Here is a 57,671-nt window from a genome sequence, read left to right as displayed (position 1 = left end):
AAAGGTGACCGTGATACCTCATTTTCAACTTTAGATTCTATCCGTTATTACGGAAAAATCATGAATACAGGGATGATGACTATGGAACCAGCGAGTGGAAAAATTAAGGTTTGGGTGGGTGGCATCGACCATAAATTTTTTAAATATGATCACGTTAATCAATCTAAGCGTCAAGCCGGATCTACATTTAAACCTTTTGCTTATTTAACAGCACTAGAGCAAGGCATGAGCCCATGTGATAAATTCACAGATAAACCTGTTAAAATAGCCTATCAGGATAAAGGCGAAACCAAATATTGGGAGCCTAAAAATGCTGATTACAGTGTTTCATACCGCGAAATGAGCCTGCGTTGGGCCATGGCAAAATCGGTGAATACCATTACTGCTCAGGTTACCGAAAAAGTAGGCTGGGATAATGTGGTAAAATCTGCACACGAATGTGGTATTGACAGTCATTTAGAGTCTGTTCCGTCAGTGAGTTTGGGTTCTAATGATGTTACCGTATACGAAATGGTAAAAGCATATGCCACCTTCATGAATAAGGGCATTAAAACTGATCCAATTTTGGTGGAAAAAATTACCGATCAAGACAATAAAATAATTGATGAGTTTAAGCCGAAAACGAAAAGGGTTTTAACGGAAGAGATTGCCTGGTTAATGACATATATGTTCCGTGGTGGTATGGAAGAACCCGGAGGAACATCGCAAGCCTTGTGGGAATGGCCAAACCTATTTAAGAAGAACAACCAGATTGGCGGTAAAACAGGTACATCTTCTGATTATGTTGATGCATGGTACATGGGATTAACTAAAGACCTTGTTACAGGTGTTTGGGTGGGCTGTGATGAGCGGACAGCGCACTTTAAAAATGGCGAACAAGGTGAAGGTTCAAGAACGGCATTGCCCATTTTTGCTAAATTTATGGAGAAGGTTTATCTTGATCCCAAATCAGGTTATACTTATGGTGCTTTTCCAAAAGCGACTGTTGATATCACCAGAACTTACAATTGCCCTAGTCCTCAAATTATAAGGGATACTACATCAACAGATAGTGCTGTTGTAGATTCTACAGAATTCACAGTACCGGAAGTGCCTGCAACAGAAGTTCCTGTAACAGTTGAGCCGGAAGTTAAAAAGGATGAAAAGAAAACGGATCCTGCACAAACCACGCCCGCAACTACAGTACCGCTAACCAGAAAAGAAGAAAGAGAATTGAGAAGAAAACAGCGCCAGGAAGAAAAGGAAAAGAAAAAGAACGAAAATAATCAACAATAAGACGTCATTTCTGAATAAATGGCTCAGATCCATTGCATATCTGAGTTTAAGGATAGAAAACTTTGTAAAAGTGTTAAAATTTCAATAGTATTTTAAACTATTGCTATTTTTAGTTTCTAAATCTTTCACTATTTAATTTTCGTAAATTACTGAACATCAATACTAAAACCAAACATATGAAAATAGGCTCTACTTTATTAAAGCGATACTTTTCTCTATTACTCCTGCTTATTCTTTCCTTTTCGGTTAAAGCTCAATATTTCGGACAAAATAAAGTGAGATACAAAACACTTGATTTTAAAGTTTTGCAAACTCCCCATTTTGAAATATACTATTACATCAAAAATGAAAAACTTTTAAAACGCTTCTCTCAAGATGCAGAAACCTGGTATAAAATGCATCAGGAAGTTTTTAGAGATACTTTTTTAAAGAAAAATCCTATTATTTTATACAATAACCATCCTGATTTTCAGCAAACAACTGTTTTAAACGGAGAAATCGGAATCGGAACAGGTGGGGTTACCGAAGCATTGAAAAACAGGGTTATTATGCCGGTGATGGAACTTAACAGCCAAACCAGGCACGTTTTAGGCCATGAGCTTGTACATGCTTTTCAATACCATCTTCTGCTTGAAAAAGATTCTATTAGCCTTGAAAATGTAGGTCAAACTCCGCTATGGATGGTTGAAGGGATGGCCGAATATTTATCCATAGGAAAAAAAGATGCATTTACTTCAATGTGGATGCGTGATGCCATGTTAAACCGCGATATTCCTTCATTAAAAGATTTAACAAATTCCAACAAATATTTTCCTTACCGTTACGGACAAGCATTTTGGACATATATAGGTTCGCAATATGGAGATACAACCATTGTACCGTTATTTAAAAACACCGCTAAATACGGTTATGAAAATGCGATCAGATATACTTTTGGTTATGATGACAAAACACTTTCAGGACTTTGGAAAAATTCAATAGATGCGCACTATAAACCAATGTTGAAGGCCGATAGTTCGCAGATTAAAATTACAGGTACAAAAATTATCGATAATAAAAATGCTGGGAATATGAATGTTGCCCCTGCGTTAAGTCCTGATGGAAAATATTTGGCCTTTATGTCTGAAAAAGATTTATTTGGCATAGATTTATTTCTGGCAGATGCAAAAACCGGGCGGATTATCAGAAAGTTAAGTAGTCAGATTTCCAATGGTCACATTGATGATTTTAACTTTATCGAATCAGCAGGAGCTTGGTCGCCAGACAGCAAACAATTTGCATTTAGTATTTTCAGTCATGGTAAAAACCAGATGATGATTATTAATGTTGCAAACGGCTCTACTGTTTCGCAAACAGCAATGGATCAGGTGCAGCAGTTTGGTAATTTAACCTGGTCGCCAAATGGAAAAGATGTTGCCTTTTCGGGTATGGTTGAGGGACAAAGTGATATTTTCTCTTACAACCTGGATACCAAAGTGGTAACACAAATTACCAATGATGTATATTCAGATTATGCACCGAATTATTCTCCAGATGGCAAAAAACTGGTATTCTCGTCCGATAGAGCTGCCATTCAGGCAAATGTTGTAAATGCGGTTTTGCCGATTAATTTGGCCGTTTACGATATTGCTTCCAAAACGGTAAGTAACCTTAATGTTTTTGCGGGTGCCAATAACCTTAATGCCCAGTTTTCTGCTAACAGTCAAAATATTTATTTCCTCTCTAACAGAGATGGTTTCAGAAATTTATATAAATATAATTTTGAAGACAATTCAGTTGATCAGTTAACGGATTATTTTACAGGAATAAGCGGAATTACTGAATTTTCACCTGCAATATCTGTATCCACCACAGATGAAATTGTATACAGCTACTACCGCTACCAGCGTTACACTTTATACAATGCTAAATTGAGCAGTTTTAAAGCAAAGAGGATTGGCAATCAAGAAGAAAACTTTGATGCAGCTATCCTTCCTCCTATGGAAAATATTGGAGTTAATATCATCAATTCCAACCTAAATAATTTCGACCGTTTCGAAAAAACTGTGGCAGATTCAATGAAAACGGTTCCTTATAAACCAAAATTCAGATTGGATTATTTAGCAAACAGCGGTGTTGGTGTATCAACAAGTAGATTTGGAACAGGGGTATCAGGCGGTATTGTGGGCATGTTTAGCGATATTTTAGGAACTAACCAGATTGTAGCAAATTTATCTGTCAACGGAGAGATTTACGATTTTGGCGGTTTGGTAGGATATATCAATCAGAAAAGCAGGATAAATTGGGGTGCTGCTGTGTCGCATATTCCATATGTGTCTGGTTTTAGGTCTTATGGATATGAGAATCTGCCTACCAGCGACAATTCTACCATTAAAGCCTTGGCAGATAGAACAGATATTATCAGAACGTTTGAAGATCAAGTTCAGGTTTTCGGCGCATACCCATTCAGCAAAATACATAGATTTGAATTGGGTGGGTCGTTTTCTCATTACAGCTATCGAATTGACAGATATAGCAATTATTATAACTCAGCCGGAAACTTCATTGGACAAGATAAAACCAGAATCTCTAATGATGTTGCTTCTCAGGATTATGGCATTCCATTTAATTCCTTCACGCTTTATCAATTAAATGCTGGTTTTGTTGGTGATAACTCAATTTTCGGATTAACAGGTCCGCTTGATGGTTTTAGGTATCGTGTAAGCGGAGAAAAATACTTCGGAACCTATAATTTTGCCGGAGTAACTGCCGACCTTCGCAAATATTGGCGCGCTAAGCCAGTAACTTTTGCGGTTAGAAGTTACAATACTTTAAGGATTGGTAAAGATGCAGACAGGCTCTATCCATTGTATGTTGGTTATCCTTATTTAATAAGGGGTTATGAATCCAATTCTATTTACAAGAGTACTTCAGCTCAATCTTCGGAGTCTTTTGATATTAACCAGTTAACAGGAAGTAAAATTGCAGTTTTTAATTTTGAAGTACGTTTACCATTTACAGGTCCGAAAAAATTAGCCGCTATTCCTTCTAAATTTCTATTTTCTGATTTAAATCTATTCTTTGATGCAGGTTTAGCCTGGACAAATGATACGAAAGTAAAATTTAAAAGTGAGCCAACTTATACCACTTTACCATTATTGGATAATAATGGAGCACCTGTGCTGGATGATAAGCAAAAGCCTGTTACCTATCAATCTACAACTGAGCGTGTGCCGGCAATGAGCGTTGGTATATCGTTACGTGTAAATGTTTTCGGTTATTTCGTACTGGAACCTTATTATGCCATTCCTTTTCAGCGTAAAGATGTTAAAACCGGGGTATTTGGTTTAACTTTTGCACCCGGATGGTAGGTAACGGGTTAAAATAGAGAATGATGGAATGAGAGAATTATTCAATATTTAATGTGAGAATAATTAAATAACAAATATAAAGCTAAAGATTGCTTGAATGATTGGAAAACTATTCTGATCATTCAAGCATTTTTTTTATAAGCCTAAATTTCATTCGTATTTTTATTAAATATCTATACCTTAAAACCTGGTTAAGATAAACTGGAAAATGAGAGTTTAACCTGATTGGTAGTATTTCTTTCTAAAAGAATATTTTCAAAATCAAGACCAATTGTTAAATCAATCCAATCTGGATTACAAGATCTAACCAATCGCTCTTTTTGCATACGGGTAAACCTGCTTATTGTTTTGAATCGGCCTAATGCCTGTGCTTCCGTTTTAAACTCTTCAAAATAAACCAACCGCGTTAATTGCTGCCCGCTATCGAAAAATAAGTTTGGCATCTGTTTGTAGAAATCCAGCGTCTTAATCAAATCTGAGCTCATGCCCACGTGCATACTTGTACGATTTCTGTCGGTAACGATATAAACAAACTTTTTCATGATCCTGTGTTTAAAAATTAAAACTAAACTATTTAGTATACCCTCTTGCAAATCAAAATAATATTACTAACTTTATGAGCATAAAATTACTAACTATTTTAGTAATTCCAAATTTATTTTAAAATTTATTTTTATGTCAAATATTTCAAATAATTTAAAGTACCTCAGGAAGAAAAAAGGCCATACACAGCAGAATTTCGCTGATATTATGGAAATCAAAAGATCGCTGATCGGCGCTTATGAGGAAGACCGGGCAGAACCGAAGTATGATTTACTAAAAAAAATAGCAGAATACTTCGACCTGACCATCGATGAATTTATTAATGAGAAGATATCTGACAGCTGGAAACCGAAGCCGAAAAGCCAGGGATCTAACCTAAGGGTGCTTAGCATTTCTGTAGATCAAAATGATCGTGAGAACATCGAATTGGTTCCGGTTAAAGCAAGTGCTGGTTATTTAAATGGTTTTTCAGACCCACAATATATTAGTGATCTTCCAAAATTTCAGCTTCCTCTTGCTGCCTTAAGGCAGGGTACATTTAGGGCATTTGAAATTATGGGCGATAGTATGTTACCCGTTCAGCCAGGTAGCGTAATTATTGGCGAATATTTAGACAATTGGAACGAAGTAAAAACCGGCGAAACCTATATCGTAATCAGTAAAAATGAAGGCGTTGTTTATAAAAGGGCTGGCAACCGTTTCAGAGAAAATAAAGATTTGAAATTAATATCTGATAATAAGGTATACGATGCCTATACAATTGCTGCAGAAGATATTTTGGAAATCTGGAAAGCTAAAGCGTATATCTCTACCTCATTACCAGAACCTGCACCAGACCCTACCATGGAAACATTAACGCAGATGATGGCCCAAATGCAGAAATCAATTTCGCAATTAAATAAAAATTAACACTTTTTAACAACAGCCGATTAAACCGTTTGCGTTTTTATGTATCTATTGAATTAACAAACACATAAAAAAACAGAACATGAAAAAGGCAATTTTAACAATAGCAATTGCAGTAATGGGATTAACCGCTGCATTTGCTCAAGACACTACAAAGCGTGCAAGACGGGCAATGCCTAAAATGACCGCAGAACAAAGGGCTGAAAAAGTAACCGCCAAACTGGAGAAAGAATTAAGCCTTACAGCTGATCAGAAAACCAAAATTTATGCCATTCAATTAGAGAATGCAAAAAAAATGGAGACCTGGAGAACTGCTGATCAGGGTGATATTAAAGGTAAGATGAAAGAGCGTAAAGCGGCCATGGATGAGCAAAAAACTAAAATTGATGCTGTTTTAACCGCCGATCAAAAAACAAAGCTGGATGCTTTCCGTGCAGAAGCCAAAGAAAAAGGTGAAAAAATGAGAAAAGGAATGGGCGGAAGAGGCAGAAAAGATAAAGCCCCTGTGGTTTCAAATCCACCTGCACAAGGATAAATTGAGTAAACAGTAATTAATTATATTTTTAAAAGCGTTCCGATTATTCGGGACGCTTTTTTTACTTTTGACCGATGAGCAAATTAGAGCAATTTCTTAATGGCAAACTTCAGGAGCGAAAAGATAATTTTTCCATCAGAAATTTATCAACGAACTTCCCTCCTGTTGATTTTTGTTCTAATGATTATCTCGGTTTTGCCAGGTCTGTCGAATTAAAAGATTTAATCGATCTAACATTAAGCAAACTACCAAATTACCTAAATGGTGCAGGTGGCTCGCGCCTTTTAAGCGGAAATACCAAGTTTATAGAAGAAACTGAGCAATTTATTGCCGATTTTCACCAATCTGAAAGCGGATTGATTTTCAATTCGGGATACGATGCAAATGTGGGGCTCCTATCATCTGTTCCACAACGTGGTGATACTATTATTACAGATGAGCTGATCCATGCAAGTATTATAGATGGCTGCAGATTAAGTTATGCCACACGATACAAATTTCTTCATAACGATATAATTGATCTGGAAAGCAAACTGAAACTTGCCAGGGGAAATATTTTTGTGGTGGTAGAAAGTGTTTATTCCATGGATGGTGATTTTGCCCCTTTGATTGAAATATCGAATCTTTGTAAGCTTTACAATGCAAATCTGATTGTGGATGAAGCTCATGCTACAGGTATATTCGGTAAAAACGGAAGCGGATTAATCAATCAGCTTAATTTGACCGGTCAGGTTTTTGCACGCATTGTAACTTTCGGAAAAGCCATGGGTACACACGGAGCAATTATTTTAGGGAGTAAAAATTTGCGCCAATACCTGATTAATTACGCAAGATCATTTATTTACACTACCGCAGCACCTGTTCATAATATTGTAGCGATAAAATCTGCCTATCAGTTATTACCGAAAATTGATCATGAGTTGGTTCATCAAAAAATTGCCTTGTTCAGGAAAACCGTAAGAGAACTGAATATTAATACCCTTGACAGCGAAAGCACTATCCAGGGGGTTTTATTCGAAACCAATGAAGCCACAAAAATGGCTGCAACTACATTGCAAAACCAGGGTTTTGATGTAAGGGCAATATTAAGCCCAACCGTGGCAGTAGGAAAAGAAAGATTAAGGATTTGCCTGCACACTTTTAATACCGATGAAGAAATTATTTCGTTGGTTAATCACCTTAAAGCATTAAATTAAATGGCTAAATATTTTATAACAGGAATAGGAACAGGAATTGGAAAAACTTTAATCAGCGCCATTTTAACTGAAAAATTAAAAGCAGATTATTGGAAACCGATCCAATCTGGAGACTTAGAAACAAGCGACAGTCTAACTATCGAAAATTTAATCAGCAACAGCAAAACGGTTATCCATCCAGAAAGTTATAGACTGAACCAGCCTTTATCCCCCCATTTATCAGCAAAATTGGATGGCATTGAAATCGACCTCAACAACATCAACATTCCTGAAACCGATAATAATTTAATTATTGAAGGTGCCGGAGGTTTAATGGTTCCGTTAAATGAACATGAATTGATTGTTGACCTAATTAAAAAACTGAATGTAGAAGTGATATTGGTTTCTCAAAATTATTTAGGCAGCATTAACCATACGCTTTTATCAATTAATCTGCTTAAACAATATCAAATTCCTATTAAAGGCATTATTTTTAATGGCGATGAAAATTTAGAAACAGAAAGATACATATTGCAATATTCGAAAATAAAAAAGCTAGGTGGTGTACCTAGCTTAGAAAATATTGATAAAGAAAAAGTGCAGTTTCTTGGCCAAAACCTTTCTATTTAACTCCTAAGAAGTCAAGTTTTTGAAACTTGACTTCTTTCCAAATCATATTATTTCTCAGTTAAATAACCAGTTTTTTTAAGAAAATCTGCCCAAACCTGGTATCCAGCCGGAATAAGGTGCAAACCATCTTTAGTGAGTTCTGCCCTTAAATGCTTGTCCTGATCGGTGAAATTTGGATACAAATCAATAACGGTAACATTTTTAGCCGCAAATTTTCTGATTTCATCATTTAACCAAAGAATATGTTCGTCTTTACCATAATGATTTTTAAATTTTTCGAAAGCACTGTTCACAGGTAAAAGTGTGTTAAAATAAATGTGTGTTTTTTTCGATCCTTTCCTAATCCGGGCAATGATGGTTTTATAATTTCTTAAAATTACACTATCGGGAATATTCCTCGAAACATCATTTATTCCAATTAAAATAAAAACTTTTGCCGGTTTACCATCTATCACATCTTGCAGGCGCTCTAAAACGCCAAAAGTAATGTCGCCTGATATTCCCCTGTTTTTTGCTTGCGGAAGATCCAAAAGTTTGGCCCAATCGGTACCGGCTGTAATGCTATTGCCTAAAAAGATGAAATCTTTCTTTGATGCAGGATCAGCTTTAAATTTTGCAACCAGTTCTACATATTTCCCTGGTCGGTAAGTACTGTCCCATTTAACCTCCTGCGCTTGTAATCCTGTTAAATTAAGCAGTAATAATGTACAGGCAGCTAGTAATAGCCTTTTAAAGTGTGCTTTCATATTATATTTAGTTATTAGGGACTAAAATACTATTTTGCCTGCACTAAAATATCCGGATAGTCAGAAATAATACCATCAACATTTAAAGCTTTTAATTTTTGAATATCAGCTAAAGTATTTGCTGTCCAGGGAATAATTTTTACACCATCAGCATGTGCTTTTTTCACCAATTCTTCATTTACCATTTGCCATAACGGGCTTAAAATAAATGGCTTATAACCCAAATCAGCAATATTTTCTTCATATGTTTTTTTATTGGCCACCAAAAAAGATGTTTTCATTTTTGGATACTTTTCATGGATGATCTGTATTGTTCTTTTATCGAAAGATTGGATTACAACAAAATCAGTTACCTTTTTCTTAATTATTACTTCCATTAAAAGCTTAACAAATTCTTCAGGTTTAGGGTTGGTAATTCCATCACCGCTTTCGCTGCATTTGGTTTCGATATTATAAAAGAACTGCTTCCTTTTATTGGCTTTTATATCCTGCTGAACGGCATCAATTAAATCAGCTAATAATGAAAGATGCGTTTTTTCTTTTTTCTGCTGAGGAAACAAATCATAATACTTTGTGCCGATATCGAATTTCTTAATTTCAGCATAGTCCATTCCAAAAATGGGATATTTCTTCGCATCTGTTGTTGGGATATCTTTACCATCAGGGCTTAGCATAAATGCAGGACTTAAATAATCATCATGGGTAACCACTACTTTACCATCTTTTGAAATATGAGTATCCATTTCAAGTGTGGTAATGCCATCAATTTTCATGGCATTTAACATTGCCAAAATTGTATTTTCGGGCATTAGTCCTCTTCCTCCACGGTGCGCTTCTGCACTAAAAGCAGGGAATTTAACTTCCTGACTAAATGATTTAGCTGCAAATGCAGAAAATAAGATAAAAATTGTTGTTGTTTTAAGTTTCATATTTAGAATGGATTAAGCTTTAATTTCAGCTTCAAATTTTTCTCCGAAGCGATCGGTAGCCACAACTTTAACTTTTTTTACTGATGGTTCGAAATGTGCCATGAATAAATGATCAGTAGACCTGGGCTCTACAAATGGCCGTGGATTTGGTAATTTATCTCCTTTATATAGTTTAACCGCTAACGGATCATACCCATCTGTTTGTGCCAACACACCCATTGCTTTACCATCCAAGTAATATTCTACTTTCCATTCGGGATCATAATTCCAAACATTGGCAATTAATCTCTTCTGATTGGTAAGTGTATCTACATAAATATTAAGCTGTTCTTTACGGTTTCTGCCTGTTGATTTATAATACCATTTTAAATTGGTACCGTCTACTTCATAAACACCATAACCTCGAGGCGTTCCATCCTCACAAATTGGGCCTGTCCACCAGCCACCACAAACAGTTCCGTGATTATGTTCATAAATGCCGTTTTTGATTACATTTTTATTAAAATGTGTATGGCCCGACATAATGTGAACGTTTTTAAAATCTTTTAATACTGCATAAAAATCTTCATTATTTTTAACCGAATTGTGCACCGGAATGTGCAGACAAATGATCAATAATGAATCTTTTGGCACCAACTGAAGATCTTTCGCCAGCCATTCGAGTTGCGTTGGGGTAATGTAACCATCGTAAGTTCTTTCTACACCCAAATAACGAACATCATCTAAAACAACGTAATGGGCTTTCCCCCTATTGAAAGAATAATATGTTGGTCCGTAATGCGCCTGAAAGGTACGATCTGAGGTATCATCTCCCCCTTGTCTGTAATCCTGATCGTGGTTTCCCAATGCCTGGAAAAACGGGATTCCGATATTAGCAATGGCTTCATCGTATGCAGGAAAAAGGTCGAAATTATCCCAAACTAAATCGCCAACACCAATTCCATGGACTGGTGTTTTACCCATACTTTTTACCACTTCTCTTGTATCGGGAACAGAAGTTTCCATCATCTGCTGAACATCTTTTTTGTTCTTCACCTGCGGATCTGCCCAAATGATAAAATTGTGTTTATTATCGTTCTGTTTTAAAGGTTTAAGGTCGAAGTTTAATTTGCCAGCTGTATCTGGTTTATAATAATGACGTGCTATACTGCTTTCTGTTTTAAATTCGTAACCAGATGGTGTACTGATCCAAACAAAACGGGCAAGTTCATGCAATTGGATTTGATAATTGCCGCTTTTATCTGTTTGTACTACACTATAGCCATCCGAAATTACCACACCAGCTACAGCTTTACCTTTACTGGTTACGGTTCCGCTTACCAATCCATCAACAGAAAATAAGGATGATGGAAAAGATTTTAAGCTGATGAAGATTGTTGAGGTTAATAAAGTAGATTTTTGTATGAATGATCTTCTGTTCATGATTTTTTAAGGATATTAAATCATCGTATTAAATTCTATAATATAAAGAAGGCCAGTACTTGCTGGCCCTCTCACTGTTTTTACTTATTTATTAAAGTGGTAACGCCACCTGTTTCGATTGCACTGAGTACAGAAGTATTGGTTAAAGGAACGCTTGTCATAGTTCTAACCGATTCCCAGCCGCCTTTGGTGGCTTTGTAAACGCCTCCTAATTTTGCAAAACTTGTTGCTGTTGGAAAACCAGCAAAACGTTTAGAAACATCATTGGTTCCTTTTCCGTAATACTCCTGAGGAACTTTTCCTGCATAGGTGGCAAATTTATCGGTAATGGTAATCCTCAATCCATACTCTGGCGGACCGGCAGTATAAAAACTTCCTTTATCGCCTCCATAAAAGATAACATCTAAAGGTGTTGAAGCTGGAGTTACATTTGTACCTTCAAATAATGCGATACCGGCAACATTACCGCTATTGGCCAACAGGTTACCTGTTTTATCGCCAATACCATTAGCACCTGCTAACACGCTATAATCTAAACTGGCTATCCATTTTGAAGCAGGTATAACTGTTGAGGCTGAGCCATTAATACGTTGACCTGCGCCTCCAACATAGAAAAACTCACCTTTTTTTACGGTTCCGGAAATGAGGTTAAACTTGTAGGTTCTTACGCCGCCTGTATTCCATCCTAACGTAGGGAAAGAAGCTGCACCGGCATTATTACTCGTATACACTGAGAATGGAGTTACTGCAAAATCAATATCCCTTGTAGCTAAAAACTGAATATATTCATAATTACCATCCGTAACATTTGGATCTACATCGAAGCCCGAAATAATTGCTGGTGATAGTTTAGGCATAGGAACGTAAAAGAAGTCATCAACAGTTCGCATCCGGTATTCGATCTTCTTCGAAGTTCCTGTTCCTGTAACGTAAACAATGCCTGTAAAATTTCCTGAAGGTTGTACAATTGCATTGGCGAAAGTTGCATTGGTACTGGTACGCAATGTTGCCAGGCCGAAACCGTCGTTTAATATTTTATCTCCAGAATATACCACATCGCTTGCAGGTTCCGGATCATAAACCGCATTGTTAATTGCAACCAGCGTACTTTCATAACGATCTGGATTGGCTAAAATAGCACTCGTATTTGCTGCCTGTAATTTAATTGTTCTTCCTGATGCCACTTTGGTTATCGCCGAACCCGTTAAACCAGTGATTTGTAAAATGCCATCAACCCTTTTTAATACTCCTCCATCCAATTTAATGTGCAGTGAATCTCCTGGAATAAAATTTGCCGCCGCAGTTCCAAGATTGAATGAAATCCCTCTAAGCGAATCTGCAGTACCGTTAATGCGGCTGTTTTGCAAAGCAATTAATCCTGTTACCGAATTGCCCGATCTAAAATCAGAAACCACCACACCTCTTATGCTTGTGGCACCACCTATAGCATCTGGATTAAGTGAAAGATCCGAGCCTTTATAGTATCTCCTTAAATCAAAGTTAGAAATGAAACCACTTTCAGAAAATTTATATTTATAGTCATCATCTCTTTTACAACTTGCGTAAACAACTACAAGAATTGCAAGCAAGAAAAAATATTTTAATTTATTTTTCATCGTCAATAATATTTAAGGTTTTTGCCACCACATTAAAGTGTTTACATCATCCGGACCTTGAGCGGCCAAAACGTTTTTATAGTTGGTAGGGTTGGTTGATTGTGCAAGTATAGGATAGTATAAACGAACCGGCATTTTGCCACCATTTAATAAACTTGATCCTTTCGGAAGCAACGGATGGCCTGTTCTTCTATATTCGAACCATTGCTGAAAATCAACCAAAAAAAGTGCATAATATTTTTGTAAGTGAATTTGTTCGAGTTTGCTGTTTGCACCTGTTGTTTTACTATCCAATGGCAATGCATTATTCCAGCTAAAATCACCTTTTAAAGCATAATTTCTTACAGCTGCATCATTACTGTTTGCATATAAAGTTGGCAACCAATAATTAATTCCATCGGCTACACCTTTATAATAATAATTTTCACCCGTTCCATTAATCCAACCTTTGGCAGCTGCTTCAGCTAAAATAAAATCAACTTCAGCCACGTTCATTATCACACCTGTTGATGCATCTGTTTGTAAACTTGTGGGGTTACCCGACTGTGCATCTGAATAAAAGTAAGCTTGTTTTGCCGGTGCCCCGCTACCTATTGGATAAGCACTCTGTACACCAATATATCCTGCCGGACCAGCAGCTATGCTCCACCTGTTTACCCCATTTTTTCCAAGATTTGGATCTATCCTTGGATCGTTCCAACTGGTAAGGTTATTCATAAAAAAATCAACAATGGCCGAACCCCTGAAATCCGCTGGCCTAACGTTTACCATAAATGGAGACGAATAAACCGCAGTACTGCTATTTGTACCATTCCAAAGAATTTTAGCGGTATGTGTATTGTCAGTCATTATTGGATACTTGGCAGGGTTGGTATCAACAATTTCTTTAATTTTTGCAATGGCCTGAGCACTTGCTTCTGCCTTGCCAGAAATACGTAACAGCAGCCTTAAGTACAGCGAATTTCCAAATCTGCGCCATTTACTAATATCTCCGTTAAATACCGGATCACTGCTTGCTTCAATTTTCTGCCCCGCTGTTAGCAATGTATTGGCTTCTTCCAGTTTGCTTAATAGTGATGCATAAATATCTTTTTGCTTATCGAATGCTGGCTCCAGCACTCCATCTCTACCTTGATTTGCCTGGGTGTAAGGTACATCTCCGTAAGTATCGGTTAGCAATTGCATTGTCCATGCTTCTGCAATTCTCGAAATTCCCTGATAGGAAGTATTAATCGCACCTGGTTTACTGGCAATTGTATTGATATCTTTAATGTTAGTCAATTCAGAATACCATGAATTCCACATTGCGTCAGATAATTGTCTTCTGATATCATAGCGGTAGATCCTACCTTCCAGTACCTCATCCAATGTAGAAACCGTAACCTGCATCAGTTCATTGTTAATGGTTCTGTTGCGGATTAAGTTTGCACTCAACACATTGGTTAACGTAGGTGCCAGCAATTTATCTGCGGTAACTTCTGGCACACCTATTGGATCGGTATTAATTTTATCGAAATCTTTCTTGCAGGAGAAAAATGAAGTCCCCATCACCAGTAAGAAAGCATAACCTGTAATATTTTTAATCTTTTTCATTTTCTTATTAGTTTATACCCACTACTAAACGTGCACCAAAAGTTCTGGTTGATGGCAGTTGTCCTACCTCAAAACCTTGTACAATATCGTTGCCCGACAGTGTACCAAACTCCGGATCGAAGGCAGGCCATGGCGACCAGGTGTACAGGTTACGGCCATACACGCCTATGGTTATCCTGCTCAGGCCTAAGCTAGAAACCAATCTTTTTGAGAATGTATAATTAATATTAGCCTCTCTGAATTTTAAATAATCTGTTCTAAATGTACTTCCTTCTGCATTGGTTGAGCCGTACATGGCTTCATAAAATGCACCCACATCAGTTGCAACTATGGTATTAGGACTATAAGTAACACCATCAGGATTTAACATTACACCATCCCCGATTAAACCGCCGTACCTTCCCGGTAAGGTTAATTTCAATTTACCAAGGCCGGCCATTCTTGCAAAGGTTAAAGAATGGGCAAAAGCACCAAGTTGTGCATCAAATAAAACATTGGCAGCAAAGCCTTTATAAGTTACACCAGTACCAAAGCTAAATCTGAATTTAGGCATAGTATTACCCAGGTATTTTAACTGGGTTTGATCTGGAATGGCTTTACCCGTATTGTCGAATATTACTTGTCCATCAGGTGAACGCTTTAGGCCAAAACCATAAATATCGCCTAAACTACCTCCTACATTGGCTACGATTTGAGTACCTCCAATTGGGCCGGTACGCAATATCACTGAGCTATCTGCAAGTTCTTTAATGGTGTTTCTGTTTGCTGAAAAAGTTCCGTTAACCGTCCATTTAAATGATCTGGTTTGCAATGGTATTGCGTTTAATGACATTTCCAAACCTTTGTTATCTACTCGTCCTGCATTGAATACGGCAATAGAATAACCAGTTGCACGATCAATTGAGCGACTTAATATCTGATTTTTTGTATTTCCGGTATAAGCGGCAAAATCAAAATTCAATCTGTTTTTAAACAATTTTAATTCCGCACCCACTTCAATTGTTGTGGTAGATAATGGCTTTAAGTTATTGTTTGGGAGTACACTTGGGTTTGTCATTGCACCGCCAGGATAAATTCCGTTTGCGGCAAGGGTATAGTTATATGCAGTTCGGTATGGTGTTGTACCTCCACTACCCACCTGAGCAATTGATCCGCGAAGTTTAAAATAGCTAATTTGTGAAGGCATTTGCCAAAAATCGGAAGCAATGAAAGATAAACTTGCAGATGGATAGAAGAAACCCACATTATCGGTACGTAACGGAGATGCCAAAGTACTGTTCCAATCCTGTCTGCCTGTCAAATCCAAAAACAAATAATTTTTTAGTGAAAGCGACATTGTACCGTACAAACTGTTAATGTTAAAACGGGCAGTATCCGGAACAGAAATCAGTGGATTTTGATTGTTTTCTAACCTGTAATCTCCCGGAACAACCAATCCATCAGCACGCAATTCTGATTTGTTGTATCGATTTCTCAATTGGCTACCACCTACTGAAGCAGAAAGTTTTAAATCCTTAGATAAATCTTTATTGTATCTTAATAAAAAGTCGGCATTTACTTCATAAGAATTTATATCCTGAACACGAAAAGATCCCTGAGCAAATTTCGCTCCTGCAGCATCCCACGGACGCTTAGTTTCGCGGATATCATGATTATAATCAATAGAAGAACGCACAAGTAAACTTAAATCATTGGTAAACTTGTAAGTCGCCTGGATATTACCCAAAATACCATTTCTTCTCTGTCCGTTTAAATATTGTTCAGAAATTGCATAAGGACCTTCTGGAAAGCTGGATGTTAAATCAACAAATTTCCGACCTTCCTGTCCGGCTACCCAATAGTTCTTAAACCAATCCAAATTCATGTTTGGATGCGCAAACATAAACCAATACATTAACGATTGATTACCATAACCGGTTGCTGGTAAATTATCACTATGCCTATTATTGTAGTTGGCTTTAAAAACAATGTTTAGTTTTTTGGTTATGTTACTATTTCCAGATAGCGCAAGGGAAGTACGCTCTAAATTTGTATTGGGAACAATCCAATCATTGTTGCCATGGTTTGCAGTAAAACGTAACCCTACTTTTCCAGCGTTTCCATCTAATGTTACAGAATTGGTAGTTTCGACACCTGTTTTGAAAAACGCATCCAAAGCATTTGGATAAGCCACCCAAGGTGTACGGGTGGTGCCCCCTTTTTGTGTAGTTGGATCATATTGAAAAAACATGCTCGTGCCATCAAACCTCGGTCCGTAGGTAGAACTAGTTGCATGGGTATCGGCACCATCGGCATTGGTTCCAAAACTGTAATAGCTTGCACCACTTACGCCTGCTCCATACTCTTGCTGAATATCCGGACCTCTGTTAATTTGCTCAAATGCTGTATTGGAAGTAAACGTAATGTTAAACTTTTTTTTGCTGCTGCCAGCAGATTTAGTGGTAATTACAATGGCTCCATTTGCTCCACGCTGGCCATATAGTGCAGATGCCGCAGGTCCTTTTAATACGGTTACATTCTCAATATCGTCTGGACTTAAATCATTCAGCGCGCTTCCAAAATCTGTAGGCAGAATATCTCCTGATGTACCATAAACGCCTCCACCTGTTCCGGCTGTACGTTTAGCACTGCTACTGGCAACTACACCATCAATTACAATGAGCGCTTCGTTATCGCCGGTTAAATTATTTTCTCCCCGAAGGATAATTTTATTGGATGCAGCCAAACCGCTGTTACGAACCAGGTTTAAGCCTGCAACTTTACCCGATAAAGCATCAGTCCAGTTGGTAGAAACCGCATTGGTAAATGCAGAACTATCTAAAACTGCAACTGAGTAACCCAGTGCCCGTTCAGAACGTTTAATACCAAGGGCCGTAACCACAACATCATTTAAAGCACTTGTAGAAGATTGTAACCTTACCACAGCATCATTATCGTTGTTATTAAAAACTTTAGCTAAAGTTTTATAACCCACCATATTGTACAAAATGGTTGTTCCCTTAGCAACACTGATTGAGTAATTTCCTTTCTCATTTGTTACTGCCAAAAACTTCTTATTGTTATCGGTGATGGTAGTACCAATTAACACCTGTCCATCCGCATCATCTAACACAGTACCTTTAATAACAATTTTTTGGGTTGGCGTTTGTGCAAAACCTTGGTTTATGCAAACCAATTGTAATACCAATGCAAACACTAAAATACTAAAGCGTTTTAGCCTACCTTTAAAAAAAGGGGTAATTGTTTTAAAGCTATCGGGATTGCTTTTCTTTACATGCAGAACGCACTGATACCACGAAATCTGTTGAGTAAAATTTTTAATCATAATTATTTATATATCCGGTTAGTAATAGGGTTCATAATTTCGATTTATTTCGACCGGATTTGCGGGCAAAGTAAGTCTGTTTATGTTAAAACTATGTTAAGTAAATATTAATGTATTAAAAGCCTCACTAAAATGTTGCGTTTAGTTTAATTTTACTTATTATAAGTTTCGTTATATAAAATTATAAAAACAAATCGAAACAAAAAACAATAAAACACACGAACAGCAAACATTCAATAACTGAATGATTAAAAAGACAGAATTAAAGATGATTGAAGAAAATCCGGAAAAGATATTTTGAAAAGGATTAAATAGAAATCAGCCAAATAAGAGTGTTTAAAGCAATAAATTTGATCTCAATGCATCAATATAAGTTAAGCTAACCAACACGCGTAATAATTTCATTACACATCAAATAAATACGCATCTATATAATGCAACAAAACGAAACAGCATCTTGTAACAATAATGTATAAATTAAAATCGAAAGCTAAAGAAATAACACTAACGGGCTTTTACATACTCAAAAACATGTTTCATGTAAAGTTTACGTAAAGAGAATGCCCGCTCAAGTGTAATTAAAATAATAACGGGAAATATTAAAAAACCAAGTAGATTATAAGTGTAAAAAAAGAAGCCAAATATTAAGATCAGCCTGAAACATTCCAGGTAATAAATCCATTTGCGCTGCTCTAACAGTGCGCCTATATTTATAAGCGTAACCAAAATAAATATAAGGATCGCAACCTTGTTTACTGGTGTTAAAAAGCCATAAAATAAAGTTGCTGTAGTAAGCATGGCCACCACAATAAACAGCTGGATATTTAAGTAAATTTTAAATTTAGGTTTGGCCACTTCCTGCTTTTTGTTCTGATAATAGCGCGCTTCTAAAATTGGCCGGATATTCTGATCCATCAAAGCCGGACTACCAAAAACGGCATCCCATTTTGCTTTAAAACCATTCGCACGCTTGTAAGCCTCTGCAATTTCGAGGTAATAATGAAAATGCTGCCATAAAAAACTATAACTTTTAATGGGATGTGTTAAACCATATTTCGGAGCTTCTTCTTCCTTTTGAAAAGTACCAAAAAGCTTATCCCAAAACACAAAAACATCTCCATAATTTTTATCCAGGTATTTCTCATCAGAAGCATGATGAACGCCATGTAAGGAAGGTGTAATCAGTATGTTTTCCAACCAGCCCAGCTTCCCAATCAATTGGGTATGGGTAAAAAAAGAATAGGCTCCATGTGCCAATAGTATGGCAATAATCATATTCGGATGAAAGCCGATCAATGGAAGAATACACCAGAATACATTCCGAAAAATAGCCTGGATAGTGGTGATTCTTGCTGCTGCCGATAAATTAAATTCCTCACTTTGGTGATGCACAATATGTGCTGCCCATAAAAAGTTAATTTCATGCCCCAACCTGTGGTACCAATACCAAACCAAATCTGTAGCCAACAATAGCAATATCCATACGTACCATTTGGTGCTGATATCAAAAATGGCATAATTGGTGTAAACCCAGTTATAAGTCTGATAAAAACTGGCTGCAATAAATAAATTCAACAACCTCTCGGCAATCCCTACACTAAAATTTGCTACCGTACTTTCATATTTAAATACCTCTGCCCTTTTTTGATGCCGGGCTATTTTAAACTCTATAAATACAAAAATAAAAAACGCCGGAATAGCGAATGCAAGGTAATTTACCGTCATAACAACTTTGGTCTAATTTTAGTTTAACGGAACAAACTTAAATATATTCTATTAAATACATAGATTTTATAGAATATATTATTACACATAAATTACTTCGATAGTGATTTAATGTTTGTCGTTTTAATTTATTTGTAGAACTTCGAAATTATAAATACACTACTATGGCTGAAAAGAAAAAAGCTGAAAACAATATATTATCAATCGATATTGGCGGCACAAGCATTAAAACGGTTCTTTTGGATGAAAGCGGAAACATGCTTACCGAATATATAAAAAGTAAAACTCCGCCCGAAGCTACACCTAAAGACATTGTTTCTGGTATTGTTGAACTAATTGCCCCCTTTCCGAACACCTACAACCGTGTTTCAATCGGTTTTCCTGGCTATGTAAAAAACGGAATAGTTAAAACCGCTCCAAACCTGGCTAAAAATAAATGGGCTGATGTAGACCTTGCCCAACGCGTGGCCAACGAACTGGGCAAATCGGTACGGCTGGTAAATGATGCCGATCAGCAAGGTTTGGGCGTTGTAGAAGGTAAAGGTTTTGAAATTGTGTTTACAGTGGGTACCGGTTTTGGTACTGCATTGTTGTTTGATGGAGAATTGTTGCCACATTTAGAACTGGCACACTTGCCAATTAATAAGGATGAAGATTACGATGATTATATAGGCAATAAAGCTTTCGAAAAAATCGGTTCAGAACGTTGGAATAAAAGGCTTAAAAAAGTAATCGAAATCTACAAAACAGTTTTTAATTACGATACCTTATATATAGGTGGCGGTAATTCTAAACAGATAGATTTTAAACTGGAAAGCAATATTAGAATTGTAACCAACAGAGATGGAATTAAAGGTGGTGCCAAGCTTTGGAAACTGGCCGATAAGTACAACATCTTCACTGTTGAGCCTGAAAAATAATTGATCTTTATTACAATCTTTTAACAACAATATCTGCAATATTAATTTGTAAACCCTAATTTTGGGTGCAACCTAAAAAATAAAAAATGGCAAGTAACGATTCAAAAAAATATAAATTGGGAATGATCGGTTTAGGCACAATGGGCCGAAACTTATTGTTAAACATGGCTGATAAAGGCTTCTCTGTAACAGGTTACGATAAAGACAGAAAAATGATCTCGAAACTTGAAGAAGAAGGCAAAACGCACAATCTGGAAGGATTTGATGATATTGAAACTTTTATTGCAAGCTTGCAAACGCCACGTACACTGATTTTACTGGTGCCTGCCGGACCAATTGTTGATAGTGTTATTGCAGAATTAAAACCATTGTTAAGCAAAGGCGATATTATCATTGATAGCGGTAACTCTCATTTTACCGACACCAACCGCCGCGTTGATGAACTGGAGAAAGATGGTTTGCATTTCTTCGGCATGGGTATTTCTGGAGGTGAAGAAGGCGCACGTTTTGGTCCGAGTATGATGCCAGGTGGCGATAAACAAGCTTACAATGTAGTAAAAGATGTTTTTGATGCGGTAGCAGCAAAAGTTGGAACCGATCCTTGCGTAACCTACATTGGCCCGGGTGCTTCCGGTCACTTTGTTAAAATGGTACATAATGGAATTGAATATGCCATTATGGAACTCATTGCCGAGGTTTATGGAATCCTGAAAAATGGTTTAGGCTATTCCAACGATGATATATACAAAGTATTTAAAAAATGGAACGAAGGCAGGTTGCAATCTTTCTTATTAGAAATTACTGCTGAAATTTTTGTTTTTAAAGATGCAGAAACTCAAAATGATCTTTTAGATCAGATTAAAGATGAAGCCCGCTCAAAAGGTACCGGAAAATGGACCTCAGAGGTTTCAATGGAACTTCAATTGCCAATTCCAACCATTAACGAGGCTGTTTCAAACCGCGATTTATCCAAGTTTAAACAATTAAGGGTTTCTTTAGAAGAGGCTTTTGGCAAAAAAGATACCCAGATAGCAGTTACCATTGAAGAACTTGAAGATGCGTTTTACTTTGCTATGATCAGTGCCTATGCGCAGGGTATGCACTTATTGGTTCAGGCTTCAAAAGAATATAAATACGATTTACAGTTACAGGAAATTGCAAAAATCTGGCGTGGTGGCTGTATCATCAGGGCCAAATTTTTAGAAGATATTTATCAGGCTTACGAGAAAAACAATTCATTAGAACATTTATTCGGTGATGCTGGTATTCAAAACATCATTAAAGGAACATTAAGCGGCACACGCAAAACAATCGGTGCCTGTATCAGTTCTGGCTTAGGTATTCCTGCATTTGCATCAACCCTAACCTATTTCGATACCATTACCACAGGCCGCATGCCTTCTAATTTAATCCAGGCACAAAGAGATTTCTTTGGCGCACATACTTTTGAGCGTATTGATAAAGATGGTGTTTTCCATGCTGACTGGAATAAATTATCATAACCCTAATAGATTCACGAACAACAACATAAAATGAAAAGCAAAACTGCATTAAACCCTACCATTTTTGTAATATTTGGTGGAACAGGTGATTTAAACAAAAGAAAATTAGCACCTGCCCTATATAATTTGTTTATAGAGGGTTACATGCCAAATAAGTTTGCCATTATTGGTACAGGTAGAACCGAATTTACCGACGATAGCTATAAAGCTGCCTTAGAAGATGCCGTAAATCAGTTTTCACGCAGTGGAAAAGTAAAAAAAGATAAGTGGGACGATTTTACAAAAACAATGCATTACTGCCCAACTGATTTTGCGCAGCCAAAAACCTTCGAAAATTTAAAAGCAGCTGTAGAAAAATATCAAAAAGAATATGGTGCAGGTACACAGGTAATTTTCTACCTCGCAGTTGCCCCTAACTTCTTCCCTATTATTGCAGAATGCTTGCAAAAATACAAACTTACCCAGGATGAAGACAACAGCCGTATTGTTATCGAAAAGCCTTTCGGCCATGATTTAGAATCGGCAAAAGAGCTTAATGCTTTATTGGCTACCATTTTTACTGAAAAACAGATTTACCGTATCGATCATTATTTAGGTAAAGAAACCGTTCAAAATATGATGGCTTTCCGTTTTGCAAATGCCTTGTTCGAGCCTTTATGGAACAGATCGTATATAGATCACGTTCAAATTTCGGTAACAGAACAATTAGGCGTAGGCGATCGTGGTGGCTATTACGAGGGTTCTGGTGCGTTAAGAGATATGATTCAGAATCACCTGTTGCAATTACTCTGTTTAATCGGAATGGAAGCTCCGATTAACTTCGATGCCGACGAAATCAGAAACCGTAAAGTAGAGGTTTTAAAAGCAATGCGTCCTTTTTCTGCTGAAGATATCCGTTTCCATACCGTTAGGGGCCAATACAGTAAAGGCTGGGTAGAAGGCAAAGAAGTTCCGGGCTACCGCCAGGAAAAAGGTGTAGATCCTCACTCCAACACCGAAACTTTTGCAGCAGTTAAATTTCATATCGATAACTGGAGATGGCAGGGCATTCCTTTCTATTTGAGAACAGGAAAACGCTTAAACCAAACTTCATCATTAATTACCATTCAGTTTAGAGATGTACCACATCAGATTTTCTCATCAGGTGTAACCGAAAACTGGCAGCAAAACAGATTGGTAATCAGTATTCAGCCAGAAATGAGTATCCGTATGCAGGTACAGGCCAAAAGACCAGGTTTGGATATGGTGCTAAATCCTGTTGATATGGTTTTCGATTACAAAGGAACCTACGAAGGTGATACACCTGAAGCTTACGAAACCTTGTTACTGGATGCGATGATGGGCGATCAAACGTTATTTATGCGTGGCGATCAGGTAGAAGCAGCCTGGGAGTTGGTAATGCCAATTTTAAATACCTGGGAAAGCAAAAAATCAATCAACTTCCCTAATTATCCTGCCGATAGCTGGGGACCGGAAGAAGCAGAAGCACTTATTGCAAGAGATGGTTTCCATTGGTTTAACCTGCCTTTGAAGAATAAAGAATAAATAAGTTGATGGTTCATGGCCTGATAGTCTCTAGCCATGAACCATCAACTATTAACCACTACAACATGAATCTACTCATATATAAAACATTAGAAGAACTTAATCAGGATCTGGCGGATTATGTAATTAAAATTGCAGAAATGTCTATCGAAGAAAACGACCGCTTTAATTTCGTTTTAACAGGCGGTAGTTCTCCTAAAGCACTCTATCATTTACTTGCTACCGAAGGTCAACATAGAATTGATTGGGAAAAAGTATATTTCTTCTTTGGAGATGAACGCAATGTTCCGGCAGATGATGATAATTATAATGGTTTAATGGCAAAAAAAGCCATTTTAGATCCATTAGGAATCAAAGAAGACCATATTTTTTATGTAAATACAACTTTAGCTCCAGAAAAAGCAGCGATTGAATATAAAAAAGCGATTGACAAGCATTTCAACGGAGAAGACATTGTTTTCGATCTGATTCTTTTAGGCATGGGCGATGATGCACACACCGCTTCTATATTCCCTCATACTACACTGGTAGAAGATGAAGAAGTAAATGTAGCTTCTGTATATGTAGAAAAATTAGATACTTACCGGATCAGTTTTACTGCACCTTTAATTAATAAAGCTGATAATGTGGCATTTTTAGTTTTTGGCGAAAACAAAGCTGAAGCATTGAAACATGTAATCGGCGATGAACACAAAGATGTAGATACCTACCCTTCTCAGTTAATTAACCCAATCGATGGTAAATTGACCTGGTTTGTAGATGATAAGGCCGTGTCGCTTTTAGAATCTTAAATAATTATTCCAAGCCATAAAGATCCTGAAACAAGTTCAGGAGGACGATTTACCTAATACGTGCGTCACCCTGAAAAATATGCGTCACCCTAAAACACGCGCGTCACCCTGAATTTATTTCAGGGCCTGTAACCCATTAATGTATTTGAGCCATAAAGATCCTGAAACAAGTTCAGGAAGACGATTTACTTAATACACGCGTCACCCTGAATTTATTTCAGGGCCTGTAACCCATTAATGTATTTGAGCCATAAAGATCCTGAAACAAGTTCAGGAGGACGATTTACCTAATACACGCGTCACCCTGAATTTATTTCAGGGCCTAAAATCCATGAATGTATTTCGTTGCAAAAACATCCTGAAACAAGTTCAGGAAGACGATTACCTCATAAAACTTATCGTTCCTCCGTTTCGATTAAATTGACAATCCAATAACTACAATCTAATCCAGCTTCTCTTCAATCAGCAATTTAATAATCCCATCGGCCATCCCCACTTTAGGCACATAAATTTGCTTAATGCCTGTCCACTTCATTAAAGTTAAATAAATTTCGCAGGCAGGGATAATCACATCCGCACGGTCAGGATTTAGTCCTAATGTGTTAATCCTTTCTTTTAATGAATAACTGGTTAATTTGTTATACATCGAATTTAATTTCTGCAAAGATAAAGGCGCGTTTTCCTTTTCGTCAGACATCCGGAATAGCTTATTAATGTTACCTCCAGTACCAATGCCTGCAAGGTGCTTATAAGCCTTTGTGTGCTCTTTCACCCATTCTCTCATCTCATCCCAGGTTTCTTCTTTGTCCTGGTTATCAAGCATCCTGATTGTACCAATGTTAAATGAGCGTGAAGCCTCAGGTGTTCCTTTTACAAAAACCGACAACTCTGTACTGCCACCACCAACATCAATATACAAATAGGTTTTATTTTCGTCCAATTCTTCTTCAATATGATTGGCATATATAATATTTGCTTCGCGCTGCCCTTCAATAATCTCTAAAGTAACGTCTGTTTGTTCTTTAATCAGCTTAACAATATCCTGACCATTGCTAGCCTCCCGCATGGCAGATGTTGCACAGGCCAAATATTCTGAAACATGATAAACATCCATCAGATTTTTAAATGCAGTCATGGTCTTCACCAGATCTGCAGATTTCTTATCCGAAATGTACTGATCCAAAAATGCATCATCACCCAATCTTAAAGGCACACGGATTAAAGTATTTTTCTTGTATTTATATTTTCCGTCCTGTTTACTGATATCGGCAATGAGTAACCTCACGGCATTCGAACCGATATCTATAGCTGCGTATCTTAACATTATGATTGATGCTTGGTTTTTAAATAGTTATAAATGTCTACTTGTGCCCTTATTTTTTTGCTTAACCTGTTTTTATGGTATTTATTGTTATTTAAGGCGTTTATCTGCCGCGATTTTGTATTGTCCTGCAATTGCAGATCGATAATATCCTGAATTTCCTGTTTCACATCATGATCTAAAACCGGAAAACCCACTTCTACACGGTGTTCAAAATTTCGGCTCATTAAATCGGCAGACGATAAATACATATCGTTTTTTCCATTATTGCCAAAAATATACACACGGGCATGCTCTAAAAACTTATCGATAATACTGATGGCTGTAATGTTTTCGCTAAATCCCTTCACACCAGGCACTAAACAACAAATACCACGGATAATAAGTTGAATTTTAACCCCTGCATTGCTGGCATCGTACAGTTTTGCAATAATGCCCTCATCAGCTAAACTATTCACTTTTAACATGATGTAAGCCAACTTTCCTTGTTTGGCATTTCGTATTTCGCGGTTGATAAAATTAACCAGCTTTGAACGGCTTTCTAAAGGCGAAACAATCAGGTGTTTAAAACCTTTGGTTACTGTTCTCTTGCTCAGGGCATCAAAAAGCTTCACCAAATCGTTTGTAATTTCTTTTTTAGCGGTAAAAATACTGTGGTCGCAATATAAACCTGCTGTTTTCTCATTAAAATTACCTGTGGCCAAATTGGCATAATAAACAGGTTTTTCTTTTTCCATCCGTTTTACCAAACAGATTTTAGAATGCACTTTATAATCAGTTAAACCATAATTTACTTTCACCCCTTCTTCCATCAAACGGGTAGTCCAGAAAATATTCGCCTGCTCATCAAAACGTGCTTTTAACTCTAGTAAAACCGAAACAGCTTTGCCATTTTTAGCGGCATTGATCAGTGCGTTAATCACCTTCGAATTTTCGGCGAGGCGGTACAAAGTAATCTGTATTTCGGTTACCTTAGGGTCAAGGGCCGCTTCGCGCAGAAACAGAATAATATAATCGTAAGATTGGTAGGGCAAATTAACCAGGTAATCACGTTGGGCTACCTTATTAAACATGCTTTGTGTGCGGTGCAGATCGTGCACCTTAAGCGGCACGTTTGGCGCATATTCCAGCTCCTTTTTACCCACATTTGGGAAAGCAATAAAATCGCCGAATTTGTGGTAACGGTTGCCTGGAATTAAACTTTCGGCTTCGAGTTTAAGTTTATTTACCAAAACAGTAAGCATATTTAAAGGCATAGCAGAATCGTAAAGCAAACGCATGGGTTTCCCCTTTTTTCGCTTTTCCAAACTGCTTTTTAAATCTTCAATAAATTTATCATTGATATTTTTATCAATATCCAGTTCAGCATCACGTGTTAACTGAATCGAATAAGCCTCTAAATTATCGTAGGTAAAAACATAAAAAATATCATCTAAACAATACCTGATAATGTCTTCAGCAAGTATAATAAATTTCAGGTCGTTGGTTTCTGGCAGCACCAAAAACCTTGGCAAATTCGGTGGAATTTCAATTAAAGCATACTTTTCTCTAATTTTTGTATCTTTTTTCGAAAGTTTAACAAAGAAATAAAGGTACCTGTCTTTAAGTTCTGGAAAAGGCTTCTCCATATCCAGCATAATCGGCACTACGTTGGATAAAATCTTATCTCTAAAGTGGTTTTTAACAAACTCACCCCGGCTTACGTTGAGTTGTGTATCATTTAGAATAAAAATTCTGTTTTGCGCAAGTTCATTGATCAAAGTGGCCTGAAATAGCTGGTCGAATTTTCTTTCCTGCTTTACCACAATGTTTTTGATTTCATTAAGAATTTTCTTGGGATTAAAGCCCAAAAGTGCTTTTGCTTTATCGTTTAAATTCGTTAACCTGGTCATTGTAGCCACACGAACCCGATAAAACTCTTCTAAGTTGGAAGAAAATATTGATAGAAACTTAATCCTTTCGATAAGCGGCACGGTTTCATCGGCTGCTTCCTGCAATACGCGATCGTTAAAGTAAAGCCAACTTATCTCTCGGTTAAAAAATGGGATCTTCTTATTGCTCATTTAAAAAAATAAAAAATCCCTGCCATAACAGGGATGTTCAAAACTGCACATTAATTTGTTAAATCGATGTTAATTCATCCACGCTTTAATGTTAACAAATCTATTTTTTAACTGGTGTTTTCACTTCTTTCTTAACCGCTGGCGCAGCTTTAGCTACTGTTTTTTTAACAACCGAAGTTGCTTTTTCTGGTGTAGCCACAGGTGCCACAGCTTTTTTAACTATTGCTGCTGCTTTTGCAGGGGCTTTAGCTGCTGTAGTTAATGCTTTTTTAGCTACAGATGGCGATGCTGCTACGGCTTCTTCTACTGCTGCAACTGGCTTTGCCAATACTTTTTCTGCCTTTTCTTCTGTTTCTATGGCAGCTACCTTAATGCTCTGTACCACAGGTTTGGCTTTTGCAACAGCCTTTTTTACCACTTTTGCTGCAGATTTCTCTGCCTTTGTTGTTGCCTTAACAACTGGTTTTTTAGCCTCTTTTGCCTTTTCTTTCGAGGCATGTAATAAATCATCAATTTTCTGACCAACATCGGCCTTAACGATTGTGAATTTTTTAGTTAATTTTCTGGCCACACGCTTACTTGCTTTCCCAACCTCTGTGCTAATTTCAGATACATCATGACCTAAGCTTTTAATCACATCCAGAAACTTATCTGTAATAGATTGCTCCAATTGTTTCTTAACTTCTTTTTTGGTGATTTTTTTTTGAGACTTCGGCTTAGTGGTTTTCATATTATTTTTCGTTTTTTTGTGAGGATGGATTAATTTCTATTAAATCTACTTATTTTTTTACTTTAAAGCTAAAACCATGCCTTCTTTTGATATAGTAAGTAAAGTTGACGCGCAAACATTAGACAACGCGATTAACAATGCTAAAAAGGAAATTTTAAACCGATTCGACTTCAACGGCTCAAAAAGCACCATCGATCTGGATAAAAAAACAAATGTTGTTACCATCGTAACCGAAGATGATATGCGTTTAAAAGCCATCGAAGGTTCTATTATTTCGCGAATGATGAAACAAAATTTAGATCCAAAAAGTCTCGATTTTGGTGATGAGCACCAGGCTTCTGGCAACATGATCAGAAAAGAAATCAGCATTAAAGAGGGCTTGGATAAAGAAGCCGCAAAAAAAGTTGTGGCAAAAATTAAAGCCAGCGGATTAAAAGTGCAGCCATCAATTATGGATGATCAGGTTCGTGTTACAGCAAAGAAAATTGATGATTTGCAAGCTGTAATCAATCTTTGCAGAAATCAAGATTTTGGTCAACCCCTGCAGTTTATAAATATGCGTAACTAATAAGGTTAATTGCGTAAACTGGTAAATTGGTTACTTATCCATTCGATAAGCCTATCATATGATTCACCAGTAAACTGATTTACGATAATCAACTTTTACAATTAAACGGTTAACTAGCATTAAAAATGGAAATCAGCGAAAACGGATTCATATTTTCAGATAATAAAGCGCATTTGGATATTGAAGCCATACACCAATATTTGAGTGAAGAATCTTATTGGGCAGAAGGCATCCCGCTTGCAACGGTAAAACATTCTATAGAAAATTCGTTGTGTTTTGGTATTTACAAGGGCCCTGAGCAGGTTGGTTTTGCAAGGTGGATAACCGATAAGGCTACTTTTGGCTGGCTTTGCGATGTGTATATCAAAGAAACTTACCGCGGTTTGGGTTTATCAAAAAAATTGATGTCATTTATGATCTTCCACCCAGATTTGCAGGGTTTAAGACGTTATCAACTGGCTACTTTAGATGCGCATGGCCTATATGAACAGTTTGGTTTTTCACAGATCCAAAATCCTGAAAGACAAATGGCTATCGCCAATCCAAACATCTATAAACAAGTGCAGGATTAACGGTAAAAACCTTTTTTAAGTTCTCTTGTTTTCAATACACATCAAAATAAAAGAAAACATGAAAAAGATATTTCTATTGTCTACAGCCTTTGCCTTGGCCATTTCTTTCCAGGCTTGCCAAACTGCGGATAAAAAATCAGCAACTACAAAAGACAGTGTTTCGGGCGATACCACCATGGTAAACGGAAATCATGTTGCAGGTGCAGAAACCACAGAAACTGGGGTTGACGAAGCTGGAGCAACCTTTTTAAGAAAAGCAGCCGTTGGCGGTATTATGGAAGTTGAAGCAGCAAAGATTGCTCAAAAAAATGCCAAAAGTGCCGAAGTGAAAGATTTTGCAGCTAAAATGCTGGCCGATCATACCAAAGCAAATACCGAGTTGAAAGCTTTGGCTGTAAATAAAAAAATCATTACTCCTGATGCACTTCCGGCCGAAGATCAGATCCACATCGATGCAATGAAAAAAATGACTGGAGCAGCCTTTGATAAACATTATATGGATATGATGGTTACCGACCATGATAAAACCGTTGCACTTTTTAAACAGGGAACTGAAAACCGCGATCAGGCAGTAAAAACCTGGGCAACCAATACTTTAACTGTGATACAATCGCATGATGAAATGGCCAAAAAAATTGTGGCCAATTTGAAGTAGATCGTATTATTTATATAGATGAAAATCCTGAAAAACGTTTCAGGATTTTTTTTTAACCAAAATTTCTTTCATTTAGGCGCAGGCAGGCATTACCCTGATCGGATAGCTATCGGATTTATTTCAGGATCTATTTTGCATAAAAGAAGCAGAAATAAATTGAACATGACGATCTCATTTAAGAAAAATAAAATCGGAATCAACAACAAAACATGCCAAAACCATTATTTTTAATACATTTTCTTTCAATAAAAAAATTAAAATTAACTTTCGACGTTTAATACTAAAATACATAAATGAATAAGAGTAGAATTTTTAGCGCCCTTATAAGTGCAGCCTTCTTAAGTGCGTTGCCAACTTTAGCCAATGCGCAAAAAGCCAACTGGCAAAACCTTGACCTTAAAAGTGATACCACTTTTGGGATCAGTACCGAAAAAGCTTACAAAGAGCTTTTAAAAGGTAAAAAATCAGTAAAAGTTATTGTTGCAGTTAATGATGGTGGTGTTGAAGCTACGCATGAAGACCTGAAAAGGATTATGTGGGTTAATACCAAAGAAATAGCGGGCAATGGAAAAGACGATGATAAAAATGGTTATATCGACGACATTAACGGTTGGAATTTTATTGGTGGACCAAAGGAATCCGTAAACTTCGAAACACTGGAGTTAACCCGTTTAGTACGTCGCGATCAGGCTCGATTTGCAAATACTACGGATGCAAATGTTGCTGAAAAGGACAAAAAAGATTACGAAACATTTAAAGCAGAAAGAGCAGATTTAGAAAAGCAACTGGCAGAAGCTAAAGAGAATCTTGCTGGCATAACTGGCTTTAAAACTGCTTTAGATGCTGTGGTAAAGAAAATTGGTAAGGAAAACCCAACTATCGAAGACTTTAAAAACTTTAAACCAGCTACAGAAATTGAAGGCAGAATTCAGGGTGTGTTAACCCAACAGCTTGAAAAAGGCAGCTTTAAAGATTTTTATGAAGATCAGATTGTTGAAGGTTTAGACTACTATACCCGCCAGGCCAATTACAACTTAAATCTTGATTACGATCCTCGTTCCGTAGTTGGTGATGACCCGAACAATGTAAAAGAGAAATTTTATGGCAATAATGATGTAGCCGGACCTGATGCCATGCACGGCACGCACGTAGCAGGTATTATAGCTGCTGATAGAACCAACAAACTTGGTATTTTAGGTGTGGCTGATAATGTTGCCATTATGGGTGTGCGTTGTACGCCAAATGGTGATGAAAGGGATAAAGATGTTGCCAATGCCATCCGTTATGCGGTAGATAATGGTGCAAAAGTGATCAACATGAGTTTTGGTAAAGCTTACAGCTGGAACAAGGAAATTGTAAACGAAGCGATGAAATATGCAGCTTCTAAAGATGTATTAATTGTACAGGCAGCTGGTAACGAAAACAAAAATATTGATGTAGAAAACAACTTTCCTAACCATAAAGATTTAGACGAAAAAACCATTGCTTCATGGATCACTGTTGGTGCTTCTGGTCCGAAAGATGATGAAACGCTTAAAGCAAGCTTCTCTAACTTTGGCAAACAACAGGTTGATGTTTTCGCTCCTGGTGTTCAGATTTATTCTACCGTGCCAGGCTCTAAATACAAAAACCTTGATGGAACCAGTATGGCCTCTCCTGTTGTAGCTGGTTTAGCTGGTTTAATCCGTTCGTATTATCCAAAATTAACAGCAGCACAGGTTAAAGAAATCATTGTTAAATCGGTAACTAAAGTGAACCACAACGTGGAGTACGCAAAAGGTGAAGAGCCTGGAGCAGAAAAAGTTTCGGTTCCGTTCTCTGATCTTTGTATTAGCGGTGGTATCGTAAATACTTATAATGCATTAAAATTAGCAGCAACATACACTGGTAAAGCAACTGCAAAGTAGGTTGATTTTTTGCCACGGAATCACAGAAACACGGAGTATTTTATCTCAATTTGTCATTCTGAGCAAGTCGAAGAATCTTCCAGCCATTATTTAATAAAACAAAAAAAGCATCCTGATGTAAAATCAGGATGCTTTTTTGTATAACATTCGGAGAAGTCATTTTGATAGGCATATTGTTTACATCGGTATCGTTTGTAATGAGGATGTACGAGTAAAGCGATTTTATCGCTCTTAAAGGAATTATTTTCGCATTGCAAATGCGGGCCTCAAAAATCCTCGTTACAAACGAGGACTATTAAAGTTTTTCAGCCGACGAAGCAATCTTCTACATCGTTATCGTTTGTAATGAGGATGTACGAGTAAAGCAATTTTATCGCTCTTAAAGNGAGGACTATTAAAGTTTTTCAGCCGACGAAGCAATCTTCTACATCGTTATCGTTTGTAATGAGGATGTACGAGTAAAGCAATTTTATCGCTCTTAAAGGAATTATTTTCGCATTGCWAATGCGGGCCTCAAAAATCCTCGTTACAAAAGAGGACTATTAAAGTTTTTCAGCCGACGAAGCAATCTTCTACATCGTTATCGTTTGTAATGAGGATGTACGAGTAAAGCAATTTTATCGCTCTTAAAGGAATTATNGAGGACTATTAAAGTTTTTCAGCCGACGAAGCAATCTTCTACATCGTTATCGTTTGTAATGAGGATGTACGAGTAAAGCAATTTTATCGCTCTTAAAGGAATTATTTTCGCATTGCAAATGCGTACCTCAAAAATCCTCGTTACAAACGAGGACTATTAAAACAGCTTGTCAATGGTAGTAGGTTGATTCTTTTGCCACGGAATCACAGAAACACGGAGTATTTTATCTCAATTTGTCATTCTGAGCAAGTCGAAGAATCTTACAGCCATTATTTAATAAAAAAAAAAAAGCATCCTGATGTAAAATCAGGACGCTTTTTTGTATAACATTCGGAGAAGTCTTTTTGATAGGCATATTGCCCATTAAACTTGACTTCTCTAATTATACCGTATCCATATCAATTACGAAACGGTATTTTACATCGCTGCTTAATACCCGCTCATAGGCTTCGTTAACGTAGTTGATATTGATCACTTCCACTTCTGAAACAATATCATGTGCGGCACAGAAATCAAGCATCTCCTGTGTTTCTTCAATCCCACCAATACTCGAAGCGGTTAAAACCCTGTTGCCCTGCATCAAACCAGAACCTGGAAATTTTATCGGCTCGGCAGGTATGCCAACGCAGATATGTACACCGTTCACATTTAATAACTTAAAATACATTTCGTAATCGTGCGGTGCAGAAACTGAATCGATGATAAAATCGAAATGCTTGGCGTATTTCTTCAACTGTTCAGCATCTTTGGTGATCACAAAGTTATGCGCGCCTAATTTTCTTGCATCTTCCTCTTTTGATGGCGAAGTACTTAATACCGTAACTTCTGCACCAAAAGCGACAGCAAATTTAACTGCCATGTGGCCTAAACCGCCTAAACCCAATACTGCAACTTTATGGCCTTTGGTAATTCCCCATCTTTTAATTGGCGAATAGGTGGTTATACCAGCACATAACAATGGTGCTACACCCGCTAATGGAAGGTTATCGGCAACGTGTACCACAAATTCTTCTGTACAAACAATTTTATTTGAGTAACCACCATATGTTGGCGTAGTTTTATCTCTTTCAACACTATTATACGTCCAAACGGTTTCTCCTTTTTCACAAAACTGTTGCTGGCCGCCTTTACAGGTTGGGCATTCTTTACAGCTATCAACCATGCAACCAATACCAGCGAGGTCGCCAACTTTAAATTTTGAAACAGCAGATCCCACTTCTGTAATCCGGCCTACAATTTCATGTCCCGGAACCATCGGATAACGGGCAGGTCCCCATTCGCTCCTCACCTGATGAATATCGGAATGGCAAATGCCACTAAACAAAATTTCAATTAATACATCTTTCGGCCCAACATTCCTTCTTTCGAAATTCCATGGAGCCAATTTATCAGTTTTGCTGTGAACAGCATATCCTTTTGCAGCTATCATAATATCTTAAATTTTGCCCAAATCTAGGAGATTAACATTTAGGCTTCGTCATAGCCGGTTCATTTCAGCAGGTGCCATTTTGTTGCAATTAATCTATAAATACCGCTATGGATTCTATTTTATTGCTCCCGCTTTTTATATTAATGCCCCCGCTTTTTATATTAACGCCCCCGCTTTTTATAATGATGACCCCGCTTTTTATAATGATGCCCCCGCTTTTTATATTAACGCCCCCGCTTTTTATAATGATGTCCCCGCTTTTTATAATAACGCCCCTGCTTTTTATATTAACGCCCCCGCTTTTTATATTATCGCCTGTGCATTCACTAATCACGCACCTGATTTTAATTAAATCAATTTAATAGCATCATAAACATCATTTCCTGGGGCAAAGAGCAATCTTTTCCAGGTATTGCCATTAGTAAGGCTATAAAATTTGCTTCTCAACAATATGCCGGTAACTAAATAAACTACGCCAATATCTTATCTGGTGTAATTGGTAAAGTTCTGATTCTTTTCCCTGTTGCATTAAAAACCGCATTTGCTACTGCGGCAGAAAAGCCGATTAAAGCAATTTCTCCCATACCTTTTGCACCCATTGGATTAATATAAGGATCGGGCTTATTGATAAAATTAACATCGATTTCTGGCACATCAGCATTTACCGGAACATGGTAATCGGCGAAGTTATTATTAATGTATCTTCCATAGCGGTGATCAACAATCGATTCTTCAGTTAAAGCCATTCCGATACCGCCAACAGCACCACCCAGCATTTGACTGCGGGCCGTTTTCGGACTAACGATAGTACCAGAATCGCCCACTGAAACAATTTTACTTACTTTAACCACACCTGTAAGCGAATGCACTTTAACCTGAACAAAATGAATTGAAAAAGAATACATTGAGTAATTGTCGCGCTCCTTTCCTCCCTGGCTTTCTTTGGTTACCTCTATATGAGGAAGGTTATTTTTTTTCAGTACATCAACAAAATTAGCTGTGGCATCCATATTTGAATTTGCGGCTAACTCTGCAACCGCTGATTTTAAAGCCACGCAAACATCGTTTACAGCCGAACCAACGGTAGAAAGTGTTGCCGAACCTCCCTGGCTTGGTGCAGGCGGCAATGATGAGTCGCCAAGTTCGAAAGTGATTTTATTTACCGGGATGTTCATCACTTTATTTGCAATTAAAGTCATACCAGTACCTGTACCAGGCCCAATATCACTTGTTGCACTTTGCAAAAGTAAAGAGCCATCTGCTTTCAAAATCCCTTTAACGCTGGCCTTACCTCTATTCGCATTAAATACACCCACACTTACTCCATAACCCGTTTGCCATGGCCCTTCAGTTAAACTTCCCGGCTTATTTTTCCTATTGTTCCATCCTATTTTATCAGCACCAATTTTATAAGCTTCTTTGATATTCTTACTCGAAAAAGGTTTGTTTTTTTGCTGATCGGTTTCCGGATCATTTTTTATTCTGAAATCCAATGGATCCATATCCAAAGCGTGCGCCATCTCATCAATTGCACTTTCGAGGGCAAATGCCCCCGTTGCTTCGCCTGGTCCGCGCATCCAGATCGGTACACCAAGATCAACCGGTACAATGGCATAAGATGTATTTACATTATCACACTGGTACATAAACTTGGCCATGTTTACCACTCCTTCAGTAAAATTCTCATAGCTGGATGTTTCGCCATATGCCCTGTGGGTAATGCCGGTTAGTTTACCATCTTTATTTGCACCTAAACCAATGGTTTGTATTGCAGCAGGCCGGTTACCAACCATTGTAAACATCTGCATCCTTGTAACCACAAGCTTTACTGGCTTACCAATGTGTTTCGAAGCCATTACAGTTGCAATTTCCAATGGCCAGGTACGCAATGCCATACCAAAGCCACCGCCCACAAATTCTGAGTTGACCTGGATATTTTCCATCGGGATTTTAAAAACATTGGCTATTGTGCCCTGAGTAGCTTTTACCCCCTGTGTTTTAGCATAAACGGTTAATTGGTTATTTGGCCGCCAATCGGCAATGATGCCATGGAGCTCCATTGGGTTATGTGTTTCAATGGGTAAAAAATATCTTTCTTCTACCTTTACTTCTGCCGTTTTATAAGCGTTTTCGATACCGCGCTTGTAATCAGCCTGACCTTGAAATTTTTTCGCTTTCGGATCTTTTAAAGCCTTTTCGAAATCGGTATTAAATTCTTCCTTTGCATACGTTGCTTTAACCAGCGAAGCCGCATAAGTTGCCCTTTCGAAGGTATTGGCCACTACAATGGCAATCGGTTGGCCATTATAAAAGATTCTATCCGTATAAAAAATCTTCATCTGTGGTCCGCCCTCCTGCTCGTAAGCAGCTGCAGATGGTTTGTTAAGGTGCGAAACCACGGCAATAACACCCGGGGCTTTTTCTGCTGCTTTGGTATCCAATGCCGTAATTTTACCTTTGGTGATGGTACTTGTAACCAAAACACCATACGTTAGGCCGGGCAGTTCATATTCGGCAAAATATTTAGCTTGTCCGGTAACTTTTAAAAAGCCATCTACACGGTCGTTATCGTCTTTTAAAATTCTCTTTTCCATAACTAAGCTTTCGATTTTGCAAGATTTAAGGCCTCGATAATTGTATTTGGTGCAAGTTTAAGTTTGAAATCATTTCCACCAAATCCTTTGGCATCTTTCATGGCCAACTGAGCAGCTTGTTCAAAATTGTATTGGGTAGCTTCCTTTCCTTTTAAGAAACTCTCGGATGCCGTTAAACGCCAGGGTTTATGTGCTACACCGCCCATAGCCAAGCGTACATCGGTAATTTTATTGTTGTTAATTTCTAATGCTGCAGCTACTGATACCAGTGCAAAAGCATAAGATGCACGATCTCTGACTTTAAGATAATGGTAGTTTTTAGCAAGATTATTTGTCGGAATCTCCAATCTGATAATCATTTCATCTGCCTTTAAGTTATTGTCTAACTGGGGCATATCTCCGGGTAAGCGATGAAAATCTTTAAATAAAATTTTATGTTCTCCTTTACTGTTAGCCAGCACAACTTCGGCATCTAAAGCAATTAAAGCCACGCACATATCGCTAGGATGAACGGCAATACACTGTGCTGAAGTTCCGAAAATTGCATGCATGCGGTTAAAACCTTCCATGGCTCCACAACCTGTACCTGGCTGGCGTTTATTGCAAGGCATTTCAGTATCATAAAAATAGCCGCAACGGGTACGCTGCATCATGTTACCACCAACAGTAGCTACATTTCGCAATTGTGCAGATGCACCTGCCTGTAAGGCCCACGAAAGTAAAGGAAGCTTTTCTTTAATCAACGCGCTATCTGCCACGGCTGTGTTTGATGCCAAAGCACCTATATGGATTTTAGTTCCTACCTGTTCAATCTGTTTCAGCGGAACGTGGTTAATATCAATGAGCTTTTCGGGTGCCGAAACCCCTCTTTTCATTAAATCGATAAGGTTTGTACCACCGGCCAGGAACTTTGCATTTTTATCCTTTCCCAATAAAGCAATTGCAGATTTTGCCGTGGTTGTTCTTAAGTATTGAAAATTGATCATACTGTTGCTCCTCCTTCCTTAACTTCAACTATTGCATCAACAATGTTTGGGTAAGCTCCACACCTACAGATATTTCCACTCATATATTCACTTATTTCTGCTCTCGAATTGGTATGCCCTTCGCGTACACAGGCCACCGCCGACATAATTTGCCCCGGCGTACAGTATCCGCATTGAAAACCATCGTGTTTAATAAAGGCAGCCTGCATAGGATGCAAAGTATCCCCATTTGCCAAACCTTCTATTGTAGTAATCTTTTTGCCTTCATTCATTACGGCCAAACTGAGGCACGAATTTACCCTTTGCCCATCAACATGAACGGTACAAGCACCGCACTGCCCATGGTCGCAGCCCTTTTTAGTTCCCGTGAGGTGCAATTCTTCACGCAGGTAATCCAAAAGAGTTACCCTTGGCTCTACCGAGGTTTTATAGGCTTTATTATTAACCGTAAGGTTTAGGGGAATTTTCTCAAACAGCTCGGCAAAACGCTCATCAGCATTGTTTTCTGCAGCCTTTACCGCAACGCCAGGCGTTAAAGCAATCGCAGTGATCACAGAGCTTTTCTTAAGGAAATCGCGTCTGCTATCGCCCTGATTTGGTTTCTGATCAGAAGATTTCATAATTTAATATTTAGATAAGGGATTTTTTCTAAGTTCGCAATTCTAAACCTCAAATTTTAGTAAATCAGAAATTTAGAATTGTTCTATTCAGTAATATTTTCATATAACTCATTAAGCGTAAACCATTAGCAAAATAATTTTTAAAATCTTCAACCAATGTATACTTTTATAAAATGGACAATGTAAAACCACTACCCGATTTATCAGCAGAAGAGCAACGTGTTTTAGGTGCGTTAATAGAAAAAAGCAGAACTACGCCAGACTATTACCCAATGACTTTAAATAGTTTAACAGCTGCCTGTAACCAAAAAAGCTCACGAAATCCGGTTGTAAATTACGATGAAGAAACCATAACCTTAACACTGAACCAACTTAAAATAAAAGGCTTAATATCCACTGCTACAGGCGGATCGAGCAGGGCAACTAAATACAAGCATAATCTTGCAATAGCATATCCTTTAGTGCCTTCCGAATTGGCCATTATCTGTTTATTACTTTTACGTGGACCGCTAACGCCAGGCGAAATTAACAACAATTCAGGAAGGTTGTATGAATTTGAAAGCATTGAAGAAGTTTTGGAACAACTTCAAAAATTAGCCGATGAGGAACCTGCCTTTGTAAAGCAACTGGCTAAAAAAGCCGGACAAAAAGAAGCCCGTTTTATTCATCTATTGGGTGAGCAGGCCGAAACCACTACTGAACCAGAAACTGATGTAACTGCTCCTGCAACCTTTGATTCAACTGAACTGGAAAACAGGATAGAAAAGCTGGAACTTGAAGTAGAGGAATTAAAAGAACTGGTTAATTTACTGATGGATAAATAGTTCGTTTGTTCACTTACAATTGTTCATTGGTTTCTCACCCATTGGGATAATCTCAAGCGATTATCAGTCTGAGCGTAGTTGAAGGCTATTATATTACATTTCAGTGCTTCTTTGTTTCCGTGGAAGAAAATTATTAGCGTCTTAGCGAGACGCCGAGAACAGTATAAAATTTTTTAGTGATCGTCATTCTTACGCAGGTGGTAATCTTAAAGCTTGTTGCATTACAATTCCCAATCAAGTTGAAAATGACGCATCGACTCAAAACAAATCTAAAACAAAAAAAGTGCTTGGTGATTAACCAAACACTTTATAAGTCCCTAATTAAACAACTAGGAACAACAAATCAATTAAGCCTCGTACTTTTTAAAAATCGTACTGGCCGTATGTCCACCGAAACCGAATGTGTTGTTCAAAACATAATTTATTTCTTTTTCAATCGGTTCTCCCAACACAATATTCAATCCTTTAGGGATACTTTCATCTAAATTTTTGGTATTAATTGTTGGCGGAATAACATTATCCCTAATGGATAAAACACTAATTACACTTTCCACTGCTCCGGCCGCACCAAGCAGGTGACCTGTCATCGATTTTGTTGCACCAATTACAACTGGCAATCCATTAAAAACTGTATTAATTGCCTGTAATTCACTTAAATCACCCAAACCAGTTGAAGTAGCATGTGCATTGATGTAATCAATTTTATCAGCCGTAATTCCTGCATCTTTTAAAGCTTTTGTCATCCCTAAAGCAGCACCTATTCCATCAGGAGGTGTGCCGGTTAAATGATAAGCATCAGCAGCCATTCCACCACCAATAATCTCTGCATAAATGTGCGCACCACGAGCCAATGCATGGTCTAGCTCCTCTAAAATAAGGGCACCTGCACCTTCACTCATCACAAAACCATCCCTATCCTTATCAAAAGGTTTGGATGCACCTTGTGGATCTTCATTATTTTTAGACAATGCCTGCGCTGCATTAAAACCTCCTACTGATGATTTCGTTAATGCAGCTTCTGAGCCACCGGCAATCATTACACTTGCTTTACCTAATCGAATGGTATCAAAAGCATTAATAATAGCTGTATTTGATGATGCACATGCAGATACGGTACAATAATTAGGGCCACGCAACTTATGACGGATAGAAATGGCCCCTGCTGCGATATCTACAATCATTTTAGGAATAAAATATGGATTGAACCTTGGCGTTCCGTCTCCTGCATGAAACTCTTCCAATTGCGCCTCAAAAGTACCAATACCACCATTACCAGTGGCCCAAATTACCCCAACTTCAGCAAGTTCATCATTACTCATTGTACTAAAATCCAATCCTGCATCTGCAATCGCCTGATCGGTTGAGCCAATTGCATACTGCGTAAAAAGATCGTACTTTTTGATTTCTTTTTTCTCCAGGTATTTTTCAGGATCGAAACCCTTCACTTCACCAGCAAACTGCGTTTTAAACTTACTCGAATCAAATTTTGTAATCGGGCCAATGCCACTTTTTCCGGCTAATATTTGTTGCCAAAACGTTTCTACACTATTGCCTAAAGGGGTTATAGCGCCCAAACCTGTTACTACTACTCTATTCATTTTAATAATTTTTAGTCAACATTCCTGAATAAATAATCGACCAATGATTGTACGCGTGGGGAAATAATTAATATGGCAGGAATGGCCACGATATAAGAAATGCCCCACGATTTTAACCAAACCCTCATAAAAGCCGATGTAAATCCAAGATTAACACTTATCGCCGCGAAAGTAACTATTCCTGTAGTAAAAACCGCCATAATAAATGCAAATGCCACCTTCTTTTTCATTCCTGCCAAGTGATTAATTTTCTACAGAATCGATCCAGGCCTGTCTATTTGCGTTCAACAGGTTTAAAGCATCATCAGGCGATTGTCTGAATAATTCATAAATCTTTGCAGTATCTCCCACCCTGATTTCGAATTCATCGTTGGCTAATGCAGCTAAAAATTCATCCGCAACAACAGCAGGTTTGATGCCGTTATGTCCACCAATTTCTTTCGAAAATTCGGTATCTACCAGTGGAGGCATTAATTCGAAAACTTTAACCGCTGTTTCTGACAAACTTAATCTTAAGGAAGTGCTGTATGAATGTAGTGCTGCTTTGCTAGCGGCATAAGTTGGCAAAGTAACCCCTGGCACATAAGCCACAACTGATGATACATTTACAATTGCCGATGCTGCCTGTTTCTTTAAAATAGGTAATAACTTTTGATTTATTCTGATGATAGACAGGTAATTGGTTAACATTTCATCTTCTGCATTTGCAAAAGCATCCTGATTGTGATCGGCTAAATCGTACAGTATTGCTCTACCAGCATTATTGATTACGATATTCAGTTGAGGAAAATCTTCTTTAATTGTATTCACCAAATGGTCAACATCTTCAGCTTTACTTACATCAGATAGTATGGTAGTTACATTTTGCAATGAAGCTGCTGCTGCAGTTAACCTTTCCTGATTTCTGCCGGTTATAATTACATGGTTATCCAATGCAGTTAATTGTTTTGCAATTTCCAAGCCGATACCAGCTGTTCCACCGATTAATAAAACGGTATTTTTTGAAGTTTTCATTTATATTATTTTTTAAAAATTTAAGATTAAACAAGTGCTCACCGCGTGAGCATAAATGGTATTATTTTCATCCACGAGCTGAGCCTCTACCAAAGCGGTACGCCCGCCCAGGTTAATTACCTTACCCATGGTTTTTAGCTTTCCCGTTTTAATGGTAATCGCTTTCAAAAAATTGACTTTCAGTTCTAAAGTGGAATAGCCTTTTCCGGCAGGCAATAGTGAATGCACAGAGCAACCCATAGCAGAATCTAAAATTGCACTGATTATGCCTCCATGAACGGTTCCAATTGGGTTATAATGAAATTCCTGAGGCACAAACTCGAAAACCACATTTCCCTTTTCAATTAAGGTTACAGTAAAATCAAGCGTATGCAAAAGCGGTGGCATTGAAAACTTCTCATCGCTCATTGCCTGCAGATAATCGATGCCATCCATCTGCATGGCCTCCTTCGCACCTTCCATCGGGTCGTGCCAGGTTATTGTTCTGGTTCTGCTCATATAAAATACCAATCGGTATATTTTAAATTAAAATTTTTAGCCTAGGCTATCTATATATTTTTTTAGGGAGTCCATGATAAGGCTCCAATAATTGGTATTAGCGGTGAGTTTGGAAATCATAATGCCTCCCTCAACAATGGCAATAACGGTTAAAGCAATCTGTTCAGGGTTATTATCTGCGCGGAACTCCTTATTTGCAATTCCATCTTCAACCAGTTTGGCAATTTTATTCTTCCATCCAATAACCGCTTTCAAAACTTTTCCACGCAATTCAGGGTGGGTGTCATCCGCATCAACAGCAGTATTTAAAACAGGGCAACCCCCTTCTGCAACTGAACCATCGATAAATTTTTGATAAACATTAATATATACCAGCAGCTTATCTTTAACACTTACCTGCCGGTTCATTTCAGCATCTATTATGGATGAAACGTTATTTAAGTTATAATCAAAAGCGGCCAGTGCCACCTCATCTTTGTTTGCAAAGTTGCCATAAATGCTTCCTTTGGTTAAACCTGTAGCGGCAGTAATGTCATTTAAAGAAGTACCTGCGTAACCTTTTTTATTAAAAATGGGTGCTGTTTTCTCTACGATGAAATTTCTTGTCTTTTCTGCTTTGCTCATGTTCTTTTAAATTGACGATGCAAATATATACCAATCGGTATATTAAAAACAAATTTATTTATCATGGCAATCTCCTTTTGCGATACCATGAATAATGCTTAAAAAAGCTAATATTTGAATTAAGTTTGAATTTTGTAACTTTGCTTTATGAACAAGCCAGAAACCATTGAAGATTTTTATCAGAATAAATTTAGTTTCTTACCAGACAACCTTCAAAATGGCGTAGGCCATTTTAATGTTTTTAAGCTGGAAGACTGCTTGAGGGATGACCACAAACCAATGAGTTACAACCGAAGGGATTATTATAAAATATGCTTAACCCGCGGACATAATGTGTATCATTATGCAGATAAAAGTATTGAGATTGATGGAACTGCCTTAATTTTTTTCAATCCGCTTGTGCCATACACCTGGGAACTTGCCAGTGGCAAACAAAGCGAGGTAACGGGTTATTTCTGCATTTTTACAGAGGCTTTTTTTAAAGAAAAAATTAGAGGCAACATCGGCGATTTACCTATGTTTACACCAGGTGGAAAACCCGCTTACATTCTTAATGTTCAGCAAGACAAACAGATAGAAGCTATTTTCGCGAAAATGTTTGAGGAAATTAATACCGATTATATTTATAAATATGATTTGCTCCGCAATTACATAACAGAAATTACTCACTTCGCATTAAAAACAGAACCATCAGAAAATTTATTTAAACATACTGATGCCAACGCTCGGATTACCTCTGTTTTTACGGAGTTATTGGAACGCCAGTTCCCTATAGAAACCACTACGCAAAGGTTTACCATGCGCTCTGCTAAAGATTACGCAACACAACTCTCGGTACATGTAAACCACTTAAACCGCGCAATAAAAGAAACAACTGGCAAAACCACCACACATTATATTACCGAACGTTTATTGAGTGAGGCAAAAGCACTTTTAAAACACACGGATTGGAATATATCAGAAATTGGGTACTGCCTTGGATTTGAAGAGCCTACTCATTTTAACAACTTTTTCAAAAAACTAACCAAACATACCCCTACTTCTTATCGAATTGTTTGAATTTCGTAATCATCAGTTTGATTAACGTAATAAGCTGAAGTAATTTCTACTGTAATTTTGTCTTAACAAAAAAGGATAAAACTATGGGCATGAAAAAAGTTTGGTTTATTACCGGAGCTTCAAAAGGCTTAGGATTAAGTTTAGTTCATCAATTGCTTAAGGCTGGTCAATATGTTGCGGCTACTTCAAGGAATATTGATGAACTTAAGAAAGCAGTAACCGGTGAAGCCGCAAAATTTCTTCCGCTGGCGGTTAACCTGGCCGATGAAAAAAGTGTTGAAGAAGCAATTAAAGCTACCATTGCAAAATTTGAAAGAATTGATGTTGTGATCAATAATGCAGGTTACGGCATTGGAGGTAGCATTGAAGAGTTGAGTGATGAAGAAACACGCAACAGTTTCGATGTAAATGTTTTCGGAACATTAAATGTAATCAGAAAAGCTACACCTTATTTAAGGGCACAACGTGCGGGGCACATCATCAATATTGCATCAATTGCCGGTATCGCCGGGGCAACAGGATGGGCAGTGTATGCAGCTACTAAATCTGCAGTAATCGCATTATCAGAAGTATCGGCCGAAGATTTAAAAGAATTTGGCGTAAAAGTAACTGTGGTTGCTCCAGGAGCATTCAGAACCAGTTTCTTAACTGCTGATTCACTGATACTGGCAACTAACCCTATAGCAGATTACGAAGAAGTAAGGGCAATACATGCAAAGTATTTAAATATGGATGGACAACAGGTTGGAGATCCTGAGAAAGCTGCTGCAGCTATGATCTCTTTGGCAAGTATGCCAAATCCGCCAGTTCACCTCCTGCTTGGCAATGATGCTTTCCAAAGAGCTAATGGTAAGCTGGAAGCACTTCAAAAGCAATTTAAAGACTGGAAAGCGATTACGATTTCGACAGATTTCGACAACTAACCTATGCTATATTAACATTAGCAATCAAAAAAGGCGGCAGTCAGGAAATTATCCGCGACTGCCTGCCATTCAATCATTTTACTTATAAAAATAATAACATGGAAAATCAAAAAGTTTGGTTTGTAACAGGCGCGTCCAAAGGTCTGGGATTAACATTAGTAAAAACATTATTAAACAATGGCAATAACGTTGCCGCCACCTCAAGAAATCTAAATGATTTAATAAAAGCGGTTGGTGAACACGAAAACTTCTTACCCTTAACAGTTGATCTTATTGATGAGAGCAGTGTAGAAGCAGCGGTAAGTCAAACAATTAGCAAATTCGGCCAAGTAGATGTAGTGGTAAACAATGCAGGTTACGGAATGCTTGGTGCTTTAGAAGAATTAAGCGATCAGGAATCACGGCAAAATTTCGATGTGAATGTTTTCGGTTCGTTAAATGTAATCAGAAAGGTACTTCCTCAATTGCGGAAACAACAATCTGGTCACATTTTTAATATTTCCTCTATTGGTGGCTTTTCAGGCAACTTCCCTGGTTTTGGAATCTATTGTGCTACAAAATTTGCAGTAGTAGGCTTTACCGAATCATTGGCAGCTGAAGTAAAGTCACTAGGAATAAAGGCTACTGTTGTAGAACCTGGTTATTTTAGAACTGCATTTCTTACAGAAGGCTCATTAGCTGTTCCAAGTTCTCCTATCGATGCTTATAAAGAAGTACGCGATTCGCAGGCAGCGCACCAGAACGACATCAATAACCAACAACCAGGTGATCCTGCAAAAGCAGTTGAAGTAATTATTGAAGCTGCAAAAAGTGAAAACCCACCACTACATTTGTTCCTAGGCCCAGATGCTTATCAGGTAGCTGATGCAAAAATTACTGATGTACAAAGAGATATGGCCAATTGGAAGTTTTTGGCAACCGCCACGAATTTTGAAGAGGTTGGTGCTTAGTATTTAATTTAATTATGGATAGAATTATCTAAAATCAATTGACAAAAATAAATCTTCATTGCGAGAAGGCTTTTTTCAGCCGACGAAGCAATCTTAAACGATCGCTTTTTTGCATCCGCTTTAAGATTGCTTCGTGAATCGCAGTGGCGGTCAAAATGAATCGTCATTGCGAGAAGGCTTTTTCAGCCGACGAAGCAATCTTAAACGATCGCTTTTTTGCATCCGCTTTAAGATTGTTTTGTGAATCGCAGTGACGACTTTTCTACTCGATCTTACACATCAAAATATCTCCTCCGTAACCATTTCGCCAAACTAACCAGCGCAATTAATGCTGGTACCTCTACCAACGGACCGATTACACCAGCAAATGCCTGACCCGAATGAATGCCGAATACACCAATGGCCACTGCGATGGCCAATTCGAAGTTGTTGCCGGTAGCGGTAAAAGCAATAGCGGTACTTTTGCTGTAATCTGCACCAAAATATTTGCCGGCAAAGAAGCTGATCACAAACATTACCACAAAATAGATTACCAATGGTAAGGCAACTCTCAGCACATCCATTGGGATCTGCACAATTAATTCTCCTTTTAAACTGAACATCACCACAATGGTAAATAACAGCGCGATTAAGGTTATCGGAGAAATCATTGGGATGAAAATTGTGCGAAACCACTTTTCGCCTTTCCATTTAATCAGTATTTTTTGACTTAAAATGCCCGTTAAAAATGGAATGCCCAGGTAAATCCCTACACTTTTAGCAATCTCTACAATAGAAATGGATACAACCAAGCCTTTTAAACCAAATAAAGGTGGCAAAATGGTAATAAAGAAATAGGCGAACACACTGTAAAGCAATACCTGAAAAATACTGTTCAGGGCAATCAAACCAGCAGCATATTCACGGTTTCCGTCGGCAAGATCGTTCCACACCACCACCATGGCAATACACCTGGCTAAACCGATCATAATTAAACCGACCATGTATTCAGGATAACCATGTAAAAAGATAATCGCCAGGAAAAACATTAAAAATGGGCCAACAATCCAATTTAAAACCAGCGAAGCCCCCAAAACCCTGGTATTTTTAAATACTTCCCCCAAGTTTTCATAATTTACTTTTGCCAAGGGCGGATACATCATCAGTATTAATCCAATTGCCAGGGGAATGTTGGTATTTCCACTGGAAAATGAATTGATGAATACCGCAGAAGAAGGAAATAAATAGCCTAGCGATACGCCTAAAAGCATCGAAAAAAAAATCCAGATCGTTAAATACCGGTCTAAAAAACTGAGCTGTTTTCGTTTAACTACAGGCGCACAATTATTTGCCGACATCTTTATCCTTTTAAGTTTTCGTTTACAAAATCCTCCATGTAAGCTTTAACCATGTCTCTTGTGCTTCTGAATTGTGCCATAATTTCTGCCTCAGTACCTACCGCTTTAGCCGGATCGGGAAAATTATGGTGCAATTTTATGGCCTGAGTTGGGAAATACGGACAACTTTCTTTCGCATGATCGCAAACCGTAATCACATAATCAAAAGGAACATCAAAATATTCTTCAATATTGTTTGATGTTTGGCTGGAAATATCGATTCCATCTTCCGCCATTATTTTTATTGCCCTGGGGTTTACGCCGTGTACTTCAATACCAGCACTGTAAATTTTAGCTTTATTTTGTGTGAAAAATTTTAAATAACCTTCTGCAAGTTGACTTCTGCAACTATTTCCGGTACAAAGCACCAATATATTCTTCATGACTGTAAATTTTTAATGATTAACAGCAGCCACTTCCAGGGCTACAACTATTTTGGCCTGCTGTAAGGTTAACAAGTTTTATTTCTTTCTTTTCTGGCTGGGCTGGTGTGCAGCATTCTTCGCCAGTTTCGGTGGTACCACAACTCCCGCCCCGGTTAATGGCTTTACATTGGGTAGCATCGGGTGTTAGGTCTATAACCAGATTTTCTCCCTCAATATTAAATTCCCCCGGAAACATTTGTCTCGTATCGAACGCAGAATTACCAAATTCAATTTTTACAATTCCATTCGGGTTTAGTGGAAGTTTACTTTCTACAAGATTGATAATGGACAATGCTTTTTTCACCTCCATAGCCCTATCCTTTTCTTCCTCGGCAGGTTCCCATAATTGTACAATAATTTCCGTCCAGGCGTTCATCACGCCTCCACAATCTACTGAAACGATGGGCGCTTGTTTAATTTCGGTGATGTGATAATTGGCATTTACCCATTTACCCGGAGCATATTGAAACTGTAAGGTTAATTCGGGATGTTGTTGAAGGTGAGCCTTAAAGCTGCTCCATTCAATAGAAAATGTATTAATCATAATATTGCAATTTAACGATTGATTTATGTAAAAAATTTTAACAGCAGTTTTGCCCGCCTTTATATGAGGCAAAGAAATTGCCTAGCTGTGTTTCTAGTAACTTCCAGGTTTTAGGTGCTATACAATAGCAAATACTCACACCTTCTATAGTGCCTTGAATTATACCAGCATTTTTAAGTTCTTTTAAATGCTGAGAAATGGTGGCCTGAGCTAAACCTAATTCCTCAACCAAATCGCCACAAATACAGGTATTTGATTTAAGGATGCGTTGAAGAATCGCAATCCGCGCCGGATGAGCCATTGCTTTTAACAACGCTGCCATCTGGTTCTGCTCTTCAGTGAAGATTTCTGCTTTGGTAAGTCCCATAATTTTATATCGCAATATTACGATAGAAGAATCAGAAATCAAAATTTATTTCAATCATAAATCATAGCCAAATGAGGAATCTCAAAAGCTAAAAAAAACCGTTAACTAAAATTAGTCAACGGTTCAACTTATATAGGGATGAAGAAAATTATTTCTTTGGTTTTGCGCTCATGTAAAAGGTAAGCTTTCCACCGTTGGTAATGTCTGAATGTTTAATTTTATGATCGGTAATTTCTTTGCCGTTCAATAAAACCTTTTCTACGTAAACATTTTTATCGCTTTGTTTAATCGTTTCAACCGTAAAGGTTTTTCCGTTTTCTAAATTGATGATAGCGTTATTAACCAACGGACTGCCTAAAGAGTAAACATCAGAACCAGGTGATACCGGATAAAAACCTAATGAAGAAAACATATACCAGGCACTCATTTGTCCGCAATCATCATTTCCACCCAAACCATCAGCGGTAGGTTTATATTGCATATTTAATATATGGCGGATCTGTGCTTGTGTTTTCCATGGCTGATCGGTCCAGTTGTAAAGGTATGCAATGTGATGTGCTGGTTCGTTGCCATGCACATAGCCACCAATAATACCTTCGCGGGTGATGTCTTCTGTATGTGCAAAAAACTCATCAGGTAAATGCATGGTAAACAAGGTATCTAATCGTGTTGCAAATTTCTTTTTACCCCCCATCATTTCAATCAGCGAAGCAGGATCCTGTGGCACAAAAAAACTATAATTCCAGCTATTACCTTCAATAAAACCCTGTCCTTCTGTATCTTTTGGATCAAATTCCTTTTTAAAAGTTCCATCAGCCAACTTCGGACGCATAAAACCGGAAGCACTATCGTAGTTATTTTTCCAGTTGTTAGAACGCTTGATAAACTCGTTGTAAATGTCCATACGGTTTAATTTTTTCGCCAATTGCGCAATAGACCAGTCATCGTACGAATATTCTAAGTTATTGGAAACTGAAATTCCCGATTTTTCTGCCGGGATATAACCTTTATCCATGTAATAACCAATACCTTCATAATCGCGGTGTTTAGCCGTTGCAACACAGGCATCCAACGCTTTATTTGCATCTCCGTTGTAAGTACCTTTTATAATGGCATCAGAAATTACCGAAACACTGTGGTAACCGCTCATACACCAGTTATCGTTGGCATAATGCGACCAGATTGGCAACATATGCAAACTACTTTGATCGTAATGCGCTAACATCGATTTTACCATATCGTTGCTACGACCAGGTTGTGCAATGTTAAAAAATGGGTGTAAGGCCCTATAAGTGTCCCAAAGTGAAAATGTAGTGTAATTGGTAAAACCATCAGCTTTGTGTACACCCTGATCTAAACCTTTATATTCTCCGTTAATATCGGTATAAGTAGTTGGGTTAATGAAAGCATGATATAAAGCGGTATAAAAATTTACTTTATTATCGTTTGATGTAGTTACCTGAATTTTATTAAGTTCTTTGTTCCAGGTAGCCTGCGCCTGAGCTTTTACTTTTTCGAAATCCCAGCCCGAAATTTCTGCACGCATGTTCTGCAAAGCATTTTCCTGACTAACCGGAGATAAAGCAAATTTAATTTTAATCTTCTCCCCTTCCTGGGTATCGAAATCGAAGAACATTTTTAACTTTTTGCCTGCAATTTCCGGGAAGTTTTGTTCCTGGTTAAATTTACCCCAAAAGCCTCTGTAGGCTTGTTTTGCATCATAGCTTTTTCTTCCGTAGCTTTTAAAAGGTTTAGAAAAACTCATCGCAAAATAAACGGTTCTGGTTCTGGCCCAACCATTGGTTTGGCGGTAACCTGTAATCAAGGTATCGTTCACCACACGAACGTAAGTCCACACGGTTTTTTCTTCATAATTGTAAATGCCAGCCATCAGATCGAGTATAATGTGCGATTGATCTGATTTAGGAAAAGTATATTGGTGCATCCCTACCCTCGTGGTTGAGGTTAATTCTGCTGTTATGTTATCATCATCCAGTTTTACTTTATAGTAACCGGCCTCTGCAACTTCATTGGCATGCGAAAATGCTGAGCGATAGCCACCTTTAGGATCTGAAGCCGTACCCGGATTTAACTGAAGTTTGCCTTGTGTAGGCATAATTAGGAAATCGCCTAAATCTGAGTGCCCGGTGCCACTGAAATGTGTATGGCTAAAGCCCGTAATGGTTTTATCTTCGTATTTATAACCAGCACAGTATTTATAAACATCACCATTGTATTTTCCATTTACTTCATAAGATAAGGTATCTGTTTCAGGACTTAACTGTACCGAACCGAATGGAACTGTGGCACCCGGATAAGTATGCCCCATTTTTGATGTACCGATTATTGGTTTTACATACTGTACCAAATTCTGCTGTGCCGATGCCATTATGGATGAAAGCAAAAGACAAGGCAGGATAACTTTTTTAAACATATTTTTAAAAATTAGCTTGTTTTGTTTGAAAATTCTAAGGTATTAATTAAACTCCAAATGTCAATAAAATATGAGACTAAAACGTTTAAGTAAAACAAAAAATACAATATAGGAGCATGAAGATACAATTTATTGTGATTTAAACCTCGCAGGTTTCGAAACCTGCGAGGTTTATGTGCTTAAACGACAGACTTTGTTAATAAATCTGATGAAACGGAAAGCCCGCAACCCGATTTTCATCGCGTGAGGACTTGCAGTGATAGCAAAACTACGGGCAGCCATTAACACAGAACCAATCATTTTCAAATATTATTGACCACCTAAGTCACCTTAAAACATCTAAGTGATAAGCTCATACAATTTAGCTACCGCTTTTTACAAGTAACTGACTTCCTTTAAATAATTTCAGCTAAATAAACCTTATTTTTGCAACCAATAATTTTAAGATGAGTAAACACGGTAGAATTCTGGTTGCCATGAGTGGCGGGGTTGATAGTTCGGTAGCGGCTGTAATGTTGCATGAGCAGGGTTATGAGGTTATTGGATTAACTATGAAAACCTGGGATTATGCGAGTTCTGGTGGTAGCAGCAAGGAAACTGGTTGTTGCTCATTGGATAGTATTAATGATGCCCGTACGCTTGCCGTAAACTATGGCTTTCCACATTATATACTGGATATTCGCGATGAGTTTGGCGATTACGTGATTGATAATTTCGTGGATGAATACCTGGCGGGAAGAACACCAAATCCTTGCGTGTTATGCAACACCCACATTAAATGGGAAGCTCTATTAAAACGTGCCAATAAACTGGATTGCGAATTTATTGCAACCGGGCATTATGCCAATATCCGCCAGCAAGATAGTGGCCGTTATGTAATTTCGAAAGGTAAAGACGAAAACAAGGATCAATCTTATGTATTGTGGGGTGTTTCTCAGGAAAACCTTTCGCGCACAAAATTCCCATTGGGCAGTTTTGCTAAATCTGACATCAGGCAAATGGCTTTAGATATGGGTCAGGAAGAACTGGCCAAAAAATCGGAGAGTTACGAAATCTGTTTCGTGCCGGATAATGATTACAGAGCTTTTTTAAAACACAAAGTAGAAGATCTTGAAGATAGGGTTGCCGGTGGAAATTTCATTTTAAGCAATGGGATGATTGTTGGGCAACACAAAGGTTATCCTTTTTATACCATTGGCCAACGTAAAGGTTTGGGCGTTGCTTTTGGCGAGCCTATGTTCGTAACTCAAATTTTGCCAGAAAGCAATACGGTAGTATTAGGTAAAGCTGAGGAGCTGGAACGCAGGGAAGCAATGGTTCGTAATGTAAACCTCGTAAAATACGCAAGTATTGAAGAACCGATGAATGATGTAATTACTAAAATCCGTTATAAAGATGCAGGTATGCTAAGTACCATTGTGCAGGAAAAAGATAAAATGCGGGTTGTGTTTGATCACAACGTTTCTGCAATTGCTCCTGGTCAATCGGCTGTATTTTATGAAGGAAATGATTTATTGGGCGGAGGTTTCTTAGTTTAATTAATTTTAATTAGGAGTTATTCTAGGAAGATTGATTTTGAATTAAATTCAGGGTGACGAGCGAAAAATAAAGTATCTCATAAAGAAACCGTCCTGCTGAATTCATTTCAGCATCTTTTTTGATTATATATGATAAGTTAATATTAAAATAATCGGTCGAGTACAGTTGTGACTATACCTAACAGACCCTAAAATAAAATCAGGGTGACGAGCGAAAAATATAGTATCACAAGAGAAACCGTCCTGCTGAATTTATTTCAGCATCTTTTTCGATCATATTTGATAAGTAAAAATTAAAATAATCGGTCGATTATAACTGTGGCTATACCTCACAGACACTGAAATAAATTCAGGGTGACGAGCGAAAAATTAAGTATCTCATAAAGATCCGTCCTGCTGAATTTATTTCAACATCTTTTTCGATCATGTTTGATAAGTAAAAATTAAAATAATCGGCCGAATATAATTGTAGCTATACCTTACAGACCCTGAAATAAATTTAGGGTGACGAGCGAAAAATTAAGTATCTCATAAAGAACCGTCCTGCTGAATTTATTTCAGCATCTTTTTCGATCATGTTTGATAAGTTAAAATTGAAATAATCGGTCGATTATAACTGTAGCTATACCTCTCAGACCCTGAAATAAATTCAGGGTGACGAGCGAAAAATAAAGTATCACATAAAGAACCGTCTTGCTGAATTTATTTCAGCATCTTTTCCGATTCTATTTGATAAGTAAAAATTAAAATAATCGGCAGATTATAATTGTGGCTCTACCTCACAGACCCTGAAATAAATTCAGGGTGACGATAACTACAAAAAAATTATTCACTCCCTTTAAATATATTAATTGAAGCTGTTTTCCATTGGAGGTAGCCTAAATTACCACAGATCTGTGCTACAAAATTCTCGATTTCTTCTGGCACATCATTTACCACGCGCCACCTTATGGTATACTTAGGATTATAACTGATATACACAACCAAATCATCTTTGCGCTGCCCTATGGCGTTTAAATGTTGCAAATGAATATCCTGAAGATCTGCCGCAGCAATCCTCAGTCGCTCATTCATAATTTTGCCCAAAGATGCGTCTGGTCTAAAATCAGTTTCGAATATAGGTAAAACGGTAACTGTCATAAAAATATATTAGCAAGCAACGGTTTAAAAAGCATTTAATCTGTTATTAAACTAAAAATGTCTGCCGACTCTTTATTAAGGTATCATGCTCTTCAAACAAATTTATGCTAAAAATATTAGTAATTAAAATTTTTAATGCATTTTTTTAGTAAAATTTAAACTATGCCATAAGTGTGACAATAATTATAGGGAAGTTGATAACTTTAAATATGTGCATAAATATTATAAACATCTGATAGTAAGATAAGTTATCCTGATATAAAAGTAGAGCTTATGAAAAAGTGCATCTATGTTGTGGAAGATAATCCAAATATCAGGGAGATTATCGAATTCTTACTAATTGAAGAACTTTATGAAGTAAGAACCTGTCCAAATACAAATGAATTTTGGCTTCAGATGGATAAACAGATACCAGACATGGTGATTTTGGATATTATGCTACCTGATGGAAATGGACTTGACATTTGCAATACTTTGAAACGGAACATTAGAACACATGATATCCCTGTTATGATGATGTCGGCTAATAACCACTTAAATGCTGTGAAAGCTAAATGTGATGCAGAAGATTTCATCAATAAACCATTTGACCTTAATGATTTTGCGAGCCGGATAGAGAAATATCTAGCGGCTTAGTTTAAGAATAAAAGTCATTAGTTCACTTCATTTATGGCTAATCATTTAAGATTTACCAACTACCGATGAACTAATGACAATTTAACTTAAAAATTAATTAAATGAGATGCTTTCAATTGCTTTATCCAAAGCTTTATCTTTTAGGTCTGGAATACTTACCCCCTCGGCCCTATAGGTTGTAATATCAGTCATACCCATAAAACCCAATACCGATTTAAGATAAGATTCTGTAAAATCATAAGGTTTCATTGGTCCTTCTGAATATACACCACCGGAAGAGATTGCCAGATATACTTTTTTGTTTTTCACCAAGCCTTCTGGTCCGTTTTCTGAGTAACGGAAAGTGTGCCCAGCGCGTGCAATGTGATCGATCCATGATTTTAAAGTAGATGGAATGCCAAAATTGTACAGTGGCGCACCGATAACAATCACATCAGCATCTTTAAGTTCGGCAATGGCCTCATTAGAATGTTTTATGGCTTGTGTAAATTCTGGTGTATGGTGCTCTACCGGAGTAAAAAAAGAATTGATGTGCACTTCTTCCAAATGTGGAAACGGTGTATTGGTTAAATCATGTACGGTTACCGTGCTGCCAGGATTTGCGGCCTGTAATTTTTCGACTATTGCATTTCCCAATTTAATACTGAAAGATGCTCCGCCCCTTGGGCTCGATATAAGATGTAATATTTTCATTTTTTTGCCTTTTTTTGTCTGGCAAAACTATGGATAGGAAATATCAAAAAGCTATTACTATACCAAAGGATAGCACTATCCTTTGGTATAGTTGAAATTTTTATCTTTTAAAATTGATCGAGATAATATGTACAACCGTCACTCTCCAAAATGGGCAATCTTAAAGCTTCCATACATTAAGATTTACGCATACGCGAGAACGACGGCAAGAAGAAAATATCGATTATGTTATTTCAACGCTTCTATTACAGCAACAAAACCACCATCTTTAACCATATTGATATCAATTGTTTCTCCGGCTCTAATCGGTTTAACAATTCGCTTAAAATCCATCGCCTGGAAATCGGCATTGATACCATCCTTAATCAGCGTGATCTGATAAATTGTATTTGCTTTTAAAAAACTTGCATCAACCTTTAAATCATGTTTTTGATCGTTACCCATGGCACCAATAAACCATTTTTCGCCCTTTCTTTTTGCCGTAACAATGTATTCGCCAACACTGGCATCCAAAATTTTAGTTTCATCCCAGGTTACCGGAACACTGGTAATAAAAGAAGTGGTTTCTGGCTCTCTTAAATAATTGAACGGATTATCTGCAAGCATCTGAAAACCGCTTTCAAAAACAATATACATGGCCAGCTGATGTACCCTTGTACCAATGCTCATGGTATTTACCCAACTTGGTTTATAATCTTGCTTGTGCGCCGAACGCATTGCTCCAGGTGTATAATCCATAGGGCCAACTGCATTACGTAGAAAAGGAAGAAATAAGTTATTATTTGGGGTAGCTAATCCGCCGCCAATATTTTGCTCCATTCCAATAACCCCTTCGTAAGAAAGTACATTCGGATAGGCAACTTCCAAACCAGCCGGTTTAAATGCGCCGTGAAAATCGACCAGAATATGGTGTTTTGCTGCTTCTTTGGCAACCCTGGTGTAGTAATTAACCATCCACTGATCGCTCCTATCCATAAAATCGATCTTTACCCCTGCAATTCCCCATTTATCCAAAGTTTCGAAAATGTTAAAGTTATTTTCTACAGCCAGCCAGGTAAACCAAAGTACAATTTTTACATTTTTTTGCTTACCATAAGCAATCAGCTCCTGTAGGTTAATTGTTGGATTTGGCTCAAAGGGATTTAAGGTTGTTTTTGCCCATCCTTCATCCATGATAATATATGGAATGCCAAATTTCGAGGCAAAATCGATGTAATATTTATACGTATCCTGATTGTAACCTGATTTAAAATCTACTCCATAAACATAGGCATTGTGCCACCACTCCCAAGTTACCTGTCCGGGTTTTATCCATTTTGTATCCTTCAACTGGTTGGGTGTACTGAGTTTATACACCATCTGGTTTGCTGCTAATTGGGTATCTTTATCTGTAATTACTAAAAAACGCCACGGAAATGATCTTTTACCTGACGTTTTTGCAATATAATCGGCCTCTTTTAAAATTTTCTTGCTTCTGTCTCCATCTTCTCCAAAAGAAAGTGGCACTTTAGGAAAAACTGCGTCAATGGATTTATTATCAATAGCTTTAACAAATAAGCATGGATAATCATATAAATCGGCTTCTGATAACAATGCTTTATACTTGCCGGTATCAAAAAGGATCGGCAGTACACTCATTTTTTCCTTATTTACTTTACCAAGTTCGTTTTGGCGGTAAAGGATTTCGTAAGAAGTTTTAAATTCGCCTGTTTCCAAATAATCCGCTTTAACTGCATCATTAAAATTGATGTGTACATCTTCATTTTTTACAATAATCGAATCTTTTTTATTGGTAATGAAACGGTATGCTATGCCATCGTTATAGGCCCTGAATTCTACACTGAAATCACCTTTAAAATCAAGCTTTAACAAATTATAACGATTTTCTACAGTACTGTTTTTAAGTGGAACAATTGGGTTTGAACTGCTGTTTACAGAAGAAAGTGTTTTCTTCAACAATTTAGCATGATCGCCAAGCATTGCCTGCTCAAGGTTTAACTGTAAATATGAATTGGTTAAAAAAGGGTTTCCGTTAAAGGTTACCGAATAGGCAATCTTTTCCTTAATATTTACCTCAACTTTAATCCTTTTATCGGGCGATACCAGCTCAATAGGCGCGCTAAAAAGTTTAATGGCAAATACCAGCAATAAAATAACAATTGATAATGGTTTTTTCATGTTTGATTAGGTTTTCTTTGTGAGAATTTACTTGGTTATTGTTATTAAATCAATCGATAAAACGATTTAGTAAGTTAAAGTTAATGACAGTTTTGGATTTAACAACATTTTTGAAGAAAAACTCTGCTTTAAAAAACGTTAAATCGAGTAAGAAGCAGGGAATTAGTTTCCCTGCTGTCTCCTCACACCACCGTACGTACCGTTCGGTATACGGCGGTTTGTTAGAATAACTTCGTT

The 57,671-nt window shown here is 37.5% G+C and carries 49 protein-coding genes (1 of these 49 running past the window's edge); 20 read left to right on the top strand and 29 right to left on the bottom strand.

Features of this window, described 5'->3' with window-relative positions; all coding sequences use genetic code 11:
• Together ASE74_RS20895 and ASE74_RS20890 are read left to right on the top strand one after the other, a co-directional pair.
• A protein-coding gene (locus tag ASE74_RS20895; RefSeq protein ID WP_055913511.1) for a transglycosylase domain-containing protein crosses the window boundary here: on the top strand, positions 1-1,275 show its 3' portion. Its footprint begins 1,176 nt before the window's first position; only the last 1,275 of its 2,451 coding nucleotides appear in the window; the start codon falls outside the window, past its left edge; its stop codon occupies positions 1,273-1,275.
• A 176-nt stretch (positions 1,276-1,451) separates the two neighbouring features.
• Positions 1,452-4,625 carry a basic secretory protein-like protein gene (locus ASE74_RS20890; RefSeq protein WP_055913508.1) on the top strand — a complete coding sequence of 1,058 codons (3,174 nt, stop codon included), beginning with the start codon at positions 1,452-1,454 and terminating at the stop codon, positions 4,623-4,625.
• 191 nt (positions 4,626-4,816) lie between these two features.
• Here the strand turns inward: ASE74_RS20890 and ASE74_RS20885 are convergent, their stop codons facing one another.
• Positions 4,817-5,167 (bottom strand): GIY-YIG nuclease family protein, encoded by a 351-nt coding sequence (locus ASE74_RS20885; RefSeq protein ID WP_055913505.1) that lies wholly within the window; start codon positions 5,165-5,167, stop codon positions 4,817-4,819.
• A gap of 133 nt (positions 5,168-5,300) precedes the next feature.
• On the opposite strand from ASE74_RS20885, the gene ASE74_RS20880 reads away from it, so the two are divergent.
• The 4 genes from ASE74_RS20880 to bioD all read left to right on the top strand — a co-directional run bounded on the left by ASE74_RS20880 (position 5,301) and on the right by bioD (position 8,414).
• On the top strand, positions 5,301-6,077 hold the full coding sequence (locus ASE74_RS20880; protein ID WP_055913502.1) for a LexA family transcriptional regulator: 777 nt from the start codon (positions 5,301-5,303) through the stop codon (positions 6,075-6,077).
• Between the two features lie 79 nt (positions 6,078-6,156).
• A complete protein-coding gene (locus ASE74_RS20875; RefSeq protein ID WP_055913499.1) occupies positions 6,157-6,609 on the top strand; it encodes a hypothetical protein in 453 nt (150 codons plus the stop codon).
• A 74-nt stretch (positions 6,610-6,683) separates the two neighbouring features.
• Positions 6,684-7,805, top strand: coding sequence for a pyridoxal phosphate-dependent aminotransferase family protein (locus ASE74_RS20870; protein WP_055913496.1), 1,122 nt, complete (start codon positions 6,684-6,686; stop codon positions 7,803-7,805).
• Complete coding sequence (gene bioD, locus ASE74_RS20865) at positions 7,806-8,414, top strand: dethiobiotin synthase (protein ID WP_055913493.1); 609 nt, start codon at positions 7,806-7,808, stop codon at positions 8,412-8,414. It begins immediately after the preceding gene.
• Positions 8,415-8,461: 47 nt separating this feature from the next.
• Here bioD and ASE74_RS20860 read toward each other — a convergent pair whose 3' ends face one another.
• The 7 genes from ASE74_RS20860 to ASE74_RS20830 form a co-directional block, all read right to left on the bottom strand.
• On the bottom strand, positions 8,462-9,160 hold the full coding sequence (locus tag ASE74_RS20860; protein ID WP_055913490.1) for a GDSL-type esterase/lipase family protein: 699 nt from the start codon (positions 9,158-9,160) through the stop codon (positions 8,462-8,464).
• Positions 9,161-9,189: 29 nt separating this feature from the next.
• Positions 9,190-10,089: a glycerophosphodiester phosphodiesterase family protein gene (locus tag ASE74_RS20855; protein ID WP_055913488.1), complete on the bottom strand. Its 900-nt coding sequence runs from the start codon at positions 10,087-10,089 to the stop codon at positions 9,190-9,192.
• A gap of 12 nt (positions 10,090-10,101) precedes the next feature.
• Entirely contained in the window at positions 10,102-11,511 is a 1,410-nt protein-coding gene (locus tag ASE74_RS20850; RefSeq protein WP_055913486.1) for a calcineurin-like phosphoesterase family protein, read from the bottom strand.
• Between the two features lie 80 nt (positions 11,512-11,591).
• The gene (locus ASE74_RS20845) at positions 11,592-13,127 is read right to left on the bottom strand and encodes a DUF5689 domain-containing protein (protein ID WP_055913483.1); all 1,536 of its coding nucleotides are present in this window, start codon (positions 13,125-13,127) and stop codon (positions 11,592-11,594) included.
• A gap of 12 nt (positions 13,128-13,139) precedes the next feature.
• Positions 13,140-14,720: a SusD/RagB family nutrient-binding outer membrane lipoprotein gene (locus tag ASE74_RS20840; RefSeq protein ID WP_055913480.1), complete on the bottom strand. Its 1,581-nt coding sequence runs from the start codon at positions 14,718-14,720 to the stop codon at positions 13,140-13,142.
• 7 nt (positions 14,721-14,727) lie between these two features.
• Entirely contained in the window at positions 14,728-18,045 is a 3,318-nt protein-coding gene (locus tag ASE74_RS20835) for a SusC/RagA family TonB-linked outer membrane protein (RefSeq protein ID WP_082458883.1), read from the bottom strand.
• Positions 18,046-18,549: 504 nt separating this feature from the next.
• Entirely contained in the window at positions 18,550-19,770 is a 1,221-nt protein-coding gene (locus tag ASE74_RS20830) for a sterol desaturase family protein (RefSeq protein ID WP_055913477.1), read from the bottom strand.
• A 164-nt stretch (positions 19,771-19,934) separates the two neighbouring features.
• On the opposite strand from ASE74_RS20830, the gene ASE74_RS20825 reads away from it, so the two are divergent.
• From ASE74_RS20825 to pgl, 4 genes are all read left to right on the top strand, one after another.
• Complete coding sequence (locus ASE74_RS20825; protein ID WP_055913474.1) at positions 19,935-20,690, top strand: ROK family protein; 756 nt, start codon at positions 19,935-19,937, stop codon at positions 20,688-20,690.
• An 86-nt stretch (positions 20,691-20,776) separates the two neighbouring features.
• The gene (gene gndA, locus ASE74_RS20820; protein ID WP_055913471.1) at positions 20,777-22,192 is read left to right on the top strand and encodes an NADP-dependent phosphogluconate dehydrogenase; all 1,416 of its coding nucleotides are present in this window, start codon (positions 20,777-20,779) and stop codon (positions 22,190-22,192) included.
• Between the two features lie 30 nt (positions 22,193-22,222).
• Entirely contained in the window at positions 22,223-23,737 is a 1,515-nt protein-coding gene (gene zwf / locus ASE74_RS20815) for a glucose-6-phosphate dehydrogenase (RefSeq protein WP_055913468.1), read from the top strand.
• A gap of 65 nt (positions 23,738-23,802) precedes the next feature.
• Complete coding sequence (gene pgl, locus ASE74_RS20810) at positions 23,803-24,528, top strand: 6-phosphogluconolactonase (protein ID WP_055913465.1); 726 nt, start codon at positions 23,803-23,805, stop codon at positions 24,526-24,528.
• 442 nt (positions 24,529-24,970) lie between these two features.
• Here the strand turns inward: pgl and ASE74_RS20805 are convergent, their stop codons facing one another.
• From ASE74_RS20805 to ASE74_RS20795, 3 genes are all read right to left on the bottom strand, one after another.
• The gene (locus ASE74_RS20805; protein WP_055913462.1) at positions 24,971-25,852 is read right to left on the bottom strand and encodes an exopolyphosphatase; all 882 of its coding nucleotides are present in this window, start codon (positions 25,850-25,852) and stop codon (positions 24,971-24,973) included.
• A complete protein-coding gene (gene ppk1, locus ASE74_RS20800; RefSeq protein WP_055913459.1) occupies positions 25,852-27,912 on the bottom strand; it encodes a polyphosphate kinase 1 in 2,061 nt (686 codons plus the stop codon). The genes ASE74_RS20805 and ppk1 overlap by 1 nt, the downstream gene beginning before the upstream one ends.
• 100 nt (positions 27,913-28,012) lie before the next feature.
• The gene (locus ASE74_RS20795; RefSeq protein WP_055913457.1) at positions 28,013-28,642 is read right to left on the bottom strand and encodes a hypothetical protein; all 630 of its coding nucleotides are present in this window, start codon (positions 28,640-28,642) and stop codon (positions 28,013-28,015) included.
• Between the two features lie 76 nt (positions 28,643-28,718).
• Between ASE74_RS20795 and ASE74_RS20790 the strand changes: the two genes are divergently transcribed.
• The 4 genes from ASE74_RS20790 to ASE74_RS20770 all read left to right on the top strand — a co-directional run bounded on the left by ASE74_RS20790 (position 28,719) and on the right by ASE74_RS20770 (position 32,344).
• Positions 28,719-29,210: a YajQ family cyclic di-GMP-binding protein gene (locus tag ASE74_RS20790; RefSeq protein WP_055913455.1), complete on the top strand. Its 492-nt coding sequence runs from the start codon at positions 28,719-28,721 to the stop codon at positions 29,208-29,210.
• Positions 29,211-29,335: 125 nt separating this feature from the next.
• Positions 29,336-29,782, top strand: a complete 447-nt coding sequence (locus tag ASE74_RS20785; RefSeq protein ID WP_055913453.1) for a GNAT family N-acetyltransferase — start codon at positions 29,336-29,338, stop codon at positions 29,780-29,782.
• Between the two features lie 58 nt (positions 29,783-29,840).
• Positions 29,841-30,437 carry a DUF4142 domain-containing protein gene (locus ASE74_RS20780; RefSeq protein WP_055913450.1) on the top strand — a complete coding sequence of 199 codons (597 nt, stop codon included), beginning with the start codon at positions 29,841-29,843 and terminating at the stop codon, positions 30,435-30,437.
• Positions 30,438-30,730: 293 nt separating this feature from the next.
• Positions 30,731-32,344: a S8 family peptidase gene (locus ASE74_RS20770; protein ID WP_055913444.1), complete on the top strand. Its 1,614-nt coding sequence runs from the start codon at positions 30,731-30,733 to the stop codon at positions 32,342-32,344.
• Positions 32,345-33,366: 1,022 nt separating this feature from the next.
• On the opposite strand, the gene ASE74_RS20765 is transcribed toward ASE74_RS20770, so the two are convergent.
• The 5 genes from ASE74_RS20765 to ASE74_RS20745 all read right to left on the bottom strand — a co-directional run bounded on the left by ASE74_RS20765 (position 33,367) and on the right by ASE74_RS20745 (position 38,613).
• Positions 33,367-34,413 (bottom strand): NAD(P)-dependent alcohol dehydrogenase, encoded by a 1,047-nt coding sequence (locus ASE74_RS20765; RefSeq protein ID WP_055913441.1) that lies wholly within the window; start codon positions 34,411-34,413, stop codon positions 33,367-33,369.
• Between the two features lie 88 nt (positions 34,414-34,501).
• Positions 34,502-34,747 carry a hypothetical protein gene (locus tag ASE74_RS24850; protein ID WP_157255494.1) on the bottom strand — a complete coding sequence of 82 codons (246 nt, stop codon included), beginning with the start codon at positions 34,745-34,747 and terminating at the stop codon, positions 34,502-34,504.
• 136 nt (positions 34,748-34,883) lie between these two features.
• On the bottom strand, positions 34,884-37,007 hold the full coding sequence (locus tag ASE74_RS20755; protein ID WP_055913435.1) for a xanthine dehydrogenase family protein molybdopterin-binding subunit: 2,124 nt from the start codon (positions 37,005-37,007) through the stop codon (positions 34,884-34,886).
• 2 nt (positions 37,008-37,009) lie between these two features.
• Entirely contained in the window at positions 37,010-37,993 is a 984-nt protein-coding gene (locus ASE74_RS20750; RefSeq protein ID WP_055913432.1) for a xanthine dehydrogenase family protein subunit M, read from the bottom strand.
• Positions 37,990-38,613, bottom strand: coding sequence for a (2Fe-2S)-binding protein (locus ASE74_RS20745; RefSeq protein WP_055913429.1), 624 nt, complete (start codon positions 38,611-38,613; stop codon positions 37,990-37,992). Before ASE74_RS20745 ends, ASE74_RS20750 begins: the two co-directional genes overlap by 4 nt.
• 173 nt (positions 38,614-38,786) lie before the next feature.
• On the opposite strand from ASE74_RS20745, the gene ASE74_RS20740 reads away from it, so the two are divergent.
• On the top strand, positions 38,787-39,437 hold the full coding sequence (locus ASE74_RS20740; RefSeq protein WP_055913426.1) for a YceH family protein: 651 nt from the start codon (positions 38,787-38,789) through the stop codon (positions 39,435-39,437).
• A 347-nt stretch (positions 39,438-39,784) separates the two neighbouring features.
• Here ASE74_RS20740 and fabF read toward each other — a convergent pair whose 3' ends face one another.
• From fabF to ASE74_RS20720, 5 genes are read right to left on the bottom strand one after another with little or no spacing between them, the layout of a single operon-like run.
• Entirely contained in the window at positions 39,785-41,035 is a 1,251-nt protein-coding gene (gene fabF, locus ASE74_RS20735; RefSeq protein ID WP_055913423.1) for a beta-ketoacyl-ACP synthase II, read from the bottom strand.
• Positions 41,036-41,046: 11 nt separating this feature from the next.
• Positions 41,047-41,265 (bottom strand): DUF2798 domain-containing protein, encoded by a 219-nt coding sequence (locus ASE74_RS24600; RefSeq protein ID WP_082458882.1) that lies wholly within the window; start codon positions 41,263-41,265, stop codon positions 41,047-41,049.
• 13 nt (positions 41,266-41,278) lie between these two features.
• Entirely contained in the window at positions 41,279-42,049 is a 771-nt protein-coding gene (locus ASE74_RS20730) for an SDR family oxidoreductase (RefSeq protein ID WP_055913420.1), read from the bottom strand.
• A 12-nt stretch (positions 42,050-42,061) separates the two neighbouring features.
• Entirely contained in the window at positions 42,062-42,547 is a 486-nt protein-coding gene (locus tag ASE74_RS20725) for a PaaI family thioesterase (protein WP_055913417.1), read from the bottom strand.
• 36 nt (positions 42,548-42,583) lie between these two features.
• The gene (locus tag ASE74_RS20720) at positions 42,584-43,171 is read right to left on the bottom strand and encodes a TetR/AcrR family transcriptional regulator (protein ID WP_055913414.1); all 588 of its coding nucleotides are present in this window, start codon (positions 43,169-43,171) and stop codon (positions 42,584-42,586) included.
• Between the two features lie 147 nt (positions 43,172-43,318).
• Between ASE74_RS20720 and ASE74_RS20715 the strand changes: the two genes are divergently transcribed.
• The 3 genes from ASE74_RS20715 (at position 43,319) to ASE74_RS20705 (ending at position 46,103) form a co-directional block, all read left to right on the top strand.
• Entirely contained in the window at positions 43,319-44,230 is a 912-nt protein-coding gene (locus ASE74_RS20715; protein ID WP_055913411.1) for an AraC family transcriptional regulator, read from the top strand.
• 89 nt (positions 44,231-44,319) lie between these two features.
• Positions 44,320-45,153: an SDR family NAD(P)-dependent oxidoreductase gene (locus tag ASE74_RS20710; protein WP_369800208.1), complete on the top strand. Its 834-nt coding sequence runs from the start codon at positions 44,320-44,322 to the stop codon at positions 45,151-45,153.
• Positions 45,154-45,251: 98 nt separating this feature from the next.
• Positions 45,252-46,103: an SDR family NAD(P)-dependent oxidoreductase gene (locus ASE74_RS20705; RefSeq protein ID WP_055913405.1), complete on the top strand. Its 852-nt coding sequence runs from the start codon at positions 45,252-45,254 to the stop codon at positions 46,101-46,103.
• 272 nt (positions 46,104-46,375) lie between these two features.
• Here the strand turns inward: ASE74_RS20705 and arsB are convergent, their stop codons facing one another.
• From arsB to ASE74_RS20680, 5 genes are all read right to left on the bottom strand, one after another.
• Positions 46,376-47,440 carry an ACR3 family arsenite efflux transporter gene (gene arsB, locus ASE74_RS20700; RefSeq protein ID WP_055913402.1) on the bottom strand — a complete coding sequence of 355 codons (1,065 nt, stop codon included), beginning with the start codon at positions 47,438-47,440 and terminating at the stop codon, positions 46,376-46,378.
• 2 nt (positions 47,441-47,442) lie between these two features.
• A complete protein-coding gene (locus ASE74_RS20695) occupies positions 47,443-47,862 on the bottom strand; it encodes an arsenate reductase ArsC (RefSeq protein ID WP_055913399.1) in 420 nt (139 codons plus the stop codon).
• Positions 47,863-47,881: 19 nt separating this feature from the next.
• Complete coding sequence (locus ASE74_RS20690; RefSeq protein WP_055913396.1) at positions 47,882-48,448, bottom strand: DUF6428 family protein; 567 nt, start codon at positions 48,446-48,448, stop codon at positions 47,882-47,884.
• 37 nt (positions 48,449-48,485) lie between these two features.
• Complete coding sequence (locus ASE74_RS20685; RefSeq protein ID WP_055913393.1) at positions 48,486-48,815, bottom strand: helix-turn-helix transcriptional regulator; 330 nt, start codon at positions 48,813-48,815, stop codon at positions 48,486-48,488.
• Positions 48,816-48,963: 148 nt separating this feature from the next.
• Entirely contained in the window at positions 48,964-51,249 is a 2,286-nt protein-coding gene (locus tag ASE74_RS20680) for a GH92 family glycosyl hydrolase (RefSeq protein WP_082458881.1), read from the bottom strand.
• 446 nt (positions 51,250-51,695) lie between these two features.
• Between ASE74_RS20680 and mnmA the strand changes: the two genes are divergently transcribed.
• Positions 51,696-52,787 carry a tRNA 2-thiouridine(34) synthase MnmA gene (mnmA, locus tag ASE74_RS20675; protein WP_055913390.1) on the top strand — a complete coding sequence of 364 codons (1,092 nt, stop codon included), beginning with the start codon at positions 51,696-51,698 and terminating at the stop codon, positions 52,785-52,787.
• 825 nt (positions 52,788-53,612) lie between these two features.
• Here mnmA and ASE74_RS20670 read toward each other — a convergent pair.
• The gene (locus ASE74_RS20670) at positions 53,613-53,927 is read right to left on the bottom strand and encodes a hypothetical protein (RefSeq protein ID WP_055913387.1); all 315 of its coding nucleotides are present in this window, start codon (positions 53,925-53,927) and stop codon (positions 53,613-53,615) included.
• Positions 53,928-54,200: 273 nt separating this feature from the next.
• Between ASE74_RS20670 and ASE74_RS20665 the strand changes: the two genes are divergently transcribed.
• A complete protein-coding gene (locus ASE74_RS20665; RefSeq protein WP_055913384.1) occupies positions 54,201-54,563 on the top strand; it encodes a response regulator transcription factor in 363 nt (120 codons plus the stop codon).
• Positions 54,564-54,656: 93 nt separating this feature from the next.
• On the opposite strand, the gene ASE74_RS20660 is transcribed toward ASE74_RS20665, so the two are convergent.
• Together ASE74_RS20660 and ASE74_RS20655 are read right to left on the bottom strand one after the other, a co-directional pair.
• Positions 54,657-55,256 carry an FMN-dependent NADH-azoreductase gene (locus tag ASE74_RS20660; protein WP_055913381.1) on the bottom strand — a complete coding sequence of 200 codons (600 nt, stop codon included), beginning with the start codon at positions 55,254-55,256 and terminating at the stop codon, positions 54,657-54,659.
• A 228-nt stretch (positions 55,257-55,484) separates the two neighbouring features.
• Positions 55,485-57,434: a glycoside hydrolase family 97 protein gene (locus ASE74_RS20655; protein WP_055913378.1), complete on the bottom strand. Its 1,950-nt coding sequence runs from the start codon at positions 57,432-57,434 to the stop codon at positions 55,485-55,487.
• Positions 57,435-57,671: the final 237 nt, after the last annotated feature.

This window comes from Pedobacter sp. Leaf216, from assembly GCF_001421515.1.
In the GTDB taxonomy this organism is placed as follows: Bacteria; Bacteroidota; Bacteroidia; order Sphingobacteriales; family Sphingobacteriaceae; genus Pedobacter.
The sequence above is the reverse complement of the archived record's forward strand: the minus strand, read 5'-3'. Positions and strand labels throughout refer to the sequence as shown.

Excerpts from the sequence above, each read along its gene's own strand:
- ASE74_RS20670 (WP_055913387.1), bottom strand. The coding sequence starts at position 53,927 with ATGACAGTTACCGTTTTACCTATATTCGAAACTGATTTTAGACCAGAC.
- pgl (WP_055913465.1), top strand. The coding sequence starts at position 23,803 with ATGAATCTACTCATATATAAAACATTAGAAGAACTTAATCAGGATCTG.
- ASE74_RS24600 (WP_082458882.1), bottom strand. The coding sequence starts at position 41,265 with ATGAAAAAGAAGGTGGCATTTGCATTTATTATGGCGGTTTTTACTACA.
- ASE74_RS20685 (WP_055913393.1), bottom strand. The coding sequence starts at position 48,815 with ATGGGACTTACCAAAGCAGAAATCTTCACTGAAGAGCAGAACCAGATG.
- ASE74_RS20885 (WP_055913505.1), bottom strand. The coding sequence starts at position 5,167 with ATGAAAAAGTTTGTTTATATCGTTACCGACAGAAATCGTACAAGTATG.
- ASE74_RS20785 (WP_055913453.1), top strand. The coding sequence starts at position 29,336 with ATGGAAATCAGCGAAAACGGATTCATATTTTCAGATAATAAAGCGCAT.
- ASE74_RS20740 (WP_055913426.1), top strand. The coding sequence starts at position 38,787 with ATGGACAATGTAAAACCACTACCCGATTTATCAGCAGAAGAGCAACGT.
- ASE74_RS20660 (WP_055913381.1), bottom strand. The coding sequence starts at position 55,256 with ATGAAAATATTACATCTTATATCGAGCCCAAGGGGCGGAGCATCTTTC.
- ASE74_RS20855 (WP_055913488.1), bottom strand. The coding sequence starts at position 10,089 with ATGAAACTTAAAACAACAACAATTTTTATCTTATTTTCTGCATTTGCA.
- ASE74_RS20750 (WP_055913432.1), bottom strand. The coding sequence starts at position 37,993 with ATGATCAATTTTCAATACTTAAGAACAACCACGGCAAAATCTGCAATT.
- ASE74_RS20860 (WP_055913490.1), bottom strand. The coding sequence starts at position 9,160 with ATGAAAGCACACTTTAAAAGGCTATTACTAGCTGCCTGTACATTATTA.
- fabF (WP_055913423.1), bottom strand. The coding sequence starts at position 41,035 with ATGAATAGAGTAGTAGTAACAGGTTTGGGCGCTATAACCCCTTTAGGC.
- ASE74_RS20730 (WP_055913420.1), bottom strand. The coding sequence starts at position 42,049 with ATGAAAACTTCAAAAAATACCGTTTTATTAATCGGTGGAACAGCTGGT.
- ASE74_RS20840 (WP_055913480.1), bottom strand. The coding sequence starts at position 14,720 with ATGAAAAAGATTAAAAATATTACAGGTTATGCTTTCTTACTGGTGATG.
- ASE74_RS20835 (WP_082458883.1), bottom strand. The coding sequence starts at position 18,045 with ATGATTAAAAATTTTACTCAACAGATTTCGTGGTATCAGTGCGTTCTG.
- arsB (WP_055913402.1), bottom strand. The coding sequence starts at position 47,440 with ATGTCGGCAAATAATTGTGCGCCTGTAGTTAAACGAAAACAGCTCAGT.
- ASE74_RS20765 (WP_055913441.1), bottom strand. The coding sequence starts at position 34,413 with ATGATAGCTGCAAAAGGATATGCTGTTCACAGCAAAACTGATAAATTG.
- ASE74_RS20830 (WP_055913477.1), bottom strand. The coding sequence starts at position 19,770 with ATGACGGTAAATTACCTTGCATTCGCTATTCCGGCGTTTTTTATTTTT.
- ASE74_RS20875 (WP_055913499.1), top strand. The coding sequence starts at position 6,157 with ATGAAAAAGGCAATTTTAACAATAGCAATTGCAGTAATGGGATTAACC.
- ASE74_RS20690 (WP_055913396.1), bottom strand. The coding sequence starts at position 48,448 with ATGATTAATACATTTTCTATTGAATGGAGCAGCTTTAAGGCTCACCTT.
- gndA (WP_055913471.1), top strand. The coding sequence starts at position 20,777 with ATGGCAAGTAACGATTCAAAAAAATATAAATTGGGAATGATCGGTTTA.
- ASE74_RS20655 (WP_055913378.1), bottom strand. The coding sequence starts at position 57,434 with ATGAAAAAACCATTATCAATTGTTATTTTATTGCTGGTATTTGCCATT.
- ASE74_RS20870 (WP_055913496.1), top strand. The coding sequence starts at position 6,684 with ATGAGCAAATTAGAGCAATTTCTTAATGGCAAACTTCAGGAGCGAAAA.
- ASE74_RS20710 (WP_369800208.1), top strand. The coding sequence starts at position 44,320 with ATGAAAAAAGTTTGGTTTATTACCGGAGCTTCAAAAGGCTTAGGATTA.
- ASE74_RS20780 (WP_055913450.1), top strand. The coding sequence starts at position 29,841 with ATGAAAAAGATATTTCTATTGTCTACAGCCTTTGCCTTGGCCATTTCT.
- ASE74_RS20850 (WP_055913486.1), bottom strand. The coding sequence starts at position 11,511 with ATGAACAGAAGATCATTCATACAAAAATCTACTTTATTAACCTCAACA.
- ASE74_RS20680 (WP_082458881.1), bottom strand. The coding sequence starts at position 51,249 with ATGTTTAAAAAAGTTATCCTGCCTTGTCTTTTGCTTTCATCCATAATG.
- mnmA (WP_055913390.1), top strand. The coding sequence starts at position 51,696 with ATGAGTAAACACGGTAGAATTCTGGTTGCCATGAGTGGCGGGGTTGAT.
- bioD (WP_055913493.1), top strand. The coding sequence starts at position 7,806 with ATGGCTAAATATTTTATAACAGGAATAGGAACAGGAATTGGAAAAACT.
- ASE74_RS20715 (WP_055913411.1), top strand. The coding sequence starts at position 43,319 with ATGAACAAGCCAGAAACCATTGAAGATTTTTATCAGAATAAATTTAGT.
- ASE74_RS20845 (WP_055913483.1), bottom strand. The coding sequence starts at position 13,127 with ATGAAAAATAAATTAAAATATTTTTTCTTGCTTGCAATTCTTGTAGTT.
- ASE74_RS20790 (WP_055913455.1), top strand. The coding sequence starts at position 28,719 with ATGCCTTCTTTTGATATAGTAAGTAAAGTTGACGCGCAAACATTAGAC.
- ASE74_RS20825 (WP_055913474.1), top strand. The coding sequence starts at position 19,935 with ATGGCTGAAAAGAAAAAAGCTGAAAACAATATATTATCAATCGATATT.
- ASE74_RS20720 (WP_055913414.1), bottom strand. The coding sequence starts at position 43,171 with ATGAGCAAAGCAGAAAAGACAAGAAATTTCATCGTAGAGAAAACAGCA.
- ASE74_RS20695 (WP_055913399.1), bottom strand. The coding sequence starts at position 47,862 with ATGAAGAATATATTGGTGCTTTGTACCGGAAATAGTTGCAGAAGTCAA.
- ASE74_RS20725 (WP_055913417.1), bottom strand. The coding sequence starts at position 42,547 with ATGAGCAGAACCAGAACAATAACCTGGCACGACCCGATGGAAGGTGCG.
- ASE74_RS20770 (WP_055913444.1), top strand. The coding sequence starts at position 30,731 with ATGAATAAGAGTAGAATTTTTAGCGCCCTTATAAGTGCAGCCTTCTTA.
- ppk1 (WP_055913459.1), bottom strand. The coding sequence starts at position 27,912 with ATGAGCAATAAGAAGATCCCATTTTTTAACCGAGAGATAAGTTGGCTT.
- ASE74_RS20665 (WP_055913384.1), top strand. The coding sequence starts at position 54,201 with ATGAAAAAGTGCATCTATGTTGTGGAAGATAATCCAAATATCAGGGAG.
- ASE74_RS20880 (WP_055913502.1), top strand. The coding sequence starts at position 5,301 with ATGTCAAATATTTCAAATAATTTAAAGTACCTCAGGAAGAAAAAAGGC.
- ASE74_RS20795 (WP_055913457.1), bottom strand. The coding sequence starts at position 28,642 with ATGAAAACCACTAAGCCGAAGTCTCAAAAAAAAATCACCAAAAAAGAA.
- ASE74_RS20745 (WP_055913429.1), bottom strand. The coding sequence starts at position 38,613 with ATGAAATCTTCTGATCAGAAACCAAATCAGGGCGATAGCAGACGCGAT.
- zwf (WP_055913468.1), top strand. The coding sequence starts at position 22,223 with ATGAAAAGCAAAACTGCATTAAACCCTACCATTTTTGTAATATTTGGT.
- ASE74_RS20755 (WP_055913435.1), bottom strand. The coding sequence starts at position 37,007 with ATGGAAAAGAGAATTTTAAAAGACGATAACGACCGTGTAGATGGCTTT.
- ASE74_RS20805 (WP_055913462.1), bottom strand. The coding sequence starts at position 25,852 with ATGTTAAGATACGCAGCTATAGATATCGGTTCGAATGCCGTGAGGTTA.
- ASE74_RS20705 (WP_055913405.1), top strand. The coding sequence starts at position 45,252 with ATGGAAAATCAAAAAGTTTGGTTTGTAACAGGCGCGTCCAAAGGTCTG.
- ASE74_RS20890 (WP_055913508.1), top strand. The coding sequence starts at position 1,452 with ATGAAAATAGGCTCTACTTTATTAAAGCGATACTTTTCTCTATTACTC.